Below are 57,671 nucleotides of genomic sequence, written 5' to 3'. Positions count from 1 at the left end.
CTGGACATTCAGCTGTACCGCCAGGGTGAACCCCAGCCCTTGGCCAGCGGCCGCCTGGCTATGGACATCCCCGAGATGGTGCGGCGCATCGCCCCGCAACTGCGGGACGGCACCGACACCTTCAACGCCCTGGCGGCTATGGCCAGCTATCCGCTGCTGATCGCCCGCTACCTGATCAGCAGCCGGATGCTCGACTTCCGCCTGCCGGACTACCGTAACGACCTGCCCGCCACTGACCCAGCCCTGGCCGCCGACACCGGGGTGTTCGAGTTGCAGCAGGATTTTTATCCGTCCCTGCCGCTGGCCGACGGCCGGCAGATCGCCCCGCAACCACCGGTATGCTTACACGTGCCACTGCATGCCGAGCAGCCGGCCGGCGAGCAGATCCGCGCTGGCCTGGTGCGCTATGCCCAGGCTCAGGTCGAGTCCCAGGTGGTCGACGGTCAGCGCCGTTATAAGTCGATCATGCTGCTCAACGGTTTTGCCCAGAACACCCTGCCCTTTGTCGCAGAAGAGCTCGGCCCGCGCAGCCTGGCGGCCATGTTCTACGCCCAGGGCTGGGACGTGTGGCTGCTGGAATACCGGGTCAGCCCGTGGCTGCGCGCCTCGGCGCAGTTCTCCAGCATGGACGATATCGCCGCCGGGGAAATCCCTGCCGCCATCGAGCATATCCTCGGCCAGTTGCAAGCCGAACAGGGTGAACAACCGGCCCTGCCCGGCAGTCTGTTCTGCTTCAGCCACTGCGTCGGCTCGGCCTCCCTGGGCATGTCCCTGCTCGGCGGCCATCTGACCCATGCCAATGGCCGCGCCAAGCTGGACGGCGTGCTGTTCTCGCAGTTCCAGCCGTTCGTGATCGGCTCCAGCACTGCGCAGATGCGCCTGCAAGTGGCCGCCCTGCTGGTCAACGGCCTGAACCGCGAGCTGCTGGAGTTCTCCGCCGGCACGGTGCAGGCCGATGCCTTGCATGCGCTGATGGACCGCCTGTTCGCCAGCTTCGACTACAGCGCCGCCGAGCGCTGCCCCGGCGAGCACGACCTGCGCCATGAGCACCCCGACAGCACCTCGTGCAAACGCATGGCCGGCGCCCTCAGCCGCCTGTTTCGCCACGACCAGTTGCTGCCAGTGACCCACGCCAAGCTCGACCAGTACTTCGGACGCACCAACCTCGGCGTGTTTATGCACGGGGCCAAGTGCGTGGAGTACGAGCGCCTGGTGAATGCCAACGGGCAGAACGTCTACACCACCGAAGACAACCTGCGCCGCTACCTGCCGATGCCGCTGATGCTCCTGCACGGCGCCGACAACGTGCTGTTTGACGCCGAATCCTGCAGCGAAAGCTGGCGCCAACTGAGTCGCGGCTTCAGCCAGGAGCGCCTGGATCAGGGCCACGATCATCAGCTGATTGCCGCCGAACACGCGCACTTCGACTGCACCATTGGCAAACGCGCGCCGGAAGTGATCTTTAGCGAGGTGGTCGGTTTCTTCAACACCGCCTACGTCAGCCGCACCAGCAGCCAGGCCACGCCCAACCGCCTGCGCGCCCGCTTGCCGCGCACCGGGCCGATTGTCGGCTGGCGTCGCCAGGTCGGCGACCACACCCTGCTGCGCGTGTGGATCGAGGTCGACAACACCCAGAGCGGCGAAGCTGTGGCCGCCATGACCCTGGTCTGCGCCGGCCCACAGCGTCGCGTGCAGGCCTGGCCGTTGCGCCAGCAGGCGCTGGCCGCGGCCCTGGGCAGCAAAACGGCGCCCGCCGCCGATGCCGGTATCAGCTACGCGCTGGCTGACATTGAGGTGCCCAATGCCTGGCTCGGCAGCCTGAGCATCGCCATGGTCAGCCTGCACCGCTACGCCGCCAACAGCGCCGCAGATGAACGCTGCGCGCATAACTGGCCCAGCGACTGGGGGCAACCGTTGAGCGTCAGCGAGGCCCTGGCCAGTGGCGGTCGCACCCCGGCACGCAGTGCTACCCCGGTCAGCCTCTGCCCGCTGCCAAGCGCCAGTGCCGAAGCCGCCGTCGCGCAGATCAACGCGCTGCCCACCGCGCCCATCGATAAGCGCATCGAACCCCTGCCCCTGGCGCTCAACCTGGCGGACGCCCAAGCCCTGCTGCATCCGCTGGCGATCACCCTGCAACAGGGCCGCCAACTGGCCAGTAGCGCCCAGCCCGCCACCCTGTCGCGGCAACGGCGCAGCCTGCGCTGGATGCGCGAATGCGTGGTGCGCCTGCGCGCCGAGCAATGGCAGCCGGGGCCGAGCTTCAGCTTTCTCGCCGCCAGTTGCCGGCACCCAGGGCTGACCGAACTGGAAGCCCAGCGCAGCGACGCCAGCCTGGCCGCCTTGGCCCTGCGCCAGCGCCACCAACCGGCCGCCCTGATGCTGATGCTCGGCGACCAGATCTACGCCGACGCCCGCGCCGGCCTGCTCGACAGCAGCTCCTCGCTGGAACGCCTGCTGCCGCGCTACCGCGAGGCCTTTGGCTCGCCGGCCTTCGCCGCCCTAGCGCGCGGCACACCGCTGCACATGCTGATGGACGACCACGAACTGGTCGACAACTGGAGCCGCGACCTGCTGCTGCGCGGCCCCGCCGAGCGCGAGCTGACCACCAATGCCCTGGCCGCCTATCAGGTGTTCCAGCGCGCCCACGGCCCGGACGCCCTGGATGCTGAAGGCCACGACGCTTGCTTCAGCCTTGGCGCTGCCGGCTTCTACTCCCTCAACACGCGCATCCAGCGCCAGCGTGCACCGCAAAGACGCCTGCTCACGGACAGTCAGTGGCAACAACTGGAGGACTGGCTGCTGGCCGAGCAAGCCCGCGGCCGCCAGCCCAAATTCATCCTCAGCGGCTCGGTGCTGGCGCCGGGCCTGCGCGAGTACGCCGGCCAGCCAGCCCCGCGCGAAGCCGACAGCTGGCAACTGAGCGCGGACGAGCGCGCGCGCCTGCTGCGTTTTATCCGCGACCGTGGGATCAGCAACGTGGTGTTTGTCTCGGGCGACTATCACTGCTGCGCCGCCGCCACCATCCGCTTCCCCGGCAGCGACGTGCAGGCCTACGCCCTGGTGGCGCCGCCGTTGCATGCGCCGCTGCGCTTCGCCAACGTCGCGACCAGCAGTGTATTGACCGGCGAAGTGATCGACCTCGGCAACGGTCACGCCGAGGTCGAGGCCCAGGCCTGGGAAGGCGATGGCTGGCTGGAGTGCCACCTGCAACCCGAAGACGACGGCTATCGGCTGCGCGCCCTGTTCCGCTGCCTGCCGCTGGACAGCCAGCAGGTGCAGGAGCATCACTGCGACTGGCTGCTGCACTAGGGCTTAGGCGCTAGCAGGCTCGTGCTGGCGCACAAAGGCGCTCAACTGTGCCTCAGGCAGCGGCTTGGCGTAGAGGTAGCCCTGAGCCTCCAGGCAGCCCAGTTGCAGCAGGGCCTCGGCGCTGGCGTGGTCCTCGACACCCTCGGCAATGGTGCTCAACCCAAGGGAATGAGCCATCTGCACAATGGCGGTGACGATGGCGCGGCTGTCGGCACTGCTGGTCAGGTCGCGAACAAAGGACTGGTCGATCTTCAGTTTGTCCACCGCCAGGTTGCGCAGGTAAGCAAGGCTGGAATAACCGGTACCGAAGTCGTCAATCGACAGTTTCACGCCAATGGCCTTCAGGCGCTTGAGGGTGGCTTGGGCCTGCTCAGGATTGTCGATCAGGCTGGATTCAGTGATCTCCAGCTCCAGCATGGTCGCCGGCAAGCCGCTAGTGGCCAGGGCCTGCAGCACCTGCTGTTCGATATTGCCGTACTGCAACTGAATCGCCGAGACATTGACCGCCACCTGCGGCACCCGCACCCCAGCCCGCTGCCACGCCATCGCCTGGCGGCACGCCTGTTGAATCACCCATTCACCGATCGGCACGATTAGTCGGCTTTCTTCTGCGGCCGGAATAAAGCGCGCCGGCGGTACCAGGCCCCATTGCGGGTGTTGCCAGCGAATCAGGGCCTCGACGCCGATCAGGGCGCCGCTGCGCAGGTCCACTTGCGGCTGGTAATGCAGCAACAGCTGCTCGGCAACCACAGCCTGGCGCAGGTCAGTAAGCAGGTTGAGGCGCTCCAGGGCCTCCTCGTTCATGCTGCCGTCGAAATAGCGCCAGGTCTGCCGACCATCCTGCTTGGCCTTGTACATGGCGGTTTCGGCATTGCGCAGCAGGGTCTCGAAAGCACTGCCATCGCCGGGCGCCACCGCCAGGCCGAGGGACAACGAGGTGCTGATGCTGCGCCCCTGCACCGCCAACGGCTGACGCAGATGGCGCATGATCTTGTCCGCGATTGCCGCTGCATCCTCGGGGTTCTCCAGGTCGGGCAGGAGAATGACGAACTCGTCGCCGCCCGGCCGGCACAGGGTGTCACTGTCGCGAATCAGGCCGCGCAGGCCTTCCGCCAGTGTGCGCAGCAGGGCATCGCCGTAGGAATGACCGAGGGAATCGTTGAGCGTCTTGAAGCCGTCGATGTCCATGTACAGCAGGGCCACATGCTGCTGGCTGCGCAGGCTGGCCGTTAGCGCCTGATCGGTGCGATCACGCAACAGGTCGAGGTTGGGCAGACCCGTGAGGCTGTCGTAAAACGCCAGCACCTCGATCTTCTGCTCCGCCGCCTCGCGCACACGAATTTCCCTGGCCAGCCGCCAGTAAGGTTCACGTACGCTGGAAATAAACACCACCCGGTACAGCAGCAGGTAGGCCAGCGCTTTGTACAGATGACCAAGCAGGCTGTAGATATCGTGCACATTGCTGTACGCGGTAAAGCACAGCTCGGACAGGATCGATACCGCCACGGCCAGGAACAGGCCATGGGCGTCATAACTCGTGGCATGCGCGCGGGCTCGCCAGAAGCGCCAGGCGGCGACGCCAAGCAAGGCGATCACCAGCCACTCGATCTTAATCTTCAGCGGCGTCAGGCCCTGCCCCTCAATAAAGGTCTGTGGAAACCTGTCTGGATGCAGCAACTGCAAATAAAACACCACCGCCACCAGCACCAGCGCCGCCGTCAGCCAGTACCAGCGCAGCCCCGGATTGTGCAAGGGCTGCCATCCGCGCAACGACACTCCAAGCAGGCACAAGGCGGCCGTCAGCCGCGCCGCCAGCCAGAAGTCGATGGCTTTTTCCGCGCTGGCCGGGGTGATGAAATCCGGCATGCCGCGATAGGACAGCAGGTGGCCGATGTCGAGCAAGCCCACGACGAGAAAACCGCAGGCCAGTAGCAGCAGATTGCCCGCACTGTCACGGCGGTAACTGTGCCAGGTCACGCTGAACAACAGCAGCGCCACGACCATGGCAAACAATTCGGTGATGCTGTGCAGCCAAGTGGGGAACAAGCTGCTGCTCTGCTTCAGCTGCGCCGACTCGGGCAGCCCCCAGATCGCCAGCAGCAGCGCGCCCAGCGCCAGCAGCAGGGGCAAGAAGAACTTGTCCCAGTGACTGGTGCGACTGTACAGGGGAGCGGTGCTGCCGTGGTGATCGCCCATGACGCCTCAACCCTTAGGAAAAGAAAAGCACGACTGACGCCAGCGCCGGGTCATGCAATTAGCGGCCAACCATATACCGACCGACCACGAACGCAATGGCCCCTACGACCAAGGTCGGCACCACGTTTAGCAGGCCGTTAGGTGTTCAACCCCTCGACCAGCAGGCTGTCGACGCGCTGGAAGCCACGCGGCAGCTTGTTGCCACGCCGGCCGCGTTCGCCCTTGTAGTGCTCCAGGTCATCGGCTTTGAGCGACAGGGTGCGTTTGCCCGCCTGCAACACCAGAGTAGCGCCGGCTGGCAGTACGGCCAGGTCGGTGAGGTATTCCTCGCGGCTGGCGACGCGCTCGCCGGGGATGCCGATGATCTTGTTGCCTTTGCCTTTGCCCAGCTGCGGCAGGTCGGCGACCTTGAACACCAGCAGGCGACCTTCGGTGGTCACCGCCGCCAACCAGTCCTGCTCGCGGTTGCCGAGCAGTTTCGGCGGCACCACCAGGGCGCCTGCCGGCAGGGTCAACAGGGCCTTGCCGGCCTTGTTCTTGGCTTGCAGGTCTTCGCCTTTGACCACGAAGCCGTAACCGGCGTCGGAGGCGATCACGTACAGCGCCTCGTCTTCTGGCAGCAACACGCACTCAAAGGTGGCACCCGGCGGCGGCGTCAGACGGCCGGTCAGCGGCTCGCCCTGACCACGGGCCGACGGCAAGCTGTGGGCCGGCAGCGAGTAGCTGCGCCCGGTGTTATCGATAAATACTGCGAACTGATTGGAGCGTCCTGGCGCCGAGGTTTTGAAGCCGTCGCCGGCCTTGTACGACAGGCCGGTGGCGTCGATATCGTGGCCCTTACCGCAACGCACCCAGCCTTTTTCCGAAAGCACCACGGTGACCGGCTCGGTCGGCAGCAGCTCGTTCTCCGACAATGCCTTGGCTTCGCTGCGGGCAACGATCGGCGAACGGCGGGCGTCGCCGTAGGTTTCGGCGTCGGCGAGAATTTCCGTGCGTACCAGTTTGCGCAGTTTGCTTTCGCTGCCGAGCAGGGCTTGCAGCTTGGCTTGTTCCTTGGCCAGAGCATCCTGCTCGCCACGGATCTTCATCTCTTCCAAGCGGGCTAGCTGACGCAGGCGGGTGTCGAGGATGTAGTCAGCCTGGTCGTCGCTGAGGCCGAAACGGGCCATCAGCACCTGCTTGGGCTGGTCCTCGGTGCGGATGATGTGGATCACTTCATCGAGGTTGAGGAAGGCGATCAGCAAGCCGTCCAACAGGTGCAGGCGGCGCTCGACCTTATCCAGGCGGTACTGCAAACGACGGCGCACGGTGCCGATGCGGAAGGTCAGCCATTCGCTCAGCAAGGTGCGCAGGTTCTTCAGCTGCGGCTTGCCGTCCAGGCCGATGATGTTGATGTTGACCCGGTAGGTGCTTTCCAGCTCGGTGGTGGCGAACAGGTGCTGCATCAGCTCGTCGGCATCCACGCGGTTGGAGCGCGGGATGATGACGATACGGCACGGGTGCTCGTGGTCCGACTCGTCGCGCAAGTCAGCGACCATCGGCAGCTTCTTGGCCTGCATCTGCGCGGCGATCTGCTCCAGCACCTTGGCACCGGAAACCTGATGGGGCAACGCGGTGACCACGATGTCGCCGTCCTCGACGCGGTACACGGCGCGCATGCGCACCGAGCCCTTGCCGGTTTCGTAGATTTTCAGCAGGTCACTGCGCGGGGTGATGACCTCCGCCTCGGTCGGATAATCCGGGCCGAGGACGTGCTCGCACAGCTGCTCGACCGTGGCATCCGGCTCATCGAGCAAGCGCACGCAGGCGGTGGCGACTTCACGCAGGTTGTGCGGCGGTACGTCAGTGGCCATGCCCACGGCGATGCCGGTGGTGCCGTTGAGAAGGATATTGGGTAGGCGCGCCGGCAGTACGGCCGGCTCGTCCAGGGTGCCGTCGAAGTTCGGCACCCAGTCGGCGGTGCCCTGGCCCAATTCGGTCAGCAGCACCTCCGAGTAACGCGACAGGCGCGCCTCGGTGTAACGCATGGCGGCAAACGACTTGGGATCATCCGGCGCACCCCAGTTACCCTGGCCGTCGACCAGCGTGTAGCGGTAGCTGAACGGCTGAGCCATCAGCACCATGGCTTCGTAGCACGCCGAGTCGCCGTGGGGATGGAACTTACCGAGCACGTCACCGACGGTGCGCGCGGATTTTTTGTGCTTGGAGTCAGCGTCCAGGCCCAGCTCGCTCATGGCATAGACGATACGCCGCTGCACGGGCTTCAAGCCGTCGCCGATATGCGGCAGGGCGCGGTCCATGATCACGTACATGGAATAGTTGAGGTAGGCCTGCTCGGTAAAGTCGGCCAGGGAGCGCCGCTCGACGCCGTCCAGGCTCAGGTCCAGAGAATCGCTCATGCGTGCCTCATTGCGTAGTGGTCTGGCGCAGCAGCAAGGTGCCGTCGCGCTGGGTAAATTCGAGTTGTTTCAGGGCGCTCATGCCGAGCAGCACTTCTTCGCCGTGCATGCCGGGCGCAATCAGGGCGCGCACGTCACTGAGCAGAATGTCGCCCAGTTGCAGGCTGGTCAGACGCGTGCGGTAGCCCGTGCTGGTGCCATTGGCAGTGTGCAGGCTGATCGGCGCACCACGGGGCAGGCCGAGGCGCTCAGCCAGGGCCGCCGGGATGGCCACATCGGTGGCGCCGGTATCGAGGAGAAACTCCACCGCTTCGCCGTTGATCAGGCCGCTGGCGAGAAAATGCCCCTGCCCATTACTGGCCAGGCGCACCTCGGTATAACCACTGCCTAGGGCGGAGTCGGGTTGTTGATTGGGATTGCGCTGGGTGTCTTGCCACTGGGCAAAAAAACGCGTGGCGAGAAACAGCCCCAGCAGCCAGGCCACGATCCACATGACCTTGCCGACCGTGCGACCAGGCGTTGACGTACTCATGACGAGGCTCCCCAGCCGCCGTCCGGCGCGGCGAAGCGCCAGATGATCGGCCGCCGTTCGCCATCCCCGCGGGCATAGTCCTCACCGCCCATGGAGGCACCGTTGTCGAGGCCGATCCAGGCACCGTCGGCATCCACCGCCAGAGCTTCTGCCACGCCGTACGGCAACGGATAGCGACGCGCCTCGGCCAGCGCCGTGTCGGCAAACGACCAACAGCGCTCCACCGCACCGTCCGCCGGATTGCGCCGGCAGACCTGTAATTGCAGACGTTCCAGGGTGAACAATTTGCCGGCAAAAAACGCCAGGTCGGCGAAGTCCACGGGCAGGCGCTCGCCCCCCATCTGCGCGGGCGCACGCTGATAGGCGCTCTCACTGAGCAGTACGCAGCTCTGCGCGCAGGCCCAGCCGGAGGTCTGTTGTTGCAGCGCCAGCAAACCGCGATTCTGGCGTTCGGCAGCCAGCCACAGGCGTGTACCGGCAGGGTCCACGGCCAGGCCCTCGACCAGGCCGTTAAACTGCCAGAACAACCCGCTCACCCGCGCCTGACCGATCAGATTGGCTGGCAACGGCAACCAGCTGGGCGAACCTTCGACCGGCAGCTTGAGCACGGCCACCTGGGCTTCGCTGACCAGATAACGGTTACCCGCGGCATCGCAGCTCAAGCCCTCAAAATCCAGCTCACCGCCCCGCACGATGCCCACACCCCAATTGCCCACTTGCTGGCCCCAGGACAAACCACTGGGCGGCGCCAGCGGTGCGCTGAACGGTTCAACCTCGGCCTGCCAGATGCCAGGTTTGGCATGCAGGCGATACAGCCGGCGATCGTCGCGATCCGACAGCGCCCAGAGCGCGCCCTGACACCAGGCCAGCCCCGACAGGTTGCCACCGGTCATGGCCGCCACCGGACGCTCTTCCAGTAACCGCAAGGGCTTGTTCGCCGGCGCGGCCTGCGCCACGGCGGCCAAGCAGACGAGCAACAGGCACAGGCCTGCCTTCACAGCAGGACCTCGGCCAGATTGCCTTTGGACTCCAGCCACGTCTTGCGGTCGCCAGCGCGCTTCTTGGCCAGCAGCATGTCCATGATTTCTTCGGCGACACTGAAGTCATCCAGGGTCAGTTGCACCAAGCGGCGGGTATTGGGGTCCATGGTGGTTTCGCGCAGCTGCGGCGGGTTCATTTCACCCAGGCCTTTAAAACGCGTGACCTGTGGCTTGCCGCGCTTCTTCTCGGCCACCAGGCGATCGAGGATGCCGTCGCGCTCACCCTCATCCAGGGCGTAGTAAATCTCTTTGCCGAGGTCGATGCGGTACAGCGGCGGCATGGCCACGTACACGTGACCGGCATCCACCAGCGGGCGGAAGTGGCGGACAAACAAAGCGCACAGCAAGGTGGCAATGTGCAGGCCGTCGGAGTCGGCGTCGGCGAGAATGCAGATCTTGCCGTAGCGCAACTGGGTCAGGTCGGCAGCACCGGGATCGACCCCGATGGCCACGGCGATGTTGTGCACTTCCTGGCTGGCCAGCACTTCGCCGCCGTCGACTTCCCAGGTATTCAGAATCTTGCCACGCAGTGGCAGGATCGCTTGAAACTCCTTGTCGCGCGCCTGCTTGGCTGAACCGCCGGCGGAATCACCTTCGACCAGAAACAGCTCGGAGCGCATCGGGTCCTGACCCGCGCAGTCGGCCAGCTTGCCCGGCAATGCAGGGCCCTGGGTGACGCGCTTGCGCTCGACCTTCTTGCCGGCTTTCAGGCGCCGACCGGCGTTGTTGATGGCCAGTTCGGCCAGCTGCAAACCCAACTCGGGGTTGGCGTTGAGCCACAGGCTAAAAGCATCTTTGACCACGCCAGACACAAACGCCGAGGCCTCGCGGGACGACAGGCGCTCCTTGGTCTGCCCGGAGAACTGCGGCTCTTGCATCTTCATCGAGAGGACGAAGGCGATGCGTTCCCAGACGTCTTCCGGGGCCAGCTTGACCCCGCGCGGCAGCAGGGTGCGGAACTCGCAGAACTCGCGCATGGCATCCAGCAGGCCCTGGCGCAGGCCGTTGACGTGGGTGCCGCCCTGGGCAGTGGGGATCAGGTTGACGTAGCTTTCCTGCACGCTTTCGCCGCCTTCCGGCAGCCACAGCAGGGCCCAGTCCACCGCCTCTTTATTGCCGGCCAGGCTGCCGACGAAAGGCTCATCGGGCAGGCGCAGGTGTTCGCTGACCGCATCCACCAGGTAGGAGCGCAGGCCGTCCTCATAGTGCCACTCGATCTTCTCGCCGCTGGCTTTGTCCTCGAAGCTGACCGACAGGCCCGGACACAACACGGCCTTGGCCTTGAGCACATGCTTGAGGCGGCTGACGGAGAACTTGAAGCTGTCGAAATACTTGGCGTCCGGCCAGAAGTGCACGCTGGTGCCGGTGTTGCGCTTGCCCACCGTGCCGATCACTTCCAGGTCGCTGGCCTTGTAGCCATCGGCGAAGGTGATGCGGTACTCGTTGCCGTCGCGGCGCACGCGCACTTCGACGCGGGTCGACAGGGCGTTGACCACCGAGATACCAACACCGTGCAAACCACCGGAGAACTGGTAGTTCTTGTTGGAGAACTTACCGCCGGCGTGCAGTTTGGTGAGGATCAGCTCGACGCCGCAAATGCCCTCTTCCGGATGGATGTCGACCGGCATACCGCGGCCGTCATCGGACACTTCCAGGGAATTGTCGGCATGCAGGATCACCTGCACCGAACGGGCGTGACCGGCCAGGGCTTCGTCAACACTGTTGTCGATGACTTCCTGGGCCAGGTGGTTGGGCCGGCTGGTGTCGGTGTACATGCCCGGGCGCTTGCGCACCGGGTCCAGGCCGGAGAGGACTTCGATGGCGTCTGCGTTATAGGCGTTCTGCTGGGCCATGGGGTCTCTTATCGTGTCTAAAGGTCAGAAAAATCGTGCTGCCGCCACGCACGGGAATCGATCCCGGCAAAGGCCAACAGCGCCGGCAAGCCGCGGGCAAAGCCTTGAAAACTGTGGTCGCCGCCGGCCTGGATACGCAGGGCGCAGGCCTGGTAGTAGCTGGCCGCCGCACGGTAATCGAGGGTTTCGTCGGCCGTCTGCAACCACACCTGCACCTGCGCCGGATCTTGCGGTGCCGGCACCGCCAGCTCGGCCAGGGCCTCGACGTGGTCGTGGGTCAACTGCCAGGTTTCACCACTGTAATGATTGGTCTGCTCGCCCAGGTAGCCATCGAAGCGCTTGTGCGGCAGTACCGCCGGGTTGATCAGCAGGGCCTTGAGCCCGTGCCGCGCCGCCAGGTGGGTCGCATAGTAGCCGCCGAGGGAACTGCCGACCAGCACCGGCTGGCCGAGCTCGGCGATCAGCTCATCCAGCTGGGCCATGGCCTGGCGCGGGTGATGGTGCAGGGCCGGCATGCGCAGCTGCGCCTGCAGGCCGATGCGCTGCATGGCCGTCAGCAGTTGCTGGGCCTTGCGCGAAGCCGGCGAGCTGTTGAGGCCGTGGATATAAAGAATGCTAGTCATGGCCGGGAGGCTACAAGGTGCAGACCGCGGGCGGCAAGCCGCAGCTGCGTTCAATAGCCCTTGATGCTGTAGTCCACTTCAAAGTGGATACCGACCACCCGCGACACGGCGGTTTCCAGCCGGCCATCGGCATACAGGCGCAGCCAGCGGTAGCCGGGCGCTTCCTGGTCAACCTGAAACTCTTCGCTGCCCGGCGCGAACTGCACGCAGGTAGAGGGCGAGGCCAACAAACGCACACCGTTGCGCAGTTGGTCGAACTCCTGATGGATATGCCCCCAGAGCATGGCCTGCACCTGCGGATAGCGATCGGTAACGGCAAACAGCGCCTCGGGGTTGCGGATACCGATTGGCTCCATCCAGCGACAACCGATGGAAACCGGATGATGGTGGAAGGTCACCAGCACATGGCGGTCGCCGGCGGTCTGCAGCGCCTGCTCAAGCAACGCCAGTTGCTCGGCAGAGCAGTAGCCGGGCACGGCGCCGGGAATCGAGGTGTCCAGCAAGATAATGCGCCAGTTACCCAGATCGATAATCGGCTGCAACAGATCGCTGCCGGCACAGGCCGCCTGCATGGCAGGCAGCTCATCGTGGTTGCCGGCAAACCAGCGCGCCGGAGCCGGAATCTGCTCGTGCAACTGACGAAAACGCTGGTAGGACGCCAGAGAGCCGTCCTGGGACAGATCACCGCTAGCCAGAATCAGATCGACCAGTGGCTGCTCGTCGAGTACCCGTTCGATCACCCGCTGCAGGCTGTCGTGGGTATTCATGCCCAGCAGTTTGCCGTCTGCATCGGCAAACAGATGACTGTCGGACAACTGCACCAGCAGGACCGAAGAGTCAGAGGCAAGATCAGCAACCACAGGCGGCGCGCTCGGCAAGGCCGTCTCCTTGAGCGTAATGGTCTGGATTATGGCGGCTCAGACGACGCAGGGTAAACCGCAAAAGTTGATAGCTGTCACAGATAATCAGTAGGGCCTGACCGAGCGCTTTTAACGCCGACGCTGCCAACCCTGGTGTTTTTCACAACACCGGCTGCAATTCATGGCCACAGGCCAGGCAATGCCCAAGCCATTCGCCGAGAAACAGATTGAGCTGGGTTTTCTCGTCGGGCTGGTGCATGGCCGCATTCGGGTAGGTGTAAATGCTGCGAAAGCGCCGAGCATTCTCGGCACCGACCACTTCGGCCATGCGCGCATCGTGATAGACGCGCACCTCCATGTGCGGCAACGGCAGCCAGGGCAAGCTGAGCTCCTGACGCACCTGCAAGGTGGTGGTGTATGGGCAGGACTCGGTCACTTCCAGCGCCAGCACACCGAGCATCTGCTCGCCCTGACTCAGGGCCACGCGGCGCGAGCCGACCAGCCCGCGCATATCCGGCAACAGACGCATCAAGCGCGCGTAATTGGCCTCACAGGTGGCCTGCAGTTCAATCAGGTCCAGCCGATAGCGCTCGCGCACGGCGGTCATGCCCAGCGCTCCCGTACCTTGTCGCGATTAAGGGCCAACCACTGCAAGGCGATGATGCTGGCAGCATTGTCGATGCGTCCGTCGTCCAGGGCGGTCAGCGCCTCGTCGAGACTCCAGACCAGCACGCGAATGTCCTCGCCCTCTTCTTCCAGACCATGCACACCGCCGGCGCCGCGGCTGTCACAGCGGCCCACATACAAGTGCACGCGCTCATCGGAGCCGCCCGGCGACGGGTAGTACTGGGTCAACGGCCACAGCTCGGCCAACTCCAGACCAGCCTCTTCGACCGCCTCGCGGCGTGCCACCTCCTCGGGTTGCTCGTCCTTGTCGATCAGCCCGGCCACCAGTTCGATCAGCCACGGATTGACGCTTTTATCCAAGGCGCCAACGCGAAACTGCTCGATCAACACCACGCAATCGCGCTGCGGATCATAGGGCAGCACACAAACCGCATCGTGGCGCACAAACAGCTCACGGTTGATCAGCTTGCCCATGCCACCGGCAAACAAGCGGTGGCGCAAATGCAGGCGATCCAACTGGTAGAACCCGCGAAAACAAGCCTCGCGCTCCACCACTTCAACGTCGTCATCGCGATTCATCGCGTACTCCTATCGACTTTTTGTACTGCACCGCAGCTCGGCCCCACAGCCGACACTGATCACCGGCGCCATTGATCGCAGCTTACACCGTGTGGCGAAACGCGCTGCCTGGGAAATAAACGGCCACAACATTCGCAACCTAACACCAGCGCCGGACAACCCACAGCCTTACAGCAGCCGACAGGAACAGACCCATAAAAAACGGGCCATCACGGCCCGTTTCTTTATCACTCCAAAATCCGCCTTAATGGCTGATCTCAGACCTTGTGGTACAGCTCGCTGCCTTGGGCTTTGAATTCCTCGGCCTTGGCCTGCATACCCTGTTCGGCCTCATCCAGTTCCAAGGCGGCGATGCGCTGCTCCTCGGCGTAGACGCGCACTTCCTGGGTGATTTTCATCGAGCAGAACTTCGGCCCGCACATGGAGCAGAAGTGCGCGACCTTGCCCGAATCCTTCGGCAGGGTTTCGTCGTGGTAGCTGCGCGCGGTGTCCGGGTCCAGGCCCAGGTTGAACTGGTCGTTCCAGCGGAACTCGAAGCGCGCCTTGCTCAAGGCGTTGTCGCGGATCTGCGCGCCCGGATGGCCCTTGGCGAGGTCGGCGGCGTGCGCGGCGATCTTGTAGGTGATGATGCCGGTCTTCACGTCATCCTTGTTCGGCAAACCCAGGTGTTCCTTGGGCGTCACGTAGCAAAGCATGGCGCAACCGAACCAGCCGATCATCGCCGCGCCGATGCCGCTGGTGATGTGGTCGTAGCCAGGCGCAATGTCGGTGGTCAGCGGGCCGAGGGTGTAGAACGGCGCCTCGTCGCAGCACTCCAACTGTTTGTCCATGTTCTCTTTGATCAACTGCATCGGCACGTGGCCAGGGCCTTCGATCATCACCTGGACGTCGTGCTTCCAGGCGATCTTGGTCAGCTCGCCGAGGGTTTCCAGCTCGCCGAACTGGGCTTCGTCGTTGGCGTCGGCAATCGAGCCCGGACGCAGGCCATCACCCAGCGAGAAGCTGACGTCGTAGGCCTTCATGATCTGGCAGATTTCGTCGAAGTGGGTGTAGAGGAAGTTCTCTTTGTGGTGCGCCAGGCACCACTTGGCCATGATCGAACCGCCACGGGAAACGATGCCGGTCACGCGTTTGGCGGTCAGCGGCACATAGCGCAGCAGCACGCCAGCGTGGATGGTGAAGTAGTCGACGCCCTGCTCGGCCTGTTCGATCAGGGTGTCGCGGAACAGCTCCCAGGTCAGGTCTTCGGCCACGCCATTGACCTTCTCCAGCGCCTGGTAGATCGGCACGGTGCCGATTGGCACCGGCGAGTTACGGATGATCCACTCGCGGGTTTCGTGGATGTGCTTGCCGGTGGACAGGTCCATCACGGTGTCCGAGCCCCAACGAATGCCCCAGGTCAGCTTGGCGACTTCTTCTTCAATGGAAGAACCCAGCGCCGAGTTGCCGATGTTGCCGTTGATCTTCACCAGGAAGTTGCGGCCGATGATCATCGGCTCCAACTCGACGTGGTTGATGTTGGCCGGAATGATGGCGCGGCCACGGGCGATTTCTTCGCGCACGAACTCGGCGGTGATTTCTTTCGGCACGCTGGCGCCGAAGCTCTGGCCGGCGTGCTGAGCAGTCAACAGGCCAGCGGCACGGGCCTCTTGCAGCTTCATGTTTTCGCGGATGGCAACGTACTCCATCTCGGCGGTGATGATGCCTTGGCGGGCGTAGTGCATCTGGCTGACGTTGGCACCGGCGCGGGCCTTACGCGGGTTGCGCACGTGGGCGAAACGCATGGCGGTCAGTTCAGGGTCCGCCAGGCGTTCGAGGCCGAAGTTGGAGCTCAGGCCGTCGAGCAATTCGGTGTCGTTACGATCATTGATCCAGGCCGAGCGCACATCGGCCAGACCTTTGCGCACATCAATAGTCACTGCCGGGTCGGTGTACGGGCCGGAGGTGTCATACACCAGCACCGGGGCATTGGCTTCGGCGCCAAAGTCGGTGGAGGTGTCGTCCAGGCTGATCTGGCGCATCGGCACCCGAATGTCGGGGCGCGAGCCCTGCACATAGATTTTTTCTGAACGCGGAAAAGGCTGGACCGATTGCTGGTCAACCTGGGCGCTTTCACTGAGATTTTTTTCTTGTGCACTCATCACGGGACTCTCCACAACTGCAGCCAGGGCAAGAATTGTCGGAGTCAACCTGAGGGCTTGGGGCGCCGCAGCCGGCGCGAGAGGTCTCGTTACGGGCACGGGGCCGTCGACGAGAAATCTTGTTCCCTACGCAGGCGTTAACCTGATCAGGTTCAACGGGATCCGAAACATTTCGATCTCAGCCTCGACACAAGGCACCCCGACAAGAACCCGGCCAGTCTAATCAAGGCGGGCAGAGAACACCAATCGACTAACGTCGTCGGCAGGACGTTTCGTCGGCCGGGCCAATTCGTCGCAAGCACTGGGGGATTGTTCCGGCAAAGCAACATAGCTTGTTGCAAACTGGCCTCACGGCGTTAATAGTGCGCCTTGACCCTTGTGGCAGTGCCGCTTAGCCTTGCCTATTACCGCCCAATCCAGGATTACCGCATGTTGCGCAGACTTTCTCTGGCCATTGCCGTGGCTGCCGCCACCAGCACATCGGCCTGGGCAGCAGAAGCTCCCCTCTCCGCCAAGACTGACCTGATTTCCGTTTATCAGGAAGCCGCCAAGAACAACGCCGCACTGGCCGCTGCCCGCGCCCAGTACATGGCGCGCAAGGAAGTGGTGCCGCAGGCACGCGCGGCCTTGCTGCCCAACCTGTCGGCCACCGGCACGGTGCAGGACACCCGCACCAGCATCGATTCGGTAGAGACCCCAGTGGGCTCAAGTTCGCCAGCCAGTTCGCGCAGCGGCAACAGTTATCAGGCCAACCTCAGCCAGCCGCTGTTCAATGCGGCCGCCTGGTTCCAGTTGAAAGCGGCGGAGTCCACCAGCCAGCAAGCCAGTCTGGAGTTCTCGGCCACCGAGCAAGAGCTGATCCTGCAAAGCGCCCAGGTGTACTTCAATATTCTGCGCGCCCAGGACGGCCTGGCCACCAGCAAGGCTGAAGAAGCGGCCTTCAAGCGCCAACTGGACCAGTCCAATGAACGCTTCGACGTGGGTCTGTCAGACAAAACCGACGTGCTCGAATCGCAAGCCGGTTACGACACCTCCGTGGCCAACCGGATTATCGCCCAGCAGCAAGTGGACGATGCCTTCCAGGCCCTGACCACCCTGACCAACCGTGATTACAGCTCGGTGGACGGCATGCGCCACAGCCTGCCGATCCTGCCACCGACGCCGAGCGACGCCAAAGCCTGGGTCGACACCGCCGCCCAGCAGAACCTGCGCCTGCTCTCCAGCAACTACGCCGTGGATGCTGCCGGCGAAAGCCTGCGCCAGAGCAAATCAGGCCACGCCCCCACCGTCACCGCGGTGGCCAGCTATGGCAAAGGCGACAACGACAACTTCGGCTTCAGCAACCAGTCCGACGCCATTCGTTACGGCAGCGACGTGGCACAAGGCCAAATCGGCCTGCAACTCAACGTGCCGATCTTCAGCGGTGGCCTGACCAGCTCGCAAGTGCGCCAGTCCTATGAGCAGCTCAATCAAAGCGAGCAATCGCGCGAGCAACTGCGCCGCGAAGTGGTGCAGAACACCCGCAACCTGTACCGTGCCGTAACCTCGGACGTGCAACAGGTGCAAGCGCGCAAACAGTCAGTGATCTCCAACCAGAGCTCGCTGGAAGCGACCCAGATCGGCTATCAGGTCGGGACCCGTAACATCGTCGACGTGCTCAATGCCCAGCGCGCCCTGTACACCTCGGTACGCAACTACAACGACGCGCGCTACGGCTACATCCTCGACAACCTGAGCCTCAAGCAGGCCGCCGGCACCCTCAGCCCGGCCGACCTGGAAGCCCTCGCCGCCTTCCTCAACAAAGACTACAACCCGGACACCGACTACCTGCCGCCAGACCTGGCCAAGGCAGCCGAAGCCCAACTGCGTGGCGATCCCAACTACTGATCGCAACCCAATAAAAAACCCGCCGAGTGCGGGTTTTTTATTGGCTGTTTCCGGCGATGCATTGAGGCGTTAAGGGGGCTTTTTGTAGGAGCGGCTTTAGCCGCGAACCATCGAGCCTTCGCGGCTAAAGCCGCTCCTACGGGTCGGAGAGTTCCATGCCGTCATCCGAATAAGGCCACTAGCGCGGCAGCAAGCGCTGTACGCCATCCAGTAGGCGCTGCAAGGCCCCCTGATTGGCCTTGAGCACTGCCAAGCCGGCAGTGGCCATGGCGTCGGCCTGCTGCGGCTCAGCAAACAGGCGCACCAGGGTCGCGGCCAGGGCATCGGCATCGACCACCTCGGCCAGGGCGCCGGCACTGCGCAACAGGGCAGCAATTTCCAGGAAGTTGAACAGATGCGGCCCACTCAGCACCGGCAAACCCAGCGCCGCCGGCTCCAGCAGGTTATGCCCACCATTGGCCACCAAACTGCCACCGACAAAGGCGCAATCCGCGAGGGCATAGAGCAACAGCAACTCGCCCATGGTGTCGCCCAGCAGCACCTGGGTCGCGGCGTCAGGGGCTTCGCCCTGGGAGCGCCGGCACGTGGTAAAGCCTTCCTTCACGCACAACTGCTGGACGCTGGCGAACCGCTCAGGATGGCGCGGCACCAGAATCAGCAAGGCCTGCGGCTGCTGCCGAAGCAGCAAACGATGGGCGGCGAGCACGCTCTCGTCTTCGCCGGCATGGGTGCTGGCGGCGATCCACACAGGACGCTGCACAGTATTCCAAGCGGCGCGCAGGGCCTGGGCCTGGGCCAGCAGCTCGGGCTCGATGCGCAGGTCGAACTTGATCGAGCCAGTCACGTCGACACACTCCGGCCGCGCACCCAAGGCAAGAAAACGTTCGGCTTCGGCGCCGCTCTGCACCGCGATCAGGCTCAGCTCGGCCAACATCGGCGCGGTCAATTTGGCAAAGCGCGCATAACCCCGCGCCGAGCGCTCGGACAGCCGCGCATTGGCCAGCACCACCGGCACGCCGCGCTTGGCGCATTGGTGAATATGATTGGGCCACAACTCGGTTTCCATGATCACCGCCAGTTGCGGCTGCAGACGACGAATAAAGCGCGCCGCCGCCCAGGGCAGGTCATAGGGCAAATAGCAGTGCTGCACCTGATTGCCGAACAGCGCCTGAATGCGCTCGGAGCCAGTCGGCGTCATGCAGGTAATGGTGATTGGCAGCGCTGGATAGCGCGCCAGCAACTCACGCACCAGCGGCGCGGCGGCAATGCTTTCGCCCACCGATACGGCATGAATCCAGATGCCGCCGGGCTTGAGCGGCGGCAAGCCGAAGGCAAAGCGTTCCAGCAGGCGGCGGCTATAGGCCGGCGCGCGCCAGGCACGCCAGAGCAGGCGCAGAGCCAAAATCGGCAGACCGAGGTGAAACAGCAGGCTGTACAAGGTTCTATTCATGGCCGGCAGTTTACTGAGTTCGCCGCGCGGATGCAGGTGCGCAACGCTTAGCCAATTGCTTGCAGGTGTTCGGCAAAGCGTTCGGCCAACCACACGACAGCGGGGCCGTGGGCTTCATCGCGGCGGCAGACCAATTCCACCACCAGCGGCGGCGGGGTCCAGTCGCTGCGCAGTTCGACCAGCTGCTGCTGATAAGTCGGGTACTGCAGCACATGGCGCGGCAGCCAGCCCCAGCCCAAGTTGCGCATCAGCAGTTCGGCCATGGTGTAGAAACTGTCGGTGCGCCAGACCGACGGACTAATCTGCTCACCGCCGGGATAGTGGCTGTCCTGCGGCGCCATCAACAGCTGCCGATGCCGGGCCAGCTCGCGACGGTCGACATAGCTGGCCGTCGCTAAGGCATGGCCGACGCCGCATACGGTGACCATTTCAATCGCGCCCAAGCGTTGGCGTTCCAGCGCTTCGGGCATACGCTCATGGTGAAACAGCAGGCCAAGATCGGCGCGTCGCTCCAGCAGTTTGCGCGCCACCTCGCCTTGGGCGCCGCTGGCCAGTTGCACTTCAAGCAAGGGGAACTGCTGAGCCAGTGCTTCCAGGCTGTCGAGGACTGGCTGATAAGGCATGGCTTCGTCCTGAGCCAAGCGCAGGATCACTTCTTCGCCGCGCACCAGCCCCTGAGCTCTCCCCTCCAGGCGCTCGCACTGACGCAAAATTTCCCGCGCCTCCTCCAGCAGCGTCACCCCGGCAGCGGTCAGGCGTGGTTGGCGGCCGCTGCTGCGTTCGAACAACAGCAAGCCCAGATCCGCCTCCAACAAGGCAATGGCATTGCTCACCGCCGATTGGGCGCGCTGTAGATCGCGGCCCACAGCGGAGAACGAACGGCCCTCGGCGATGCGCACAAACAAGCTCAACTGCTCAAGGTTCCAACGCATAGCGATCTCCAAACCAGATAGGTAATAACTTTACCCCATCATGTGTGGGCCTAGAATCGCCGCTCCAGCAAAGGAGTACTGCAACATGTCCGGCTACCTGTTTCTTGGCATCGCCATCGCCGCCGAAGTGGTGGCCACCACCTCAATGAAAGCCCTGGACGGCTTCAACAAGCCCCTGCCGCTGTTGCTCGTGGTGTGTGGTTACGGCCTGTCACTGTGGCTGTTGTCGATCGTGGTGAAGACCATCCCAATTGGCGTGGCCTATGCGGTGTGGTCGGGCATGGGCATTGTGCTGGTGAGCATTGCCGCACTGTTTATCTATGGGCAAAAACTCGATTGGCCGGCGATGCTCGGCATGAGCATGATTGTTGGCGGCGTGATGGTGATGCAGTTGTTCTCCAACACCGCCGGGCATTAGGGTCTGTTGCCGTTTCATCGTGAGCCGCGTTGCCGCGAGAAATGGCCCCCGGTTAGGCGCAGGACGCAGGTAATGGTTATTCCCTTGCCAAGTTCTGCAACAACGGGGGGGGCCATTTCGCGCGCAACCCGAAGGGCCGGGCCGGTTTTTGTGCGAGGCCGCGTTACTCGTCGCTTATTTGGAATAACCAAATCACGCTCCTCGCGCCTTGCCTCGCGCAAAAACCGGCTCCGGCGCGGCCACGAACGAAACGGCAGCAGCCCCTAGCAGGCGGTTATACTGCCGGCCTGTTTTCCCGAGCAAGGCACTACGCGCTATGTCCCAGGCCCTTTCCACGGACGTGTTGATCGTCGGCGGCGGTATCGCCGGTCTCTGGCTGCATGCGCGCCTGCGCCAGCTCGGCTACACCAGCCTGCTGGTGGAGAATGCCAGCCTCGGCGGCGGGCAGAGCGTGAAATCCCAAGGCATCATCCACGGCGGCGCCAAGTACGCCCTGCACGGCGCTCTGACCGGCGCTTCGGAAGCGATTGCTGACATGCCCAGACGTTGGCGCGAAGCCCTCAGCGGCAGCGGCGAGCTGGACCTGCGCGGCGTACGCGTGCTGTCCGAGGCCCACTACCTGTGGTCGCCGGGCACCCTCGCCGGCAACCTCACCAGCTTCTTTGCTAGCAAGGCCGTGCGCGGCCGGGTCGACCAGGTCAAGGGCGAGCACCTGCCGCCTGCGCTGCAACACCCCAAATTCAAAGGCAAGGTCTACCGCCTGGCCGAACTGGTCCTCGACGTGCCGAGCCTGATCGCGCGCTTGGCTGAACTGGCCGGCAACAGCTTGCTGAGTGGTACGCAGATCGAGCCGCTGCGTGAACAGGAGACCCTCGCTGGCCTGCGCGTCGATGGCCGTGAGATCCGCGCACAACGCATCGTCCTCAGCGCCGGCGGCGGCAATGCCGAACTGCTCAAGCAACTCGGCATCAGTCAGCCCACCCAGCAATTGCGCCCACTGCATATGGTGCTGGCCAAGGGCCCGGCGCTAAAACCGCTGTACGCCCACTGCCTGGGTGGCGGACCCAAGCCGCGGGTAACGGTCACCACCCATCCGGCGGCCGACGGCCAATGGGTCTGGTACCTGGGCGGCGACTTGGCCGAAGCCGAGGGCGTGGCCCGCGACGAAGCCGACCAAATCAAAGCAGCACAAAAGGAAATGGCCGACCTGCTGCCCTGGGTCGACCAGGCCGCCACCCAGTGGGCGACCCTGCGCGTGGATCGCGCCGAGCCGGCCCAATCCGGCCTGGTACGCCCGGACAACGCCTTCCTCGCTGAGCAGGAGCGGCTACTGGTGGGCTGGCCGACCAAGCTGGCGCTGGCCCCGGACTTCGCCGATCGCGTGCTGGCGGCCCTTAAGCGCGACGCTATTCAGCCCGGCCAACATTCAGCGCTGCCCGAGTTGCCGCGTCCGACGGTCGCCACCCCTGTGTGGGATGCGTTGCTGCCATGACGCTCGCCACCCTGCACGACCTGCATCGCCCACTGGGCAGTACCGGGCTGACGGTTTCGCCGCTAGGCCTGGGCACGGTCAAACTGGGCCGCGACCAGGGGGTGAAATACCCCAACGGTTTCAGTATCCCCGATGACGCCGCTGCCCGCGCCCTGCTCCACCAGGCCCGCGAGCTGGGCATCAACCTGCTCGACACCGCACCGGCCTACGGCATCAGTGAAGAACGCCTAGGCCCGCTGCTGCGCGGCCAGCGCCAGGACTGGGTGATTGTCAGCAAGGTCGGCGAAGAGTTCGTCAACGGTGCCTCGCTCTTCGACTTCTCGCCGGCCCATACCCGGTTGTCGGTAGAACGCAGCCTCAAGCGCCTGGAAACCGAACATATCGAACTGGTGCTGGTGCATTCCGACGGCAACGACCTGGCCATCCTCCACGACAGCGGTATCTACGCCACCCTTGCCGAGCTCAAGCGCGAAGGCAAGATCGGCGCCTTCGGCCTTTCCGGCAAGACCGTCGCCGGCGGCCTGCTGGCCCTGGAGCAAGGCGACTGCGCCATGGTCACCTACAACCTCAATGAGCAGACAGAAAAGCCGGTGCTGGATTACGCCGCCGAGCACGGCAAGGCAATCCTGATCAAAAAAGCCCTGGCCAGCGGCCACGCCTGCCTGGCAGCGGGCGTCGACCCGGTACGCGCCAGCTTCGAGTTACTGTTCAGCCATCCGGGGGTCAACAGCGCGATTGTTGGCACCATCAATCCTGTGCACCTCGCCCATAACGTGGCGACGGCGGCCAAGGTGATTCACGGGCTGAAGTAAGCAGTGCCAGGCGCGACCGTCGGTCGCAGTCCTGGTCGCTCAGCAAGTCGCTAGAATCGGACCTGTTCGTCGGCCAGCAGCCCCGTGAAGCACGGCGCCTGCTAGCCTGACCCATCCGTTCCCCGCGCGCCGTATCTGGAGTCGCCCATGCCGCAGACCCTCGCCCGCAAGGACCCCGAAAGCTTCAAAACCCTGGCCCTGCATGTAGAAGCCAGCGCCCATCAGCTCAGCTACCAAGGCATCGGCCTGCCGCTGAGTTTCAGCCAGATGCAAGCCCGCCGTCGGCCGCTGCAGATTGCCGACAGCCAGCACTTTGCCGTGGAGCTGGCCAACCTCGGCGTGTCGGTGCGCCTGACCCTGCAACTGGAGGGCAAGGATTACTGGGTGGTGGTGCGCCAGCAACGCGAAGACCGCGGCGACACCGTACTCAAGCTGATTTCTGGTTACGTACCGGCCCACGAGCTGAACCTGCCGCTGCTCACCGCGCTGCAAGAGGTCGCCGAGGAGTGCCTGGTGGAAAGCGAATCCGGCTGGCTCGGCGGACGCTTCGCCCAGACCTGGCTGCCAACGCCCTACGCCGACTGCCTGGACTACGAAGACGTGCTGCACTTTGGCCTGCAGGCGCAGATCGGTTCGACCCACCCGGTCTTTCGCGACAGCCTGCCGCTGCTGGAGCGACCACTGGCCTACGTGCACCTACCAACCGCCTCGCTGCAACTGGTCTACAACCTGCGCCTGGAACTGCCGAGCCTGGCCCGTGACCTCAGCCTGTTTCACGCCGATGAACAACTGGAAGGCTGCGACCTGATCACCCGCCTGGCACGCGAACAGCCCGACCTGCACCTGATCGCCCTGCGCAACGGCCGCGCCACAGGCGAGCTGTTCACCTTGCAACAAGGCCAATTGCAGGCGAGCAAAACCGACAACCTATGGCTGTCCGAAGGCTTCGCCGAGCGCGACGGCTGGCTGGTGCGTGATGAGCGCATCAGCTGGGCCGATTGGCTGAAGCGCCAAACGGCCTAAAACAAAAGCCCCGGATAACCGGGGCTTTTTGTTTCTAGGCCTAAGATGTAGCCCGGATGCAATCCGGGGCGATTCAGTCCAAGAAGCACATTCGCGAATTAAACGCACACCGCCCCCTCTTCCGTTTACGGGAGAGGGCTGGGGAGAGGGGGCGGATTTGCTACACGCTTACTTCAACTCGCTGGAGCTTTTGCCGAGCAAGCGGCGCGCAACAATCAGCAACTGGATCTGCTGGGTGCCCTCAAAAATGTCGAGAATCTTCGAGTCGCGCGCCCACTTCTCCAGCAGTTCATCCTCGCCATAACCCAAGGCGCCGGTCAGCTCGACGCATTTCAGCGTCACTTCGTTGGCTACCCGTCCGGCCTTGGCCTTGGCGATCGAAGCCTCCTTGGAGTTGGGCAATTTGTTGTCGGCCATCCACGCGGCCTTCAGGGTCAGCAGGCGCGCGGCCTCCCACTCGGCCTCCAGGCGATACAGGGTCGCCTCGGCATGACTAACGCTCAGCAGGGGTTTGGAGTACTCCAGCTTGCAGGTTTTCTTCAGCAACTCACGGGTGCGATCCAGCGCCGCCTTGGCCACGCCAATGGCCATGCCGGCCACCAACGGCCGGGTGTTGTCGAAAGTCTCCATGACCCCGGCAAAACCCTTCTGCACGTCGATTTCCGGGTTGCCCAACAAGTTGGCGGCAGGCACCCGGCAATCGATAAAGCTGATAGCCGCCGTGTCGGAGGCCTTGATACCGAGCTTCTTCTCCAGCCGCGCCACACTCATGCCGGGCGTGCCGTGCTCGACCACGAACGACTTGATCGCCGCACGCCCCAAGCCCTTGTCCAGCGTGGCCCAGACCACTACCGAGTCGGCGCGCGCGCCGGAGGTGACATAGATTTTCTCGCCATTGAGGATGTAGTGTTCGCCGTCCTTGGTCGCGGTAGTGCGGATCGCCGCCGAGTCCGAACCACAGCCGGGCTCGGTGATCGCCATGGCCGCCCAGCTGCCCTTGAAGCGCAGCAACTGCTCTTCGTTGGCCACCGCTGCGATCGCCGCATTGCCCAGGCCCTGGCGCGGCATGGCCAGCAACAGGCCGACATCGCCCCAGCACAGCTCCATGACCCCCAGCAGCGCCGACAGGTTGCCGCCATTCTTGTTGCCCGCAGCCTGCTCAGCCGAGGCGCCGCGCTTGCTTGCCGAGGTCGCGCCAATCGCATCCGGCGAGCCGGCGTTCATCCCGTCCAGCAGCGCGGCGAGCAGGTCGAGCTCCTGCGGATAGGCGTGTTCGGCCTTGTCGTATTTGCGCGAGATCGGCCGAAAATAATTGGCCGCCACCTGATGGGCCTGGGTCACCAGGCCACGGAATTTCTTTGGAGTTTCCAGATTCATCAGTCTCGCCCCTTATAACTGCAAGCCGCCGGCCATGATCGCCACACCGCGCAAATCGCGGTACCAGCGCTCAACCGGATGTTCTTTGGTAAAGCCGTGACCGCCGAGCAACTGCACGGCGTCGGTGCCTATCTGCATGGCCTTCTCGGCGCACAGCAGGCGCGCCAGATAAGCCTCACGCTGGAACGGCAAGCCTTGCTCGGCCCGCGAGCAAGCACGCCAGACCATCAGGCGCATGGCATCCAGCTCAATGGCGATGTCGGCGACGATAAAGGCCACGCCCTGGCGATGGCTGATTGGCTCACCGAAAGCCAAACGCTCATTGCAGTAGGGAATCACGTAATCCAACGCCGCCTGCGCCGTACCCACCGCCAGCGCACACCAGGCCAGGCCCGCGTGATCGAGGAAGCTCTGATAATTGAAGTGCTCGCCAGCCAGGCGATTCTCCGCCGGCACCTTGACGCCCTTGAGCAAGATGCGCGCCGTACCACCGGCTTTCAGGCCCATGCCCGGCTCAGCACGCCGCTCGACGCCAGCACTCGCGGCATCCAACAGAAACAGCGCGGGGCCCTGACTGGTCTGCGCCGCGACGATCAGCTGACTGGCCTCCAGGCCACGCAGAATCAGGCATTTCTCACCGGTCAACACATAGTGGGAGCCCTTGCGTTTGGCCTTAGTACGCAGCTGGTGCGGATCGAACAAGGGCGTCGGCTCACTCACGGCAATCGCCGTCAATGGTGCAGCCTGCTCGCCGACAAAGGCCGGCAACCAGCGCGCCTGCTGCTCGGCGCTAGCCCAGCGACGAATGCAGTTGGCCGCGGACAACGGCACCAGCAAGGCCGCCGCCAGGGACAAATCGCCCTTGCCCAGCGCCTCGGCAATCAAGGCATTGGTCAAGGTGGTGCGCTCAGCGGCCATGCCGCCGTGCTGTTCACTGACACCATAAAAGGTCAGCCCCAGAGCCTGGGCCTGATTGAGTAGCTCAGCCGGCACCATCGCCGCCTCATCGGCATCGTGGGCCGCAGGGCGCAGCACTTCACTGGCGAAACCGTCGAGCATTTCCACCAGCATCTGCTGCTCGTCCGACAACGACAGGTCGAACAGCGCATCCGGGTCGAGTGGCCGCGGGCCACGGGCGGTTTTTGCCGCGCGCTCAGCGGCCAGACGGAAGCTGGCGCGACTGCCGCGATAGATCAGTTTTTCGAAAGGTTTGCGCAGTTTCAGCCGGTCGGGCCAATGGGCCTGTGCCAGCCGATTGAGCACGCTCAGGGCCTGGCCTTGTACGTCGAATTTCATGGGCAGCAGCTCAACGAGGTGGAGGTGCTGCGATCATGCACCGCCCTCCCCGACCCGCCTATGACCGTCTAGCCGCCCCGTTACGGCAGGTCAGCCAGTCACTGACGGCGACTTACGGACGCCGGCGAATCTTGTCGACAATCGCCGTGGTCGAGCTGTTTTCCACCAGCCCCAGCACGCGCACTTCGCCGCCGTAGCTTCGCACGATATCGCCGCCCACCACGCCGTCGATGCCGTAATCGCCGCCCTTGACCAGCACGTCGGGTTTGACCGCGCGCAGCAGGTTTTCCGGGGTGTCTTCGCTGAAGCTCACCACCCAGTCCACCGCGCCAAGGCCGGCCAGTACCGCCATGCGCCGGTCGACCGAGTTGATCGGCCGGCCGGGGCCTTTCAGGCGACTGACCGACGCGTCGTCGTTGACCGCAAGTACCAGGCGATCACCTTGGGCGCGGGCCTGCTCCAGATAGGTCACATGGCCGGCGTGCAGGATGTCGAAGCAGCCATTGGTGAAGACGATTTTCTCACCGTGGGCGCGGGCATCCTCAATGCTGCACAGTAGTTGATCGAGGCTCAGCACCCCACGCTCGGAGCCGGTATCACGCTGAATCGCGCGACGCAGTTCCGGCGCACTGATGGCCGCGGTGCCGAGCTTGCCGACCACAATGCCGGCGGCCAGATTGGCCAGGGCTACGGCGTGAGGCAGTTCTTCACCGGCAGCCAGGCTGGCGGCCAGGGTAGAAATAACCGTATCACCGGCACCGGTGACATCGAACACTTCACGGGCGCGGGCCGGTAAATGCAGGGCCGGATGTTCAGGGCGCAACAGGGTCATGCCATGCTCGCCGCGCGTCACCAGCAAGGCGCCCAGCTCCAGCTCACGCATCAGCTTGGCGCCCTTGGCCACCAACTCGGCTTCATCAGCGCAGGCACCGACCACCACTTCAAACTCATGCAGGTTAGGGGTGATCAGACTGGCGCCGCGGTAGATGGAAAAGTCCTTGCCCTTGGGGTCGGCCAGCACCGGAATGCCGCGCGAGCGCGCCGCCTGCAGCAGCACCTGATGGTTCTGCAACGCGCCCTTGCCGTAGTCCGACAGCACCAGCACCTTGACGCCATCGAGCAACGCTTCGACTTCAACAGCAAGCGCAGCCGCATCAGTGTTGAACGGCTCTTCGAAGTCCATGCGCAGCAATTGCTGGTGACGGCTCATAACCCGCAACTTGACGATGGTCGGCTGGTTGGCGATGCGCTGAAACGAGGTTTTCACCCCCACAGCAGCCAGGCTGTTGCTCAGGCTGTCAGCCGCCTCATCGGCCCCCGTCACCCCCACCAACAGCGCGGGCGCACCGAGGGCGGCGATGTTCAGCGCGACGTTGGCCGCGCCGCCCGGACGGTCTTCGATCTGCTCAACCTTGACCACCGGCACTGGCGCCTCCGGGGAAATCCGCGAAGTGCCGCCATGCCAGTAGCGGTCGAGCATGACATCACCGACCACCAATACGGCGGCCTGGTCGAAACGGGGCATGGACAACTTCATGGAGACTCCGCAAACACACAAAACATAATTTAGGACGCGTCACTAAGCACTCTCTAATGACGCAAGCCAGTATGACAGGGCTTAACCCAGCCGTGACGCACAGCCTCAAGGACTGCTGAAGATTTGCCGGAAAAGCGGAATCAATCGCGCATATCCGGCCCGACTCAGGTGATCATCATCGTAATACAGTGCAGTACCATCGACCGCCGCCGGACAAATTGTATCGCCACACAAAAAGGGTAACGGGTCGAGTATCTGCGCACCGCACTGATCGCGGGCCTGGTCTTGTACGCTCCAGGTGAACGCATGCCGCTGCTGGTAATCCGTCAGGGAGAGCTGATACTGCCGCTCACGCCCCAAAAGTACATCGCGTGCCATAGCATCCGGCACGCTCACTGGCATCTCCGGTATTGGCCGCAGCAAATACACAGGATGATGGGCGGTGAGCGCGCAGACGCTAGCGACGTAGTTCGCGCGAAACTCCGCCAAAAATGCAGGCTGCGGTGAGCTGTAGGGCTTGGCGAAGTGGTACTCCGGCTGGTTATCCAGCTGACCCGGTTCTCCCGGCATCCCGCCTTTAACATAGGCGGTGGTACGCATGACTAACAACACCGGCACACCGGGATACAGGCCCGGTAGCGCCTGCTGAGCCCACGCCTGTAATTGCGTACATTCCTGGGAGCTGGAACTGTCCTTGCGCGCACCGAATACCAGCAGGCAGCCGGCGCTTGCGCGCAAATAAACTCCCTGAGCTGTATTCATCAGGCTGTCGTTGACCGCTTCAACCACCGCACCGGCATGGCTATCGCCAATGACGATGGCGCGAATGGCGTCGCCACCAAAAAAACATTCCGGCTGATCGTGGGTGCACTCTTGCAGCCGCGGAGAATGATTCCGGGCCTGCGCCGCCATTTGCGCGACAGGCGTGGGTAGCCGATTGCTGAATTCGCTTTTACGAACCCACTGAGCAACGCTGGCCACCAGCGCCAGGCTAGCAATCAGCAGGCAAACTAGAGGCCATCCGCGATGGCGCCCCATAAGTCGGCGTGTAGGCTCCTCGACATACTGATACGAGACATGTGCCAAGCACAGCGCCACAAGCATGCCAGCGACCATTAGCAAATACGTCTGCCCACCGTCCAACAGCCCCAAACCGACTACGACGGGCCAATGCCATAGATACAGTGAATAGGAGCGGCTACCAAACCATTGCAGAACCGGCGCATGCAGAAGCGGCGTATGTTCAGCGTTAGCCAGAATCAACAAGGCCGCACTCATCACCGGCAACAGCGCCCAGCCACCCGGCCAGACCCTGCTGGAGTCGAGCCAGAACATGGCCGTGAACATTATCAGCATGCCGACGAACAACATTACCCGGCGCTGAACAGCGCTGAGCACAAGCCGCTCACTCAGGCCAAAAACCAGACCACCACCGAGCAGTTCCCAACCGCGACTGCTCAAAACAAAAAAAGCACGCTCCGCCTCAAATAGGCTGCTCCATACACTCCATACCAGCGATCCGAAAAACAGGCCGCCGATGGCTAGATACAGGCTTTTCTCCCGAGGCAATAAACGCCACAGCGCGGCCATGATCAGCGGAAATATCAGGTAAAACTGCCATTCAACCGACAACGACCAAGTGTGCAGCAGCCACTTCTGCTCGGAGGCCACGGCAAAGTAGCCCGCCTCCTTCAAATAGCGCAGGTTTGAGGAAAACAACAGACTGTCACGCGCATGCTTGCCCAACGCGCGGTATTCCTCCGGCATCAACACAAACCAGCCAAGCGCCAGCAACACCGCGCATAGCACGATCAACGCTGGCCAGATTCGCCGTGCCCGCGCCAAATAGAATTGCCACAGATTAAAGCGCCCGGTCCGCAGGCCTTTGACGACCACAGCCGTCATCAAATAGCCCGAAATCACAAAGAACACATCAACGCCGGCAAAGCCGCCTGTTACCCCAGGCACGCCGAAGTGATACAGCACGACAAAGATAACCGCCCAGGCGCGTAAGCCATTGATATCGGCACGAAACCCCAATGGCGCGGCCTGTCGCTCCGCGCCAGGCCGCGCCACGAACGCGCGCATGACACCCGAAAATGACTGCTGACTGAAGAGCGCGCGCCAGAACATGCGCGCACCTGGAGGACATGTATCGGCTGGTTTCAAAGCGGACGCACCCAAAACAGCTCATGACGACGCACGGCTTTGCGGAAGAACTCGTCTTCGCCCGTGGCAGGCCAGCGGCGTCCTGCAAGCGCGATTTGAATCAACCGGCGCAGACGCTTTTTCAATGGCAGGCGACCCTGCAAATCATGCTGCATGGCCAGTGCCATGGCCTTGTCCAGCTGCTGCGCAGGAGTCAGCGATAAGCTCCACAGCTGCTCAGCAGGCAACACCGTGAGCGCTGGTGGCAAGGCAACGCCGTTACCTGCAGGGCCCATGGGCCAACGGTCGTTGTCGTGCAGGTGGTTGGCATAGAGCAGCAAGGTCTTGGGCTGCCAGCTACTGACCTGGACCGCTGCCAGCAGGGCCTGGGTGGCGGCGACGTGATCGCTGTGGGGATCAAGCTCGGGGTGCGGGGTGACCACCACGTCTGGGCGGAAATACTCCAGCAGGGATACCAGATCAGCCTGCAGATTATGCCCCGTCGGCTGGCCATCGGCGTCCGCCGGCAGGCGCAGCGGGTTGTGCTGGCGCACGCTGCGGATATCACACTCGCCCGACTCACGGGACGCAAATACCTGTGCCGGTGCCGCCAGCATGGCCGGCAGTTGCAAGCAGTAGTAGCCCAGCTGTACGCAGCGCTGCTGGGCCACGCCGCCCCAAAGCGGCACGGCCAGGCTGTCCCAGGCGCGCAGGCGGCCTTTCAGCTGCGCAGCAGCAGACTTGTCCAACCCTAAGTGCTGATAGGCCTCGGCCTCGATTTCGCCCTGAGTCAGGGTGACGATGCTGACTTGCGCGGCCTGGCTGTACAAGCCAAAGGCCGCCAACTCGGCATCATCCGCATGAGGGGCAATGATCAAGAGCGATTGTTGGCGATAGTCGGGAGAACTGCAGACATGCAGGGTGGCGCTGGCGGCCAGCCGACAGAAGCGCCCGCGCAGCTGCAATTGACCGGCCTGCAACTCCGCGAGGTGGTCGGAAAGATTGAGGTAGCGCTCGCCACACACGCCGCGCTCGAAGTCCTGGCGGTCATCACCTACCAACACATAAGGGTCTAGCCAGCGGCCCAGCCAGGTGCTGCGTACCTGCAATTGCAGGATCAGGGTGTCGCCGGCCGGCACGTCAGCCAGCAACTGCAGCCGGCCGGCACTAAGTGCGGCGGCCACGCTCGGCGTGCCAGCGGGGAAGCTGTACTGGTAATCCTCGTCCGGGGCATAGAACAAATGATCGGCGAACCAGGCTTCGTGAGCGATCCAGCCGAGGAGCACGGCCAACGGCAGCAACCACCAGGCCACGGTAAACGCCAGGACCAGCAGGCCAAGCAATGCCAGAGCCAGGGCAATACGCTTGTTGCGCCGATGGCGTTTCAGCAACTGCTGCTTGCGCGCACTCATCGCATCACACCTGATAGACCGGCTGGCGGTTACACCAGCGGTCTTTGTATTCACGGTCAGCGCGACCGAAGGAGTAGCGCAGCGGCTTGCCCAGCGCCCGCGCCTCGTTCCACGCGTTTTGCGTGTTGACGAAACTGAGCACGCTACCGGGGCTGAATTCGCGGTTCTGCGGGTCGACGCCGCCGTTGATGTATTCAAGACTGACCCACTGCGGGGCCTCGACACGGTAGAGAATCTGGATCGCTACCGGCTGGTCCTGCAGGTAGATCAACGAGCCGGTCATAAACTCGCGCAGCAGCGCGAATACTTCGGCCAGATGGTCCTTGCCGGTAGCATCGAAGCCCCAGCGGCGCTGGAACAGCTCGGCATATATGCTTGCCTGTTCGCTGGCACTCAGCTCCAGCATCGGCCGAATCACGCCACCCGCCTCTTCCAGCAGGCGCTGTTCGCGACGCTGGTTGTAGCGGAATTTCTTGCTGTATTCCTCAGGCTCACGGGCCAGCGCCAGGCCTTCCGGCTGCTCGCGCAGGGTGCTGAATTGCTCCGTATTGAGCACCGACACATAGCGTGCCTGATGGCGTAACGGCACCCGTGCAGAGGGTGCTGCCGGCAAGATGATTTCTGCGTTACCCAGATCGAACAAACCACGCTGACCGTGGCGCTTGAGCACATCCTTGGACAACGCCAGATGGCGCCCCCAGGCCGGCAACGCCGCCTGCAACTCGCCATGCTCCAGCCAGCCAAGGTAACGCACCGGAAGGCCGGCCAAACTGGCCAGGCGCTCAATGACCTGGGGATGGGTCGCCACGCTGCCACCGAAGCGCTGCCAGACAGCGGCATAGTCGCTCGCTTCAATGGGCGTCCAGCCACGCTCACGCCACGCGCGAAATCGATTGAGAATCAAGCGGGCAACTCGGCAACCTGCTCCTCGCCACCATCTTCAAACTGGCGGGCGTGCAAGCGGGTGTAATAGCCGTTCTGCGCCAGCAGCTCGGCGTGGTTGCCGCGCTCGACGATGCGGCCCTGATCCATTACCAGAATCAGGTCAGCCTTCTCGATGGTGCTCAGGCGGTGAGCGATCACCAGCGTGGTGCGACCCTGCATTACCTTGTCCAGTGCACCCTGGATATGCCGCTCGGACTCGGTATCCAGCGCCGAGGTGGCCTCGTCGAGAATCAATACCGGCGCATTCTTCAACAGCGCCCGGGCAATCGCCAGACGCTGGCGCTGGCCACCGGACAACAGCACGCCGTTCTCACCCACAAGGGTCTCGTAGGCCTGCGGCATCCTCTCGATAAATTCGTCGGCATAAGCAGCCGCGGCGGCCTGCTGGATATCCGCCAGCGGCGCGCCGGCCAGGTCGCCATAAGCGATGTTGTTGGCCACGGTGTCGTTGAACAGGGTGACCTGCTGAGTCACCAGGGCAATGTGCCGGCGCAGGTTGCGCAGGGTGTAGTCCTCGACATCTACACCATCCAGCAGGATCTGCCCTTGCTCATGGTGATAGAAGCGCGGCACCAAACTGGCCAGGGTCGACTTACCGCTGCCGGAACGGCCGACCAGGGCCACCATCTGCCCTGGCTCAGCAACAAAGCTGATGTCGTGCAGCACAGGTTTGTCGGTGCCTGGATATTGAAAGCTCAGGTTACTGACTTCTAGACGGCCGCTGACCCGTTCACAGGCATGGGTACCTGCATCGATTTCAGGTGTCTGATCCAACTGTTCAAAAATACTGTCCGAAGCAGCCAGGCCTTTTTGCACGGTGGAGCTGACTTCAGATAGCTGGCGAATCGACTTGGGCAACAAGCCCGCTGCCGTGATGTAGGCCACCAACTCACCCACCGAAGAGTCGCCGCGCAGGTACAGCACCAGAAACATCAGCACTGCCATCGCGGAATAAATCACCAACTGCAAGGTCGGGGTGTAGATCGCCTGAGTACGGGTCATCTTCAGGCTGCGATTCATGTTGTCTGCGCTGGCCTTGTGAAACCGATCCACCTCGTACTCTTCGCCGCCGAAGCTGCGCACCACTCTATAGCCCTGAATGGTTTCGGAGGCCACGTGAGTCACATCACCCATGGCGACCTGAATCTGCTTGCTCTGCTTGCGAAATTTCTTGCTGGCCGAGGTCACCAGCACGGCAATCAACGGCAAGATCGCCAGCAGCACCAGGGTCAGGCGCCAGTGCATCCACAACAGGTAGCCAAACAGGAAGATCACCGTCATGCCTTCGCGAATCACCACCTTGATGGCGTCGGTAATGGCGCCGGTCACCATGGTCACGTTGTAGGTAATACGCGAGATCAGGTGCCCCGAATTATGGTTATCGAAATAGCGATTGGGCAGCGTCAGCAAGTTATCAAACAAGGCACAACGCAAGTCATGCACCACGCCGCGCGCCACCTTGGCGAGGTAGTAGTTACTGAGAAATGAACCTATGCCCTGATAGAAGGCAATGAGTACAATCAGCAGCGGCACGCCGTAGATCATGGGCGCACCAAGAATCACAGCCTTTTCAGGGTCCTGCAGCCCATCCAGAAAGAGCTTGAGCATGTGCGCCAGCATCGGCTGGCTGGATGCGAACAACAAGAAACCAATGATGCTGACGGCGAAGGCGCCCAAGTAGGGCACTACGTACTTAAGCAATCGCAGATAGACTTTGAAACTGGATTGCTGCGTGGAATCGACCATTCTGCAGGGCTCTTCAAACAGGCTAGAGGAACAAGATGCGGATTGTAACAGCGAACCAATTACAAGATTGGCTCGACCAAGGCGTGGTCCTGGAAAAAGACAGCCACGGCCCCAAGGTCGTACGCCTGGTCAGCGGCGACCTTCTAAAGATCTTCCGCAGCCGCCGCAACCCTCTGCTGGAACGTTTGCTGCCTGCCGTCAGGCGCTTTCATAACAACAGTGAGCGCTTGAACGACCTAGGCATTGCAACCCCGAAAGTGCATGACACGTTCTGGATCGCGCGCAACAGCATCAGTGCCTGCGTCTACGCACCACTCCAAGGGACACCGCTAGACAGCCTATTCAGTTCCGCGCGCGGCGAGTTCAATGCACTTGTGCCAGAACTGGCGGCCTACATTCTGCTCATGCACCGGCGCGGCATTTACTTTCGCTCCTTGCACCTGGGCAATATCTTGCGCACTCCGGATGCCAGCTTCGGCCTGATTGATTTTCTCGATATCCGCTTCAAAGGCCGGCCACTTGGCCCCATGCTCGTGCGGCGCAATTTCGAACATCTGCGCCGTTATTTGCAGCGGCGCAACGTAGAAAACTTCCCCCTTGATGAACTGCTGCTTGCCTACGCCGAAGCGAGCAAAGCATCCAGCTGATCCAGAGTAATTTTGGGCACAAGGCTAGCCGGCAGGCGACTTTTGGCTGACAGGTTATAAACCTGAAATGTCGGACTAACAACGCGCCGCGCCATCAGTTCAAAACAAGGCTCAATGTAATCCTCATAGTCGCCATCCAAGCGACTTGGCATGGCTTCAGCACCCTGCTCGTAAAAACGTCCCTGGCTCGAATCCAGATCAACGCCAACCAATATCACCTGATTAAAACCCAGGTGATGAGCGAGCTGCAGGCCCGCATAGGGAATGGTCCGGCAACTGAAATAACCTTTGTCCATATCTCGACTGAAACCTATCCGATTAGGTTTCTGACTGAACAAAGAAAAATCACAGGAGACATCCTGGTCGTTACGCATCTTCCACGCAAAACGTCGATCAGACAGCTGCTGTTTGCCATCAATACTGCGATTAACCCGATTGAACGCATATAACCGCGTTTGGGCCAACTCTGCGGCAGACAAACCCTGGGTAATGCTGATCACTCGCGGACTTAACGCCACGTTTTGTGCCAGCGCCAATCCTTGACGCAATATCGGCTGACGCTGCGCGGCAAAACTATTGTCATCACATAAATAGAACAACGGGGCAACGCTTACTGCAGTGAAGAGCTGGATGGAGCCACTGACTGAAAACATTGGATATTGAGCGTAATTGGTCAGTGGAAAATCCCGCGCCGACGGCCCAGACGCCACGATAAACAACGGCCCCGAGCATGTCCCCTTGCACGCTGCAAATGCGTGCAGGCTTAGCTCGTCAACACCTGCGCCCATTACCCCGGCAACTGCATCAAGCGCACTCATCACATGTTCCTCAGCACATCATTCATAGTCAGTAGGCGCTGCGCTCAGCAACAGCTTGCTCACGTCCTGCCAGAACCAAGCTGATCGCTAGGGGCAACCACGTCACGAACCAATCGGCATTGGGCTTGAGCCACAAGCCGATACCATCGGTAAGCAGCGACACACTGGAAAACACCAGCAAGGCCAGTAGAGCCTTGCCCAAAGGCTCATGCCGGTGCCGCCAACCACGCCAGGCCGCGCAGCCCCACAGCAACATAAACAGTGCTAGACCAATCAAACCCAAGCGCACACCGATGTCCAAAAACAAGTTATGCGGATGTTTTAAGCTCTTAGCCAATCCGGGGATGCTAATAGAATAGGCATCGAAACCGAGCCCCATCAGCGGATTCTGCTGAATCAAATCAATGCCCGCCTGCCACAGTTGCGGACGATAAGACGCACCGCGCTGCAGCAAAAATTCTGCATTGATAAAAAAGACCGTCAACAAGACAGAAAACACCAGCAGCAACAAAACTACATGCTGCCTCTTTAAATCAATCGCACAGGTAAACAGCAAGGTTGCCAAGAGTGCGATCCAAACGCCGCGGGTCTGACTGGAGATCAAAAACAGCATAAAGCCGAGCGCTGATAGGCCAACAAGCACATATAACAGCAAATAATGCTGCGCTCGGCGCACGTCAGGTAACAATAACGTACCTAAAATAGCCAGCGCACCAACGGCATGAGCCGCAGGGATTGGCGTATCCCAAAGGCCATGGGCGCTGAGCCTTGAGCCGAACCCGTGCCCCTGCAGCCAATAGAACTCCAGCCATGAGTATGCCGCTCCCACGCCCCCCAACAAGGCTGCAAAAAACAATAACTGCTCGACACTCCAGCGGCCGTTACGGCCGGCCAGCCAGATACCGACAAGCGACAGGCACACATACAACGGGAGCTTGGCTTTACCCCAAGGATCAGGAGCCCCCTGCAGCGCGATAACGACCAGCGCCCAGGCACTGAACAATAAATACAGCCAACATTCGGGTAGGCGCCAATCAGGACGTAGATCCTGACGAAACAATGAGAGCAAGGCGGGCAGCCAAAGCAATGCAATGATTAACTGATGATAAATTTTGTTACTCGGCAACACCCACGGCGCCAAGAGAAACACCATAAAACCCAGCGCGGCACAACGCGCCAGCCACAGGTCTTGCTTGATCAGCATGGCGTTATCCATCTTTATCAACCAGGTGCAGCATGCGTGTCGCCACTTCATGCACATGTGCATCATCAGCCTGTTGCCAGCTACCCGGAATGCAATATTGATGCTTCAAGTAGTGCAAAAAGCCAGTTCGTAACTCCGGATGCACCGGCCACTCTGGAAATGCCGCAGCGATATCCAACATCTGCACTGCCGAGTCCGCGTGCATGACCACGCCGGGAATATTGAAAAACGCCTGTCCCAGCGTCAGAAGCGGACGCCCCAACAACAAGCTTTCCAAGCCGACAGTAGAGTTCAAGGTCACTACAAATAGACTGGACTCAATCAGCTCTTGGGTGCTGTTGCCATTGGCAAATAGCAGAGAGGCATGGCAACGCTGGTGCAACTCAGGATATGACTCACGGCTCGACGGGTGCTCCTTGAACACAACCGTCAAGCCTGTTTTCGCGTGTATCAACTCACCCAGCGCAAAGAGTTCACGCATATTCTTTATCCAGGGTGAAAACAGGCGCACTTGCGTATCGCGATCATCCTGAAAAGGCATGAACACATACTGTTTCGGCAATTCAATTGGCTGTAAACCTTCAACACGCGGCTTGCGTGGTACCAGCTCAATTGCCTCTTCAGGACTCTGCGCGACGTGCTCGGCATAGCGTCGGTAAAACTCGGCATCCCTCGGCACCGAATTGCGAAAATTCACGCCTTGAGGGTCAAACGTCGTGGTATTGGGCAGCAGGCCATTTTCGAAGAAGGCGGTTCGCGTACCAGCAGGCAGCAATGCCAGCAGTATTTGGCAATAACGGTGTGACCCATTCCAAAGCACCAGAACCTGAGGCTGCTCCTGGTCAAGTAGCGCTTGGGCACGCAAAGCTATAAACAACAGCTCTAAACGCAGCAACAACTGATAGAAAACACCGGCGTATTTGGCTTTTACCTGCCGTTCCTGGCATTTGTCTTCAATCAGCTGCGACCAATTGAGGCGCCGAATAACACGCGCCATGTCGAAGATTCGCGGCCAGGGCATATCGGCCGGCAGACGGACGACTCCCGACAGTTCAGGCGCTTCCAGCAGGCGCTTGAAATACTTGCTTTGATGCTTTGCCAACGAAAAAAACAGAAACTTGCTCATCATCCATCCAGTTTCAACACCTGCGAACTACGCAAGTCAGAATTTACGGCACCAGCTGCGCGATACTTGCCATGCAGTCGATGTTTTTATCAGCAAAATATTCTGGCCAGTCATGAAACTCACTCCAGGCAATGAGGAAGATGAAGTCCAGGCCTGCGCCGACGGCACATTGGTAATCAAACCGACTGTCACCCAGGAATAATGCCGACTGTGGCAAGTTTCCATTGGCACGCTCGCGCTGCAGGATCAGATCTTTAGGGTCGGGGCTGCCAAAAATGCCACCCTCGAAATAGTCGCTCAAACCGCGCAAGGCAAAGACCTCGCGCAGCTCGGCCTGATCACCGCCGGACGCAATCATCCAGCGGCTGTCTGGCAGAGACTCGCGCAACGCTGCCAGCCCCGGCGCCACAGCACAATTCAATAAACCATCACGCACTAGGGCGGCATAACGTTCCAACAGCAGCGGCAGCTCATCGGCAACCTGACGGCCGGAAAGTATCTGCGTCAGCAAATACTCGAACTTGCGATAACGCGAAATACCGCCATTGGCAACGTGATAGGCCACCATGGCCCGCGCAACGTCCTCACCGTAAGGCAACGATGCCTGGTAGAAGGCTTCGGTCTTAACGCTATTGGAGTCAAGCACGACGCCATCACAGTCAAACACCAACGCCTGATAATGCTCGATAGGCTTTCTCACAAGCCGCGCTCACGTATGGCTGCCTCGGCGCTGACAACATCCTCAGGATTGTCGACGGCAATGGACTGCCGAGACATCTCCAGCATCCGCACCTCCCAACCCAACTCCAGAAAACGCAGGATCTCGATATCCTCCAACGCTTCCAACTCGCTTTTACCTGGGTGCGCGGCAAAGGCCGCAAGGGCCAAGCGCGGGAAAGCATACACACACACCTGGCGCCAACCGCGCACGAAACCAAGTTGTTTGGTGGTCGGGATGGCCGCCCGTGACATGTATAACAGGCGCTGGTCCGGACGCATCACCACCTTCGGCGTACTGGCATGGCGAAACTGTTGCTCGTTATCAATGGCGCAAAAACCATTGAGCACTTCGCCCGGATACAGCGCCAGACTGGCGATCATTAACCGCAAGTCATCGGGATTGAACACTGGCTCATCCCCCTGAACATTGATCAGGACGTCCACAGCCAACTGCCTGGCACACTCAGCCACCCGGTCGGTGCCCGTCTGACAGGTCGTGGCGGTCATCAGCACCTGAATGCCATAGGCTCGGCACACCGCTTCAATACGCGAATCATCGGTGGCCACATACACCTGCTGAGCGGGACAGGCCTGGATGCACTGGCGATAGGTGCGCACGATCATGGGCACACCGCACAACTCAACCAGCGGTTTACCAGGCAGGCGGCTGGACTCGTAACGCGCCGGGATGATCACGGCATAGCTGAGTTCAGGAGCGGGCATTACGGACCTCACAAGGCATAAATAGAACTCACCGGCAGTTGATAGCGGGTCGGCGTCACCGCAAGCAATGGGGGTACTCCTGGCGACTGCTGAAAGGCCTCCAGCAGCTGGCTAACCTCCTTGCTGCGCGGATCATCGGCCGAATACCCGTCAAAGCCCGCGAGCAAAACCCGGCGGGCCTTGCCGCTGGCGGTGATGGCCAGGGCGTAGGCGGCCACCAAGGAACCCGGCAGCGTGCAATGACGCTCAGCGAACGCAAATACACCCGCCTGCACAGCCAGGCCGTAGTCCAACAATGGCTTGTCACCTAGCGCCGCACGTACGTCGGCCGGCAGCATATGCGCGGGCGTCACCAGCGGCTGCGGCAAGCGCCGATGCTCCTGACAGTCCGCCATCAGGCGGAATGGATGACAGGCTGCACGCACATCGATCAACTCAGCAGCGATATGCGACTGGGTATTGAGCGCTATGACAAACGGCTTGGCCCGCAGAATGTAGTCCTCAAGCGCCTGCCGATGGCGCGAGACACCTGGCCCACTGCCGAGCAACAAGACTTCGCGGTCAGCCAAAAGCGTTTGCGGCGCCCAGCTTCCGGATGGCTCGCCCCGGTAAAAGTGTCGCGCGGACTCGAGCGTGCCGGGGTTGAACTTCTTGCCGCCCTGATCCTTAAGGAAGTCGATCACCGCCAGCAAGTCTTCTTCGGCATAGCGGGAATCCGCGAGCATTTCCTGAATGTACGTCGGGTGAATGCCATAAGTGCCGGCTAAAAAATAATATGGGTTGGTTCCCCAGCCGAACTGCTGCTGCATCGGCTGAAACCAGCGGGCGATTACACCGAGCAACGGACTGATATCGACCGTTCGCCCACGCTTGGCCATCAGCTCTATCGCCAGGTACTCGGTGCGGGCATTGCCTGGACCACGCCCCATACCGGTCACGGTACTGTCTACCCAGCTAACGCCATCTGCTACCGCTTGCAGCGTATTGGCCAGGGCCATGGCGCAATTGTCATGGGTGTGAATCCCGAGAGCGCCATGCCAGCCGCGTCGAAGACTGCGAATAATATCGCTGGTTTGCGCCGGCGAAAGGCTGCCCATGCTATCGGCAAAATACAGCGCGTCCAGTGGCCGGCCCTGTGCCATCAGCGCCAGACGCTCAATCTCATCAGGCTGTCGATCGGCAATCTGCATCAGGTTGATACCAACCCGATAACCCTGCGCGCTTAACCAGTCGCAGGCTGGTAGCGTCGCCTCAAACTCGTGCACGTGACACGCGAGGCGGACCAGCTTGACCGGTGATTGGTGTGCAGGCGCAAACAACAATGCCAATGCAGGAAGAAGGCCTGAAGGATGATTAAGAACCTCGCTGGCATTGACCATCACGCCAACATTCAGCTCTGCCGGCAACTGCAAACTGCGCAGAAAGGCATCCGTGGTAAACGCATAGGCACCGCGAAAACCGCTACCGGCAAATCCGCGAAACCCCAGTTCAACGTAATCCACCCCCAGCCCCAGCATGGCCTGTAGGTAGTCTTGAACCAACTGAGCGTCAAAGTCCCAGTTGTTGTAATAACCACCATCACGCAGCGTGCAATCAAGCATGACCAAGGCTGGTTTATTCATTGTTGCGTCCACCTGCTAGTTGCAATCCGGCTGGCAATAATCGCTGTCCACTACAAGCGCCCTTGGCCTGCAGCAGTTCAAGCGTTGCCAGGGTATTGCTCAGTCCATTGATGCCATGTGCCAAATGATATTCAGCAAACCGCGCGGAGCCTGCCAATGCCTGCGCGTAGTCAGCCTGAACCTCCTGCACACGTCGACTTAATGCGTCCACCTGGGTGATACAGGGGCCAAAATATGACTCTTGGGAAAAAATATCGTGCTCGCCGCTGGCATTCACGTAAATCACCGGGCGCCGCGCCAAGGCAGCCTCGATAACGGCGTTCGACATGATATTGATCACTACCGAAGCCTGCTCCAGGGCCTCTGCCAGCGTGCAGGTCGAAGGCAAGACCCGCACATTCGCCAACTCGCTGGCAGTCTGCCCCCAGAACGGCACCTGGCTGCGCGGATGAGCTTTGATTAGCACTTGGTAATCCGGGTTCTGCTCCGCCCATTCGCGAATCAATGCATAAGTGCACTGATAGCCCGACTCCTTCTCCTTGTCTGGGCCAACACCCAGCACCAGCAGCGCCTTCATCCCGGCATCCGCCGGTTGCAGATCGTAAGAGCGATCAATCATGTGCGAGCCGGCCAACACCGCTGTCGAGGTGCCGAAACGCAAGGCCCGCGCCTGCAAAGCCTCCAGCGAGCTCTGACCGAACAAAAAATAGTAGTCATAGTCATTCATGCCCAGCCGCCGCGAACGCTCCACGGTGGTCGCATGGGCCAGGTGCACCAGCAACTGTTGGCGCTGCTGCAGAGCCAGGCGCAGAAACGGCGAATACAAGCTGCCGTTGCGGTCATTGAGCAGAATACCCGGCTGATGGTGCTCGACCAGCCACTGCGCATAGGCTGCATAACCGAAGTAACGCAGCGGTACCGACTGTGGCGGACGCTTGAGCAGGCGCTGACGGAGGATCGTCCGAGGCTCCTGCAGCGCGCTTTCCACCAGCGTATGACCACGCGCGCGCAGGCCATCAATCAATAATTTCTTGCGCTGAAACTTGATCACTTTGGGCGCCGATTGCAGCAGCAAAAAGTCACAGGGTTCGACGTTAACCTGGGCCGCCAAACGCCCACGAGCGCGTAACCCAAAGAGCCCATCGGCCAGTGCCTCACGGACGTAACGCACAGCGCTGCCCAGCCAGCCATGGCGCTCGCGCAACAGCAACCAGCGATACAGGTCGAGGGCACGCGCCTTGGCAGCCCAGGGGTTATCCGCCGAGGGTGTAGTCACGCGCGCAGCCCAGTGACAAGGGGCAACGTCCAGAAGCGACGGACAACAGACGCATCAGAAAAACACGCTTGCAGGCGAGCAAACGCAACCTCTTGCTGGTCAGCAGAGGGTTGGGCTGCCAGCGCTTGCGCCCGCAACTGAGAAGCCAGCGCAGCGGGGTCAGCCAGGGCAAACAACCGCCCCACCCCTTCAACCACTTCCCGCCCGCCACCACAGTCGCTGCAAATAACCGGCACTCCGGCGGCCATGGCTTCCAGCAGCACCATGCCGAAGGGTTCGTGGTCGGAGGTTAGGGCAAACACGTCGAAGGCCTTGAAGTAGCGTCGCCCCTGGGGCACCTGGCCGAGGAAGCGCACCGAAGTGCTCACGCCCAATTCAGCGGCCAGGGCCTTGAGTGACGACTCCAATCGACCGCTGCCCATGATCGCCAGCAGGCTGCCCGCAGGCAGTTGCGGTAGGGCCTGGGCGAAGCCGCGGATCAGCGTCGCCTGGTCCTTATCCGGATGCAGGCGACCGACGTTGCCGACCACCCAGGCGTCCTGCGGCAAGCCGAGATGGGCGCGGGCGTCGTCACGACAAACCTGCTCGGCTTGCACGGCGTCGATATCGATGCGGTTGTACAGGGTCTCAATGCGCTCGGCCGGCCAGCTGGGCAGGCAGGCGCGGATTTCGTCGCGCACGGCATTGGACACGCCGAGCAACGCCAAGCGCTTGCGGAAACAGTTGGCAAACAGCTTGCGGCTAAGGCGCTGGTAGTCGCCAAATCCGTGGTGCACGCCGATCACCGGCAAGTCAGTGCCGAGTAAGGCGACATAAATCGGCTTGAAGCGATGGGCGATGCAGAACTGGAAGTTGCGCCCAGCCACCAGCTGCTTGATATCGCGGATGGCTTTGAGTTTGAGGCCCCGTACATCGCGCGAACGGTAGTCGAGAAACACCACCTCATCAGAGGCCGAGCCACGCTCGACCTCGGCGCTCGGCGCGCCAGTCAGGTAAACCGTGGTGATCTTATACGGCGTGCCGACGAACAAGCTGGCGTACTGACGGGCGCAATCGAGAAAGGGCCCGTCATAACCGTGGCAAAATTGCAGAACCCGCAGTTCAGTTGGCGTCGTCATAGCGCTTGAGGCCATCCTTGACCACCAGGATGTCCTGCATGATCAGGTACTCAAGGTCCGAACCGAAGAACATGTCCAGGGCATCGGTCGGCGAGCAGATCATCGCTTCGCCGCGGCGGTTCAGCGAGGTGTTGAGCGACACGCCATTGCCGGTGAGTTTCTCCAGCTCCAGCATCATGTCGTAGTAGCGCGGGTTGTATTCGCGCTTGAGCACCTGGGCACGAGAAGTACCGTCTTCGTGCACCACTTCGCCAACGCGCTGCTTCCACTCGTCATTCACTTCAAAAGTGAAGGTCATGAACGGGCTCGGGTGATCGATCTTGAACATCTGCGGCGCCACCGTGTCGAGCATCGACGGACAGAAGGGCCTCCAACGCTCGCGGAATTTGATCTGCGCGTTGATGCGGTCAGCCACACCCGGCACGCTCGGGCAACCGATGATCGAACGCCCACCGAGCGCACGCGGGCCGAACTCCATGCGACCCTGGAACCAGGCCACCGGATTGCCATCGACCATGATCTGGGCGATGCGCTGCGGCATGTTGTCGATCTGCGTCCACTGCGGTTTGTGGGCGTGGCGGGCGCAGGCGGCGATCACATCTTCGTTGCTGTACTCAGGGCCGAGATAGACGTGTTCCATCTTCTCCACCGGCACGCCACGCTTGTGCGACACGTAGGCCGCAGCGCCAACGGCAGTGCCAGCATCGCCGGAAGCCGGCTGCACGAACAGCTCTTTGACTTCCGGACGGGCGATGATCTTCTGGTTGAGTTTGACGTTCAGCGCGCAGCCGCCGGCAAACACGATCTTGCCGGTTTCCTTGAGGATGTCCCCGAGGTAGTAATCCATCATCTGCAGCGCCAGCTTCTCGAACAGCGCTTGCATGCTGGCGGCGTAATGGATGTACGGATCGTCGGCGATATCGCCTTCGCGTTTCGGGCCGAGCCACTCGATCAGTTTGGGCGAGAAGTAGAAGCCCTTGCCCTTCTCTTTGTAGCGACGCAGGCCGATGACGTTGGCGTACTCGGTGTTGATCACCAGTTCGCCGTTCTCGAAGGTGGCCAGGCGGGAGAAATCGTACTTGCTGGCATCGCCATACGGCGCCATGCCCATGACCTTGAACTCGCCGTCGAGCATCTCGAAACCGAGGAACTCGGTGATCGCGCCGTACAGGCCACCGAGGGAGTCCGGATCGAAGAACTCCTTGATCTTGTGGATCTTGCCGTTCTCGCCGTAGCCGAAGAAGGTGGTGGCGTACTCACCCTTGCCGTCGATGCCGAGGATCGCGGTTTTCTCCTTGAAACCCGAGCAGTGATAGGCACTGGAAGCGTGCGCTAGGTGGTGCTCAACCGCTTCGATTTTGACTTTTTTCAGGTCGAAACCCAGCTGTTCCAGGCACCAGTTGATCTTGGTGCGGTAGCGCTTGTAGCGGCGGTTGCCCATCAGGATCGCATCAAGGGCGCGATCCGGCGCGTACCAGTAACGCTTGGCGTAGTGCCAGCGGGCTTTGTCGAAGATGCTGATCGGCGCGAACGGGATCGCTACCACATCAACATCGCTCGGCTTGATCCCGGCTTGTTCCAGGCAGAACTTGGCCGACTCGTAGGGCATGCGGTGCTTGGCATGCTTGTCGCGCACGAAGCGCTCTTCTTCTGCTGCAGCAATCAGCTTGCCGTCGATGTACAGGGCCGCAGAAGGGTCATGGCTCAAGGCGCCGGACAGGCCGAGGATGGTCAATGCCACAGGTGTTAGCCTCTTTCAGGGCAGGTGCCGGGCACCTGCGGTAAGCGTTGGTCGAGCAGCTTGAACAGCCTGGAGTCGGCTGGCCAGTTGCGCAAAAATCGTGCACGGTCGCGCTCGTAGGCGCGGGCAAAACTGCGGTCACTGTGGTGCTGACGCATGGCGTCCAGATCGATCAGTGACCAGCGGCCGTTGTCCCAGAAGACGTTATAACCCTTGAGGTCGCCATGGCTGATGCGCTCGCGCAACAACGCGGCAAACAGTCCATCCAGCGCCTGCAACTCCGCTTCTGGCGGCCCTTCCAGCCCGGATGACAGATCAAGATAGGGCTGGAAGCGGGCGATTATATCGTGCCCGGGCAGATATTCGGTAATCAGCAACGCCGGACCGCGCAACCAGCACCAGCGCCGCTCCAACACCGCCAGTGGCTGCGGCGTGGCAATACCAAGCAGACTCAGGCGATGACCCTCGCGCCAGCTATGCCAGGCGCGGCTCGGGCGCCAAAAACGCTTGCACCAGTGGGCGACATTTTTGATGTTGTAGCGTTTAACCAGCAGCGGCTGACCGTTGAGGTCAACCCGCGCCACCGTGGCCGCGCCGCCGCCCTTGAAGCGATGACCGCTGGCGATAAAAGCCTCCGGCGCCGCCAGCAACGGCTGCAACTCGGCCTCACGGTCACGGCGCACCACCCGCAGGCCAAAGGCACCGATCTTGGCGCTGAACAGGCTGCAATCGCGGCCGATTTTCTTCAGGTAGTCGCGCAGGCGCCAGCGCCGCACCTTGGCCACTTCCTTCAGTAACGCCTCAAGGGGCAAGCCATGGGCGCCGTTGGCCAGCAGATAGTGGATTAGCACTTCTTCCAGCTGTTCCTCCGCCATCGGCGGCAACTGGGCGAACAGCACGCCGAGGTTTTCCAGCACCTTGTCTTGGCTAAGCGACTGGCCGGGGACTTGCCCGTGCACGCCGCCGCCATCGATCAGAAACAGCTGGCCGTCACGCTGCAGCAGGTTGTCCAGGTGCAGGTCGGCCTGCCACAGGCCGCGTCCATGCAACTGACCGATCACCCCCAGAGCGCTGGCCAGCAACGCCTGGCGCGGGGCATTCAGCTCATCGCCAACGCCCTGTTCGGCCCAGGCGGCGGCCAGGCTTTGGGCGCCGTCGAGGTAGTCGAACAACAGCCAACCGCCGCCGTCCTGTTGGCCGTCAGCCAGCAGTTGCGGAGTGTTCAGGCCTTGCTCGGCAAGCAGACGCGCACCTTGCACTTCACGCTGAAAATGCCGCGCAGCCTTGCTGCCCACCAGCAACTTGGCCAGCACCACACGGCCACGCCAGGTCGCCCGACCGACATAACGCTGACTGGGCAACACCCGCAGCAGGCTGTGCAGCTCCAGACGCTCGCCATCTGCCAGTTCGATCAGCAGCGGTAACGCCGGCGCGCGCCCGGCACGGGCCAGTTCAGCGAGGTTCAACGGCGCGCTTCCTTGTTACGTTGCCGAGCATCCAGACGCTGGCGCCAAGCCGGCACCCCCACGCCCGAACCGACATAAGCGAGCAGCAAGGTGCTGACTTCCGCCTCACTCCACGCCCCGGCGCGGCGCAGCAGCGGCTCCAGATCCTTGATCCGGTCACGCTTGCCGAACCACAGCCCGCGAGTCTTCTCCAGATCGATCAGCTGCGCGTGAAAGCCATCGGCCTCTTCGCGCAGAAAAATATGCTTGGGATAGAAGCAGCCATGCACCTGCCGCGCCTCGTGCAGGCGCCGGGCCAGCTCGCCGCAGGCCTGCACAATGGCCAGCCGCTGGGCGACAGGATGGGATTCCCAACCCTGCAGCCAGCTGTCCAGATCACGCCAACCATCCAGGGCACGAGTCAGCAGGATCGCGCACTGCTTGCCCGCCAGCCGACGCTGGGCAAAAAACGCTGCCTGCAAAGCCGGAATGCCCAGCTGACGGTAGTGTTCGATATTGCGCAGTTCGCGGGCGAAGGTCGGCTCGCCAAACAGATGACGCAAGCTGCGGGTCAGGTGATTGCTCTGTCGTTTGAGGTAATAGGCATGCTCGCCCAACTGCAGGCGTGACACCGTGCTGTAGCCACCGCGTTCGGTATTGGGCTCGTCCACCGCCTCCAACTCCAGCGCCCACAGGGCCTCGAAGCTGTCCAACTGGTGGGCGGCGAGAATCTCGCGATCCTCGGCGGCGATAAAGTCACTCATTCGCGGCCCTCGAAAAAACCGATGATCTTGCGCAGGCGCTGCTTGTCCGAAGCATTCAAACGCTGACGGCCGCGGTACTGCAGGTAAAAACGCAGGCGCTGGGTGCACGACAGGTGCTGTTTGGCCACTTTGTCCAGGCAGGCGAGGTCCTTGATGATCCGGTAGCGCAGGGCTGGCCCCCACCAAAAGCTGCCGGACGGACAGTCGATCAGAAACAGTTCCGCCGCCGGATTGACCAACAGGTTGCGCCACTTCAGATCGTTATGGGTGAAGTGCTGGTCGTGCAGGGTGCGGGTGGCCCGCGCCAATTGCTGGCTGATACCGGCGACCCAGCGCCGGTCAGCCAGGCGCGGATCATCGCGCTGGGCCAGCACCGCCAGGTCCTCAGTGCCTTGCAGGTCACGGGTGATCAGCGCACCGCGAACAAAGGCGCCCAGCGTACGCTCCAGGCCATAGGCGACGATCGGCGCGGTGGCGATGCCCCACTTGGCGAAATATTTGAGATTTTGCCATTCAGCTTTAACTCGCGGCCGCCCCAGGTAGCGACGCAAACCCTTGCCGGCGCCCCAATAGCGTTTGACGTAATAACGCACGCCGGCACGTTCGATGCGGATCACTTCGGACAGCGGGTCCTTGGTAATGCGCTCGCCCTGCAGGGCGAACACCGCGTCGAGGCTGCCAAAATCAGCAGCCAGCGCGGCAAAGGCCGGATCCAGGGTCCAGCCCGCCATCAGAGCGCATCCCCGTAGCGCTGCTTGCGGGCGTACAACTTGGCTGCTTTGGCTTCCAGCCAGGCCAGCAGCCGCGCTTCGTCACGCAGGACCTGGCGCAGCGGCAGTTGAAAATAACCACGCAGAAAACGCAGCTTGTCGCGCTGGGTCAGGCCGATATCCAGCGCCGAGAAATACAGCGCAGCCAAGTCCTTGTCGCGCCAGCGGCGGGTGATGCGGGCGCGGGTCTGGGCGCGGTGCAGATCGATCACCGACAGGCGGAAATCTTCCGCCGTCACCGGTTTATCGGTGTGCAGCAGGAAGTGGCAGATATAGCAGTCGCGGTGATTGACCCCGGCGCGGTGCATGCCGCCGACCATCTTCGCCACCTCGCTAATCAGCGCGCGCTTGAGCTTGACCGGCGGCGGCTGCTTGACCCAGTCGATGCTGAAGTCTTCCAGACTGATGGTCGGCGCCAGCTCTTCGGTGACGATAAACGAATGCTGCTGCGCCGGATTGCTACCGCGGGCGCCGAAAGCCACGGCCGTCATGGTCGCTACGCCGACCTCGGTCAGACGTTCGATCGCCAATAATTCCTGGGTCGCGCCGAGCACTGGCAGCTTGGCGGTGAGCAGATTTTTGACGATTTCACCCCAACCGATGCCGCGGTGAATCTTGACGAAATAACCGCGCCCGTCGACCTCGGTGCGCAGCGTGCGGCGACCTTCCAGCTCACGGTAAACCACGCCCTGCAACGCCTCGACAGCGACAAAGGGATCGCACCCGGCCCACAGGGATTTGAACGGTTCGTTCAACAACAGCTTCATGGACGGTCCGCCAGAATCACATCGGCCGCGTGCTGCGGCATGGAATACAGGTCCGCCGAATCAGCGAACGCCAGGCCATTACGGCCCCACTGGGCGCGGGCAGCGTCATCGGCGAGCATCGCCGCCAGCTGCTGATTCAGCTCAGCCTGGGCAAACGGCTCGCTCAACACGCGGCCACAATCGGCCTCAGCAATGTAGTGGGCATAGCCGCACACGGCGCTGACCAGCACCGGCAGCCCAGCCACCAGCGCCTCCAACAGCACGGTGCCGGTGTTTTCGTTGTAAGCCGGGTGGATCAGCAAATCGGCCCCAAGCAGGAAGCGCGGAATATCGCTGCGACCCTTGAGGATTTGTACCTGCTCGGACAACCCCTGCGCCTTGACCTGCAACAGGAACGGCGTTGGGTCATCCTGACCGATGGCGATCAGGCGGGTGCGCCGCTTGAGTTCCCGCGGCAAGCTGGCCAACGCTTTGAGGCTACGATCCAGGCCCTTGGTCTTGAAGCCCGAGCCGATCTGCACCAGCAGCAGCTCGTCGTCCGCCAGCTTGAACTCGCGACGGAACTCGGCACGAATCTCGGCGGCATTGGCCGGCGCGCGACGGTCCAGGGTAATCCCCGGTGGCAGCAGGTGGAAGCGCTCGGCCGGAGTGCCGTAATGCTTGACGAACAACGGCTGCTGCACCTCGGAAATCATCAGAATTTCCGTCTTCGACTCGGGAGCAAACACCGCCCGCTCGTAGTCAGCGAAGTGTTTGTAGCGGCCCCAGCGGCGGTAGAGGCTGTTGCGCAAAGTCTGCGCCTTGTCCTCAAAGCAACCATCGGCGGCGTAGTACACATCCAGGTTCGGCATCTTGTTGAAACCGATCACCCGGTCAACCGGGCGCTTGGCCAGGTCGTCCTTGATCCAGGCCGTGAGTTTTTCGTTGCGATGGTGATTGAACAGCGCCTTGACCGGCACTACCACCACCTCGAAACCAGCCGGCACCTCGCCCTCCCAGATCGGCGTGTACACGCGAATGGCGTGGCCACGCTGCTGGCACTCCAGGGCGATGCGCATAAAGTCGCGCTGCAGGCCGCCGAACGGGAAGTATTTGTAGAGCACAAAGGCCAGTTGCATCAGTGGCTCTCCAGACTGGCCAAGAGACGGTCCAGCTCCGGCGCCACGCAGGCGGCATCCAGACCGTCGAAACAGGGTTGATGGCGATCACCGCCGCCGGCCAAGGGGCCCGTGGCGCACAGGTGAACCTGGCCTCGCCCGTAGGCACCGACCTTAAGCGGCAAGGTGGGGCCGTAGAGGGAAATACTCGGCACGTCCAACGCCGCGGCCAGATGGCCGAGACCGGTATCCACCGCCACACAGGCACGAGCGCCGGCGATCACCGCCGCCACGCCACGCAGATTCAATTTGGGCAGAACGCTGGCGTGCTGCAGACCGGCGGCGATGCGTTCGGCTCGGGCCTTTTCAACCTCGCTGCCCCACGGCAGGCGCACGGCCAGGCCACAGCTGTCGAGGTGCTCGGCCAGGGCGCGCCAATCGGCCTCCGGCCAGTGCTTGCTGGCCCAGGTGGTGCCATGCAGGAACAGCACATAGGGCTCGGCCAGCGCCTCACCCGCCATGGCGCTACGATCCAGGCCATAGTCACCGACCGACTGCGGCAACGGATAACCCAGTGCCTGGGCGAACAACTGGCGCACCCGCTCCACCGCATGCTGGCCCCAGGCGACCGCACAAGGGCGGTCATAACAGCGACTGGCCAGTGGCTCGCGCGCCGAGGCGCGATCCAAGCCGGCCACGGGCGCATTAACGTAGCGTGTCAGCAGCGCGCTTTTCAGCAGGCCCTGGGCATCGATCACCAGGTCATAGCGGCCTTCACGCAGACGCTGTTTGAACGCCGCCCACTCACCGCTCTTCCAGGTTTGCAGCAGGTTCTTGCGCCAACGGCGTAGCGCCACGGGAATCACCTGAGCCACGGCCGGATGCCAGGTCGGAATCTCGGCAAAGCCCTCTTCCACCACCCAGTCGAACTGAATGCCAGGGATCGCCCGCGCAGCATCGGTCAGGGCCGGCAGGGTATGGATCACATCGCCCAGGGAAGACGTTTTAACTAGCAGTACCCGCAAACTACTGCACCTCAACCGGATCAGCGACCAAGCGATCCAGCGCCTCGATCACCGGACGCGGCTTCAACTCGCGCAGGCAGTTGTAGTGGCCGAAGCGGCAGGTGCGCTCGAAGCAAGGGCTGCAGTCGAGGCCAAGACGGACGATCTCCACCTGCTCGGCCAGCGGCGGGGTGAACTGTGGTGAGGTCGAACCGTACACCGCCACCAGCGGCCGATTGAGCGCCGCCGCTACGTGCATAAGGCCGGAGTCGTTAGACACCACGGCGCCCGCGCACGACAGCAAGTCGATGGCTTCGGCCAACGAGGTGGCACCGGACAGGTTCGTGCACTCCTCACGCAGGCCTGGGATCAAGCGCATGCGCAAGTCTTCGCCACCGGGATGGTCATTCTTCGAGCCGAACAACCAGACCTGCCAACCGGCACGAATTTTCAGCTCGGCAACCTTGGCGTAATGCTCGGCCGGCCAGCGCTTTGCCTCACCAAACTCGGCGCCCGGACACAGCGCCAGTACCGGCCGATCCAGATCCAGGCCGAACTTGGCCAGGGTCGCGTCGCGGCTGGTCGGATCGATCTGCAGACTCGGTCGCGGATAGGGCTTAGGCAGCTCGGCGCCTGGCTCGAAGGCCAGGGCCATGAAGCGCTCGATCATCAGCGGGTAGCGGTCTTTGTCCAGGGTACGGATGTCGTTGAGCAGGCCGTAACGCAGCTCGCCCTTCCAGCCGGTGCGCTTGGGGATGTCAGCAAAAAACGGTACCAGGGCCGATTTCAGCGAATTGGGCAGCAGAATGGCCTGATCGTACTGGCCCGCCAGGCCCTTGCCGATACGCCGGCGAGTGGCGATTTCCAGCACACCATGGCCGAGAGGAAAGCTCAGGGTCTGGCGCACTTCAGGCATGCGTTCAAGAATCGGGCGGCTCCACTCGGGGGCCAGCACGTCGATGGCACACCCCGGATGGCGCTGCTGCAGACACTGAAACAGCGTCTGCGCCATCACCATGTCGCCTACCCAGCTCGGACCAATGATCAGAATATTCATGCGCGTTCCAGAAATGCGCAGGGAGGCGCGGAGCCTCCCTGTCTCGACCTAATGATCCTTACTTAACCAGCGTGCGCCACTCAGGGTGCGCGCTGGTCTGCCCGGTAACCAGGTCGAAGTAGGCCTTCTGCAGGATCTCGGTGACCGGACCACGGCTGCCGATACCGATCTGTCGGCCATCGACTTCGCGAATCGGCGTCACTTCAGCGGCGGTGCCGGTGAAGAAGGCCTCGTCGGCGATATACACCTCATCGCGAGTGATGCGCTTCTCGACCACCTGAATGCCCAGCTCGGCGGCCAGGGTCAAAATGGTGCTGCGGGTGATGCCGTTCAGGCACGAGGTCACTTCCGGGGTGTACACCACGCCGTTCTTGACCAGGAAGATGTTCTCGCCCGAGCCTTCGGCCACATAGCCTTCGGTATCCAGCAGCATGGCCTCGTCAGCACCGCCAGAAACGGCTTCCTGCAGGGCCAGCATCGAGTTGATGTAGTTGCCGTTGGCCTTGGCGCGGGTCATGGAGATGTTGACGTGGTGGCGGGTAAAGGAGCTGGTGCGCACCTTAATCCCGGTCTTCAACGCTTCCTCGCCCATGTAGGCACCCCAGTGCCAGGCGGCCACGATGACCCGAACTTTCAGGCCTGTGGCGCGCAGGCCCATGGCTTCAGATCCGTAGAACACCATCGGGCGAATGTAGGCCGTTTCCAGGTTGTTCTCACGCACAGCGGCACGGGTCGCCTCGTTGAGTTCTTCCTTGGTAAACGGCATCTTCATGTTCATGATGTGCGCCGAATCGAACAGTCGATCGGTGTGCGCCTGCAAGCGGAAAATGGCCGTGCCTTCGGGGGTGTTGTAGGCGCGCACGCCTTCGAACACGCCCATGCCGTAATGCAGGGTGTGGGTCAGCACATGGGTGGTGGCATCGCGCCACGGCACCAGTTCGCCGTCATACCAAATCACGCCATCACGGTCGGCCATCGACATAGTTGCCTGCTCCTCAGTGTTTGTTTGGGGTCTGCCTGGGCTATCAGTTCAAGCCCAACGCGTGCCAGATGCGCAGCACGCCGCGCCGCTCTGGGTGAAACTGGTCGCCACTGACCACGCCTGGCTGTTTCTGCAAGGCCTGTCGGTGGGCGGCCGCGCGGTAGGCCTTGTAAGCCTCCTGCAACAGCCGGACATCGTCGCTGGACATCAGCGCTGCTTCCTCCAGACCATCCAGAATGCGGATATTGTCGGTGTAACGCAGCAACTGCGGGTGCTCGCGCGACCACGCCAGGGCCGCGTATTGCACCATAAATTCGATATCAACGATACCGCCGGCATCCTGCTTGAGGTCGAACGGTGCCGCGGCCTCGAAGGCATTGGCGGCGGTACCGGCGGCGGTTGACGGGCTGCCGAGGTTGTCGCGCATCTTCGCGCGCATCTCGCTGACCTCGCCGCGCAAGGTGGGCAGATCACGCTCGCGACCCAGCACCTGGGCACGAATGGCCTCGAAACCGGCCCCCACCCGCGCACAGCCGACTAGCACCCGCGCGCGCACCAGGGCCTGATGCTCCCAGGTCCAGGCTTCGCCTTCCTGATAGCGGCCGAAGGCGCCCAGGGAGCTGACCAGCAGCCCCGAGGCACCGGACGGACGCAGGCGCATATCGACCTCATAGAGCTGGCCGGAGTTGGTCTGCGCAGTCAGCAGGTGAATGATGCGCTGGCCCAGACGAGTGAAGAATTGCGCACCGTCGATGGGCTTGGCGCCGTCGGTTTCCGCCTGCGGGTCGCCGTCGTGGATAAACACCAGATCGAGGTCCGAGCCATGGCCCAGCTCGATACCACCGACCTTGCCGTAACCAACGATGATGAAATCCGGATCACACTGGCTGCCGTCGGCGCGCTGGGGGGCGCCGTACTTGCTCACCGTCTGGCGCCAGGCCAGGGCCAGCACCTGCTCGAGAATGGCCTCGGCAAGCCAGGTCAGGTAATCGCTGACCTTCATCAGCGGCAAGGTGCCGGCAATTTCCGACGCAGCCACGCGCAAACGGTGGGCCAGCTTGAAGTGACGCAGGGCCTCCATCTGCTGTTCCAGATCATCCTCGGGGATCCGCGTCAGGCGCTCGCGCAACTCGGCAGCCAGTTCTGGCGCCAGCGGCGGCTTGAACAACCGGCCTTCATTCAGCAGCTCGTCGAGCAATAACGGGAAGCGAGTGATCTGCTCGGCAATCCACGGGCTGGCGGCGCACAGGCGCAGCAGCCGCTGCAGGGCCAGGGGGTTTTCTGTCAGCAGCACCAGATACGCCGAGCGGCGCACCACCGCTTCCACCAGAGGCAATACCCGTTCCAGCACCAGGTCCGGATTGTCGTGTTCTGCCGCCTGCGCCAGCAGGCGTGGGATAAAGGCGTCCAGGCGTTCACGACCGAGACGCTGCATGGCCCGCACCTGGCCGCCATGACGCAGGCCATTGATGCGCTGCAAGGTCGCCGGTGCGTCGACAAAGCCCGCTTCCTGCAGCTGCCGACACGCCGCCTCCTCATCCAGCGAGCCTTCCCACAGCGGCAGCCACTCGGCACCGATGCAACCGACCACCTCTTCGCCCTCGACCTCGTCCGGGTCGGCAATTACCTGACGGAAGTGCCAGTCGATGCGCCCACGCCAGACCATCAGTTGCTGGTGGAAGCTCGGCCAGTCGGCAAAGCCCATGATAAAGGCCACCCGCTCGCGCTCCTGCTCGCCGTCCGGGAGCATCTGCGTCTGCCGGTCGTCCAGGGCCTGCAGGGCGTGTTCGGTGTAGCGCAGAAACTCGTAGCCCTCACGCATCTCGGTGATCACCGCCGGCGGCAGATAACCCTGCCCCTCCAGCACGCTGAGCACCTTGAGCAAGGGTCGGTGCTGCAAGCTGAGGTCACGGCCGCCGTGGATCAGCTGAAAAGCCTGGGCGATAAACTCGACCTCGCGGATGCCGCCGGAACCCAGCTTGATGTTCTCGGCCATGCCCTTGCGCCGCACCTCCTGCTGAATCAACTGTTTCATCGCCCGCAGCGCTTCGATCGCAGAGAAGTCCAGGTAGCGCCGATAAACGAACGGCATCAGCATTTCCAGCAGACGCTTGCCGGCCTGCTGGTCGCCGGCCACCACGCGCGCCTTGATCATCGCGTAGCGTTCCCAGTCGCGCCCCTGATCCTGGTAGTACTGCTCCAGGGCGTTAAAGCTGAACACCAGCGGCCCGGACGAACCGTAGGGGCGCAGGCGCATGTCGACGCGGAAGACAAAGCCGTCGACGGTGATGGCATCCAGCGCCTTGATCAGGCGCTGACCGAGGCGGATGAAAAACTCCTGATTATCCAGCGGCCGCTTGGCCGCATCGGTTTCACCGCCCTCAGCGAAGGCGAAAATCAGATCAATGTCCGACGACAGGTTGAGCTCATGGGCGCCGAGCTTGCCCATCCCCAGCACCACCAAGTGCTGCGGCAAGCCACTGCGCGCGCCGATGGGGGTGCCGTACTGGGTGCAATGGCGCGCATACAGCCAGCCGTAGGCCAGATCGATGCAGGCCTCGGCCAGCAAGGTCAGGTCGTTGCAGGTCTCACGCAGGTCGGTCAGACGACAAACATCGCGCCAGATGATGCGGGTTTGCTGGCGATTGCGTAGGCGCCGCAGGCAGCGGCCCAGCTCATCCTCGTCGCCGCACGCGTCCACGGCCTCCTGCAACTGAGCGCGTAATTCGCCGGCCGCCAGGCTGCGCTCCAACTCGCCGGAGTCGGCCAGATCCAGCAGCATCAGCGGGTCGCGCAGAGATTGTTCGAAGACGAAATCGCTGGCCGCAAACACCCGCCCCAGGCACTCCAGGCGCGCCGCCGGCCAAGCGGCAAAACGCTCGCTGCAACGCCCACCAAGCGCGGCCACGGCCGTCGGCCAAGCCGTTTGCGCACGGGCGGCAAGGCCCTGCAAGGTGGCAGGCAGCGTAGTCAGCGGGGGCAGGCTCATGGTCTATCCTTTTGGCGAGAGCGCCAGAACAACTGGCGGCAAGCATGTCGCGCGAGCAAATAACACGCTGACACCTTTTTGTAGTTTTACTACTAAAGAATGTGCCAAAAGAGCTGAAATGACCGTCGCAATGTAGTAAAACTACAAAAGCCGGTTCACCCTCCGGCACACCCAAGAATTTACGCACCCGGCCCACAAGGCCTGCTGCGAACCCAGGCCTCCGATTCTGGAAGCCTTTGAGCCCTGGAGCAAGCCATGCAAGACCTCGATCCCGTCGAAACCCAGGAATGGCTGGACGCCCTGGAATCCGTCCTCGACAAAGAGGGCGAAGATCGCGCCCATTACCTGATGACCCGTATGGGCGAGCTGGCCACCCGCAGTGGCTCACAGCTGCCGTATGCGATCACCACGCCCTACCGCAACACCATTCCGCTCACCCACGAAGCACGCATGCCTGGCGACCTGTTTATGGAACGCCGCATTCGCTCGCTGGTGCGCTGGAACGCGTTGGCCATGGTGATGCGCACCAACCTGAAAGACTCCGATCTGGGCGGCCACATCTCCAGCTTTGCCTCCTCAGCAACCCTGTATGACATCGGCTTCAACTACTTTTTCCAGGCGCCCACCGAGGAGCACGGCGGCGACCTGATCTTCTTCCAGGGCCACGCATCACCCGGCGTTTACGCCCGCGCCTTTATGGAAGGCCGCATCACTGAAGAGCAGATGAACAACTTCCGCCAGGAAGTGGACGGCAACGGTCTGTCCTCGTACCCACACCCTTGGCTGATGCCCGATTTCTGGCAATTCCCGACCGTGTCCATGGGTCTCGGTCCGATTCAGGCGATCTACCAGGCACGCTTTATGAAGTACCTGGAAGCACGCGGCTTTATCCCGGCCGGCAAGCAGAAGGTCTGGTGCTTTATGGGCGACGGCGAGTGCGACGAGCCGGAATCCCTCGGCGCCATCTCCCTGGCTGGCCGCGAGAAGCTGGATAACCTGATCTTCGTCATCAACTGCAACCTGCAGCGCCTCGATGGCCCAGTGCGCGGCAACGGCAAGATCATTCAGGAACTCGAAGGCGTGTTCCGTGGCGGCGGCTGGAACGTCAACAAGGTGGTCTGGGGCCGCTTCTGGGACCCACTGTTGGCCAAGGACGTCGACGGCATC

The 57,671-nt window shown here is 62.3% G+C and carries 45 protein-coding genes and 1 riboswitch (2 of these 46 cut by a window edge); of the genes, 8 read left to right on the top strand and 37 right to left on the bottom strand.

The annotated features are described in order from the left end of the window. Positions 1-3,309, top strand: the 3' portion of a protein-coding gene (locus AC56DI_RS16970; RefSeq protein ID WP_496347202.1) for an alkaline phosphatase D family protein. The gene continues 2,496 nt to the left of window position 1, outside the view; only the last 3,309 of its 5,805 coding nucleotides appear in the window; the start codon falls outside the window, past its left edge; it ends in the stop codon at positions 3,307-3,309. A 3-nt stretch (positions 3,310-3,312) separates the two neighbouring features. Here AC56DI_RS16970 and AC56DI_RS16965 read toward each other — a convergent pair whose 3' ends face one another. From AC56DI_RS16965 to thiC, 10 genes are all read right to left on the bottom strand, one after another. Continuing rightward, positions 3,313-5,505, bottom strand: coding sequence for a putative bifunctional diguanylate cyclase/phosphodiesterase (locus AC56DI_RS16965; RefSeq protein WP_496347201.1), 2,193 nt, complete (start codon positions 5,503-5,505; stop codon positions 3,313-3,315). Positions 5,506-5,642: 137 nt separating this feature from the next. Continuing rightward, positions 5,643-7,904, bottom strand: a complete 2,262-nt coding sequence (gene parC, locus AC56DI_RS16960; protein WP_496347200.1) for a DNA topoisomerase IV subunit A — start codon at positions 7,902-7,904, stop codon at positions 5,643-5,645. Positions 7,905-7,911: 7 nt separating this feature from the next. Further along, entirely contained in the window at positions 7,912-8,436 is a 525-nt protein-coding gene (locus AC56DI_RS16955) for a retropepsin-like aspartic protease family protein (protein ID WP_496347199.1), read from the bottom strand. Continuing rightward, positions 8,433-9,434: an esterase-like activity of phytase family protein gene (locus tag AC56DI_RS16950; RefSeq protein ID WP_496347198.1), complete on the bottom strand. Its 1,002-nt coding sequence runs from the start codon at positions 9,432-9,434 to the stop codon at positions 8,433-8,435. Before AC56DI_RS16950 ends, AC56DI_RS16955 begins: the two co-directional genes overlap by 4 nt. Beyond that, on the bottom strand, positions 9,431-11,329 hold the full coding sequence (parE, locus tag AC56DI_RS16945) for a DNA topoisomerase IV subunit B (RefSeq protein ID WP_496347197.1): 1,899 nt from the start codon (positions 11,327-11,329) through the stop codon (positions 9,431-9,433). The genes AC56DI_RS16950 and parE overlap by 4 nt, the downstream gene beginning before the upstream one ends. Before the next feature lie 17 nt (positions 11,330-11,346). Continuing rightward, on the bottom strand, positions 11,347-11,952 hold the full coding sequence (locus AC56DI_RS16940) for a YqiA/YcfP family alpha/beta fold hydrolase (RefSeq protein ID WP_496347196.1): 606 nt from the start codon (positions 11,950-11,952) through the stop codon (positions 11,347-11,349). Between the two features lie 50 nt (positions 11,953-12,002). Continuing rightward, entirely contained in the window at positions 12,003-12,830 is an 828-nt protein-coding gene (gene cpdA / locus AC56DI_RS16935) for a 3',5'-cyclic-AMP phosphodiesterase (RefSeq protein WP_496347195.1), read from the bottom strand. Positions 12,831-12,972: 142 nt separating this feature from the next. Further along, positions 12,973-13,419, bottom strand: a complete 447-nt coding sequence (locus AC56DI_RS16930; protein ID WP_422586922.1) for a DUF1249 domain-containing protein — start codon at positions 13,417-13,419, stop codon at positions 12,973-12,975. Beyond that, positions 13,416-14,018: an NUDIX domain-containing protein gene (locus AC56DI_RS16925; RefSeq protein WP_496347194.1), complete on the bottom strand. Its 603-nt coding sequence runs from the start codon at positions 14,016-14,018 to the stop codon at positions 13,416-13,418. The genes AC56DI_RS16930 and AC56DI_RS16925 overlap by 4 nt, the downstream gene beginning before the upstream one ends. 257 nt (positions 14,019-14,275) lie before the next feature. Then, positions 14,276-16,159: a phosphomethylpyrimidine synthase ThiC gene (thiC, locus tag AC56DI_RS16920; protein WP_496347193.1), complete on the bottom strand. Its 1,884-nt coding sequence runs from the start codon at positions 16,157-16,159 to the stop codon at positions 14,276-14,278. A gap of 106 nt (positions 16,160-16,265) precedes the next feature. Continuing rightward, positions 16,266-16,371: riboswitch (TPP riboswitch) on the bottom strand. 217 nt (positions 16,372-16,588) lie between these two features. Between thiC and AC56DI_RS16915 the strand changes: the two genes are divergently transcribed. Next, the gene (locus tag AC56DI_RS16915; protein ID WP_496347192.1) at positions 16,589-18,046 is read left to right on the top strand and encodes a TolC family outer membrane protein; all 1,458 of its coding nucleotides are present in this window, start codon (positions 16,589-16,591) and stop codon (positions 18,044-18,046) included. A 178-nt stretch (positions 18,047-18,224) separates the two neighbouring features. On the opposite strand, the gene waaA is transcribed toward AC56DI_RS16915, so the two are convergent. Further along, positions 18,225-19,496, bottom strand: a complete 1,272-nt coding sequence (waaA, locus tag AC56DI_RS16910) for a lipid IV(A) 3-deoxy-D-manno-octulosonic acid transferase (protein ID WP_496347191.1) — start codon at positions 19,494-19,496, stop codon at positions 18,225-18,227. 47 nt (positions 19,497-19,543) lie between these two features. Continuing rightward, positions 19,544-20,428 carry a LysR family transcriptional regulator gene (locus AC56DI_RS16905; RefSeq protein WP_496347190.1) on the bottom strand — a complete coding sequence of 295 codons (885 nt, stop codon included), beginning with the start codon at positions 20,426-20,428 and terminating at the stop codon, positions 19,544-19,546. Positions 20,429-20,513: 85 nt separating this feature from the next. On the opposite strand from AC56DI_RS16905, the gene AC56DI_RS16900 reads away from it, so the two are divergent. The 4 genes from AC56DI_RS16900 (at position 20,514) to AC56DI_RS16885 (ending at position 24,173) form a co-directional block, all read left to right on the top strand. After that, the gene (locus AC56DI_RS16900; RefSeq protein WP_496347189.1) at positions 20,514-20,846 is read left to right on the top strand and encodes a DMT family transporter; all 333 of its coding nucleotides are present in this window, start codon (positions 20,514-20,516) and stop codon (positions 20,844-20,846) included. 316 nt (positions 20,847-21,162) lie between these two features. Then, entirely contained in the window at positions 21,163-22,338 is a 1,176-nt protein-coding gene (locus tag AC56DI_RS16895; protein WP_496347188.1) for an NAD(P)/FAD-dependent oxidoreductase, read from the top strand. Continuing rightward, on the top strand, positions 22,335-23,150 hold the full coding sequence (locus AC56DI_RS16890; protein WP_496347187.1) for an aldo/keto reductase: 816 nt from the start codon (positions 22,335-22,337) through the stop codon (positions 23,148-23,150). Before AC56DI_RS16895 ends, AC56DI_RS16890 begins: the two co-directional genes overlap by 4 nt. 147 nt (positions 23,151-23,297) lie before the next feature. Continuing rightward, the gene (locus AC56DI_RS16885; RefSeq protein ID WP_496347186.1) at positions 23,298-24,173 is read left to right on the top strand and encodes a metal ABC transporter ATPase; all 876 of its coding nucleotides are present in this window, start codon (positions 23,298-23,300) and stop codon (positions 24,171-24,173) included. 168 nt (positions 24,174-24,341) lie between these two features. Here AC56DI_RS16885 and AC56DI_RS16880 read toward each other — a convergent pair whose 3' ends face one another. The 7 genes from AC56DI_RS16880 to msbA form a co-directional block, all read right to left on the bottom strand. Continuing rightward, on the bottom strand, positions 24,342-25,550 hold the full coding sequence (locus AC56DI_RS16880; protein WP_496347185.1) for an acyl-CoA dehydrogenase family protein: 1,209 nt from the start codon (positions 25,548-25,550) through the stop codon (positions 24,342-24,344). 12 nt (positions 25,551-25,562) lie between these two features. Beyond that, positions 25,563-26,852 carry an acyl-CoA dehydrogenase family protein gene (locus AC56DI_RS16875; RefSeq protein ID WP_496347539.1) on the bottom strand — a complete coding sequence of 430 codons (1,290 nt, stop codon included), beginning with the start codon at positions 26,850-26,852 and terminating at the stop codon, positions 25,563-25,565. 106 nt (positions 26,853-26,958) lie between these two features. Next, a complete protein-coding gene (hldE, locus tag AC56DI_RS16870) occupies positions 26,959-28,383 on the bottom strand; it encodes a bifunctional D-glycero-beta-D-manno-heptose-7-phosphate kinase/D-glycero-beta-D-manno-heptose 1-phosphate adenylyltransferase HldE (protein ID WP_496347184.1) in 1,425 nt (474 codons plus the stop codon). 105 nt (positions 28,384-28,488) lie between these two features. Then, positions 28,489-30,516: an acyltransferase family protein gene (locus AC56DI_RS16865; protein ID WP_496347183.1), complete on the bottom strand. Its 2,028-nt coding sequence runs from the start codon at positions 30,514-30,516 to the stop codon at positions 28,489-28,491. Between the two features lie 32 nt (positions 30,517-30,548). Beyond that, on the bottom strand, positions 30,549-31,943 hold the full coding sequence (locus AC56DI_RS16860; protein ID WP_496347182.1) for a PIG-L deacetylase family protein: 1,395 nt from the start codon (positions 31,941-31,943) through the stop codon (positions 30,549-30,551). Positions 31,944-31,947: 4 nt separating this feature from the next. Continuing rightward, entirely contained in the window at positions 31,948-32,844 is an 897-nt protein-coding gene (locus AC56DI_RS16855) for a GNAT family N-acetyltransferase (RefSeq protein ID WP_496347538.1), read from the bottom strand. Beyond that, positions 32,844-34,634, bottom strand: a complete 1,791-nt coding sequence (msbA, locus tag AC56DI_RS16850) for a lipid A export permease/ATP-binding protein MsbA (protein ID WP_496347181.1) — start codon at positions 34,632-34,634, stop codon at positions 32,844-32,846. Before msbA ends, AC56DI_RS16855 begins: the two co-directional genes overlap by 1 nt. Positions 34,635-34,669: 35 nt before the next feature. Here msbA and AC56DI_RS16845 point away from each other — a divergent pair, with 35 nt between their 5' ends. Then, entirely contained in the window at positions 34,670-35,281 is a 612-nt protein-coding gene (locus tag AC56DI_RS16845) for a BUD32 family EKC/KEOPS complex subunit (protein WP_496347180.1), read from the top strand. On the opposite strand, the gene AC56DI_RS16840 is transcribed toward AC56DI_RS16845, so the two are convergent. From AC56DI_RS16840 to glnE, 18 genes are read right to left on the bottom strand one after another with little or no spacing between them, the layout of a single operon-like run. Then, positions 35,251-36,099, bottom strand: coding sequence for a WaaZ-like lipopolysaccharide core biosynthesis protein (locus AC56DI_RS16840; RefSeq protein WP_496347179.1), 849 nt, complete (start codon positions 36,097-36,099; stop codon positions 35,251-35,253). The two genes, AC56DI_RS16845 and AC56DI_RS16840, sit on opposite strands and share 31 nt — an antisense overlap. Positions 36,100-36,127: 28 nt before the next feature. Beyond that, positions 36,128-37,303: an O-antigen ligase family protein gene (locus tag AC56DI_RS16835; protein WP_496347178.1), complete on the bottom strand. Its 1,176-nt coding sequence runs from the start codon at positions 37,301-37,303 to the stop codon at positions 36,128-36,130. Between the two features lie 4 nt (positions 37,304-37,307). Continuing rightward, a complete protein-coding gene (locus tag AC56DI_RS16830) occupies positions 37,308-38,429 on the bottom strand; it encodes a capsular polysaccharide export protein, LipB/KpsS family (protein WP_496347177.1) in 1,122 nt (373 codons plus the stop codon). A gap of 43 nt (positions 38,430-38,472) precedes the next feature. After that, positions 38,473-39,096 carry an HAD family hydrolase gene (locus AC56DI_RS16825; RefSeq protein ID WP_496347176.1) on the bottom strand — a complete coding sequence of 208 codons (624 nt, stop codon included), beginning with the start codon at positions 39,094-39,096 and terminating at the stop codon, positions 38,473-38,475. Positions 39,097-39,125: 29 nt separating this feature from the next. Then, positions 39,126-39,872, bottom strand: coding sequence for a 3-deoxy-manno-octulosonate cytidylyltransferase (locus AC56DI_RS16820; RefSeq protein WP_496347175.1), 747 nt, complete (start codon positions 39,870-39,872; stop codon positions 39,126-39,128). 8 nt (positions 39,873-39,880) lie between these two features. Next, the gene (locus tag AC56DI_RS16815) at positions 39,881-41,494 is read right to left on the bottom strand and encodes an aldolase catalytic domain-containing protein (protein ID WP_496347174.1); all 1,614 of its coding nucleotides are present in this window, start codon (positions 41,492-41,494) and stop codon (positions 39,881-39,883) included. Then, positions 41,487-42,770: a capsule biosynthesis protein gene (locus AC56DI_RS16810; protein ID WP_496347173.1), complete on the bottom strand. Its 1,284-nt coding sequence runs from the start codon at positions 42,768-42,770 to the stop codon at positions 41,487-41,489. The genes AC56DI_RS16815 and AC56DI_RS16810 overlap by 8 nt, the downstream gene beginning before the upstream one ends. Continuing rightward, on the bottom strand, positions 42,767-43,888 hold the full coding sequence (locus tag AC56DI_RS16805; protein WP_496347172.1) for a glycosyltransferase: 1,122 nt from the start codon (positions 43,886-43,888) through the stop codon (positions 42,767-42,769). Before AC56DI_RS16805 ends, AC56DI_RS16810 begins: the two co-directional genes overlap by 4 nt. Further along, positions 43,872-45,629 (bottom strand): carbamoyltransferase family protein, encoded by a 1,758-nt coding sequence (locus AC56DI_RS16800; protein WP_422586942.1) that lies wholly within the window; start codon positions 45,627-45,629, stop codon positions 43,872-43,874. The genes AC56DI_RS16805 and AC56DI_RS16800 overlap by 17 nt, the downstream gene beginning before the upstream one ends. A gap of 5 nt (positions 45,630-45,634) precedes the next feature. Then, positions 45,635-47,095 (bottom strand): lipopolysaccharide kinase InaA family protein, encoded by a 1,461-nt coding sequence (locus tag AC56DI_RS16795; RefSeq protein WP_496347171.1) that lies wholly within the window; start codon positions 47,093-47,095, stop codon positions 45,635-45,637. Continuing rightward, positions 47,092-47,838 (bottom strand): lipopolysaccharide kinase InaA family protein, encoded by a 747-nt coding sequence (locus tag AC56DI_RS16790; protein ID WP_496347170.1) that lies wholly within the window; start codon positions 47,836-47,838, stop codon positions 47,092-47,094. Before AC56DI_RS16790 ends, AC56DI_RS16795 begins: the two co-directional genes overlap by 4 nt. Continuing rightward, on the bottom strand, positions 47,835-48,569 hold the full coding sequence (locus AC56DI_RS16785) for a lipopolysaccharide kinase InaA family protein (RefSeq protein WP_496347169.1): 735 nt from the start codon (positions 48,567-48,569) through the stop codon (positions 47,835-47,837). The genes AC56DI_RS16790 and AC56DI_RS16785 overlap by 4 nt, the downstream gene beginning before the upstream one ends. Continuing rightward, complete coding sequence (rfaP, locus tag AC56DI_RS16780; RefSeq protein WP_496347168.1) at positions 48,569-49,375, bottom strand: lipopolysaccharide core heptose(I) kinase RfaP; 807 nt, start codon at positions 49,373-49,375, stop codon at positions 48,569-48,571. Before rfaP ends, AC56DI_RS16785 begins: the two co-directional genes overlap by 1 nt. Continuing rightward, positions 49,372-50,493, bottom strand: coding sequence for a glycosyltransferase family 4 protein (locus tag AC56DI_RS16775; RefSeq protein ID WP_496347167.1), 1,122 nt, complete (start codon positions 50,491-50,493; stop codon positions 49,372-49,374). Before AC56DI_RS16775 ends, rfaP begins: the two co-directional genes overlap by 4 nt. Continuing rightward, positions 50,493-51,497 carry a lipopolysaccharide heptosyltransferase I gene (gene waaC / locus AC56DI_RS16770; RefSeq protein WP_496347166.1) on the bottom strand — a complete coding sequence of 335 codons (1,005 nt, stop codon included), beginning with the start codon at positions 51,495-51,497 and terminating at the stop codon, positions 50,493-50,495. Before waaC ends, AC56DI_RS16775 begins: the two co-directional genes overlap by 1 nt. A gap of 1 nt (position 51,498) precedes the next feature. Then, the gene (gene waaF / locus AC56DI_RS16765) at positions 51,499-52,533 is read right to left on the bottom strand and encodes a lipopolysaccharide heptosyltransferase II (protein ID WP_496347165.1); all 1,035 of its coding nucleotides are present in this window, start codon (positions 52,531-52,533) and stop codon (positions 51,499-51,501) included. Between the two features lie 58 nt (positions 52,534-52,591). Further along, on the bottom strand, positions 52,592-53,515 hold the full coding sequence (locus tag AC56DI_RS16760; RefSeq protein WP_496347164.1) for a branched-chain amino acid transaminase: 924 nt from the start codon (positions 53,513-53,515) through the stop codon (positions 52,592-52,594). A 43-nt stretch (positions 53,516-53,558) separates the two neighbouring features. Further along, on the bottom strand, positions 53,559-56,504 hold the full coding sequence (gene glnE, locus AC56DI_RS16755) for a bifunctional [glutamate--ammonia ligase]-adenylyl-L-tyrosine phosphorylase/[glutamate--ammonia-ligase] adenylyltransferase (protein WP_496347163.1): 2,946 nt from the start codon (positions 56,502-56,504) through the stop codon (positions 53,559-53,561). 255 nt (positions 56,505-56,759) lie between these two features. Here glnE and aceE point away from each other — a divergent pair, with 255 nt between their 5' ends. Then, a protein-coding gene (gene aceE / locus AC56DI_RS16750) for a pyruvate dehydrogenase (acetyl-transferring), homodimeric type (protein WP_496347162.1) crosses the window boundary here: on the top strand, positions 56,760-57,671 show its 5' end (the start). 1,734 nt of this gene lie beyond the right edge of the window; 912 of the gene's 2,646 nt are visible here — the first part of the coding sequence; the start codon lies at positions 56,760-56,762; its stop codon lies off the right edge, out of view.

The sequence above is a fragment of the Pseudomonas sp. BGA-UO-ETr-WB11 genome (assembly GCF_059567785.1).
Note: the sequence above shows the minus strand (reverse complement) of the source record. Positions and strands in the feature narration are given on the sequence as shown.

Bases quoted from the DNA above. Each gene is read 5' to 3' on its own strand.
- AC56DI_RS16965 (WP_496347201.1), bottom strand. From the start codon at position 5,505: ATGGGCGATCACCACGGCAGCACCGCTCCCCTGTACAGTCGCACCAGT.
- parC (WP_496347200.1), bottom strand. From the start codon at position 7,904: ATGAGCGATTCTCTGGACCTGAGCCTGGACGGCGTCGAGCGGCGCTCC.
- AC56DI_RS16955 (WP_496347199.1), bottom strand. From the start codon at position 8,436: ATGAGTACGTCAACGCCTGGTCGCACGGTCGGCAAGGTCATGTGGATC.
- parE (WP_496347197.1), bottom strand. From the start codon at position 11,329: ATGGCCCAGCAGAACGCCTATAACGCAGACGCCATCGAAGTCCTCTCC.
- AC56DI_RS16940 (WP_496347196.1), bottom strand. From the start codon at position 11,952: ATGACTAGCATTCTTTATATCCACGGCCTCAACAGCTCGCCGGCTTCG.
- AC56DI_RS16930 (WP_422586922.1), bottom strand. From the start codon at position 13,419: ATGACCGCCGTGCGCGAGCGCTATCGGCTGGACCTGATTGAACTGCAG.
- AC56DI_RS16925 (WP_496347194.1), bottom strand. From the start codon at position 14,018: ATGAATCGCGATGACGACGTTGAAGTGGTGGAGCGCGAGGCTTGTTTT.
- thiC (WP_496347193.1), bottom strand. From the start codon at position 16,159: ATGAGTGCACAAGAAAAAAATCTCAGTGAAAGCGCCCAGGTTGACCAG.
- AC56DI_RS16915 (WP_496347192.1), top strand. From the start codon at position 16,589: ATGTTGCGCAGACTTTCTCTGGCCATTGCCGTGGCTGCCGCCACCAGC.
- waaA (WP_496347191.1), bottom strand. From the start codon at position 19,496: ATGAATAGAACCTTGTACAGCCTGCTGTTTCACCTCGGTCTGCCGATT.
- AC56DI_RS16905 (WP_496347190.1), bottom strand. From the start codon at position 20,428: ATGCGTTGGAACCTTGAGCAGTTGAGCTTGTTTGTGCGCATCGCCGAG.
- AC56DI_RS16900 (WP_496347189.1), top strand. From the start codon at position 20,514: ATGTCCGGCTACCTGTTTCTTGGCATCGCCATCGCCGCCGAAGTGGTG.
- AC56DI_RS16895 (WP_496347188.1), top strand. From the start codon at position 21,163: ATGTCCCAGGCCCTTTCCACGGACGTGTTGATCGTCGGCGGCGGTATC.
- AC56DI_RS16890 (WP_496347187.1), top strand. From the start codon at position 22,335: ATGACGCTCGCCACCCTGCACGACCTGCATCGCCCACTGGGCAGTACC.
- AC56DI_RS16885 (WP_496347186.1), top strand. From the start codon at position 23,298: ATGCCGCAGACCCTCGCCCGCAAGGACCCCGAAAGCTTCAAAACCCTG.
- AC56DI_RS16880 (WP_496347185.1), bottom strand. From the start codon at position 25,550: ATGAATCTGGAAACTCCAAAGAAATTCCGTGGCCTGGTGACCCAGGCC.
- hldE (WP_496347184.1), bottom strand. From the start codon at position 28,383: ATGAAGTTGTCCATGCCCCGTTTCGACCAGGCCGCCGTATTGGTGGTC.
- AC56DI_RS16865 (WP_496347183.1), bottom strand. From the start codon at position 30,516: ATGTTCTGGCGCGCGCTCTTCAGTCAGCAGTCATTTTCGGGTGTCATG.
- AC56DI_RS16860 (WP_496347182.1), bottom strand. From the start codon at position 31,943: ATGAGTGCGCGCAAGCAGCAGTTGCTGAAACGCCATCGGCGCAACAAG.
- msbA (WP_496347181.1), bottom strand. From the start codon at position 34,634: ATGGTCGATTCCACGCAGCAATCCAGTTTCAAAGTCTATCTGCGATTG.
- AC56DI_RS16845 (WP_496347180.1), top strand. From the start codon at position 34,670: ATGCGGATTGTAACAGCGAACCAATTACAAGATTGGCTCGACCAAGGC.
- AC56DI_RS16840 (WP_496347179.1), bottom strand. From the start codon at position 36,099: ATGAGTGCGCTTGATGCAGTTGCCGGGGTAATGGGCGCAGGTGTTGAC.
- AC56DI_RS16835 (WP_496347178.1), bottom strand. From the start codon at position 37,303: ATGCTGATCAAGCAAGACCTGTGGCTGGCGCGTTGTGCCGCGCTGGGT.
- AC56DI_RS16830 (WP_496347177.1), bottom strand. From the start codon at position 38,429: ATGAGCAAGTTTCTGTTTTTTTCGTTGGCAAAGCATCAAAGCAAGTAT.
- AC56DI_RS16820 (WP_496347175.1), bottom strand. From the start codon at position 39,872: ATGCCCGCTCCTGAACTCAGCTATGCCGTGATCATCCCGGCGCGTTAC.
- AC56DI_RS16815 (WP_496347174.1), bottom strand. From the start codon at position 41,494: ATGAATAAACCAGCCTTGGTCATGCTTGATTGCACGCTGCGTGATGGT.
- AC56DI_RS16805 (WP_496347172.1), bottom strand. From the start codon at position 43,888: ATGACGACGCCAACTGAACTGCGGGTTCTGCAATTTTGCCACGGTTAT.
- AC56DI_RS16790 (WP_496347170.1), bottom strand. From the start codon at position 47,838: ATGAGTGACTTTATCGCCGCCGAGGATCGCGAGATTCTCGCCGCCCAC.
- AC56DI_RS16785 (WP_496347169.1), bottom strand. From the start codon at position 48,569: ATGGCGGGCTGGACCCTGGATCCGGCCTTTGCCGCGCTGGCTGCTGAT.
- rfaP (WP_496347168.1), bottom strand. From the start codon at position 49,375: ATGAAGCTGTTGTTGAACGAACCGTTCAAATCCCTGTGGGCCGGGTGC.
- AC56DI_RS16775 (WP_496347167.1), bottom strand. From the start codon at position 50,493: ATGCAACTGGCCTTTGTGCTCTACAAATACTTCCCGTTCGGCGGCCTG.
- waaF (WP_496347165.1), bottom strand. From the start codon at position 52,533: ATGAATATTCTGATCATTGGTCCGAGCTGGGTAGGCGACATGGTGATG.
- AC56DI_RS16760 (WP_496347164.1), bottom strand. From the start codon at position 53,515: ATGTCGATGGCCGACCGTGATGGCGTGATTTGGTATGACGGCGAACTG.
- glnE (WP_496347163.1), bottom strand. From the start codon at position 56,504: ATGAGCCTGCCCCCGCTGACTACGCTGCCTGCCACCTTGCAGGGCCTT.